Source organism: Bacillus cereus group sp. BfR-BA-01360 (assembly GCF_022663595.1).
GTDB lineage: Bacteria > Bacillota > Bacilli > Bacillales > Bacillaceae_G > Bacillus_A > Bacillus_A cytotoxicus.
The window spans coordinates 1-57,671 of the sequence record NZ_JAKUFV010000012.1 but is presented as its reverse complement, the minus strand read 5'-3'; the positions used below and the strand labels follow the sequence as shown (position 1 = coordinate 57,671).

Here is a 57,671-nt window from a genome sequence, read left to right as displayed (position 1 = left end):
ATCTGCATTACCATGGTCAGCTGTAATAATTGCTACACCATCTTTTGCAAGAATTGCTTCTACAACTTTTCCTAAACATTCGTCAGTTGCTTCTACTGCTTTAATTGTTGGTTCCATCATCCCAGAATGGCCCACCATATCACAGTTTGCAAAGTTAAGAATAATTACATCATGTTTATCATTTTCGATTTCATTTACTAAAGCGTCGGTTACTTCGTAAATGCTCATTTCAGGTTTCAAATCATATGTTGCAACCTTCGGTGAGTTAATTAAAATACGCTCTTCCCCTGGGAATTCAGCCTCACGACCACCGCTAAAGAAGAATGTAACGTGTGGATACTTTTCAGTTTCCGCGATGCGAAGTTGCTTTAATCCCGCTTGCGACACAACTTCACCTAATGTGTTATCAAGGTTTACTGGTTTGAATGCCACATAACCATTTACAGTTTCACTAAAGTGTGTCATACAAACGAATTCTGGAATGTGAGGTACTTTTTCACCACGATCGAACTCACGGAAGTCTTCGTTTGTAAATACACGTGCAATTTGAATTGCGCGGTCTGGACGGAAATTATAGAAGATGACTGCATCATCATCATTGATTGTTGCAACTGGCGTTTCATCTTCGTTCACAATTACAGACGGCAATACGAACTCATCATAAATACCATTTGCATAAGAATCCTCTACGCACTCATATGCATTTTTGTAAGTAGGACCTTCGCCATACACCATAGCACGGTAACATTTTTCAACGCGATCCCAACGTTTGTCACGGTCCATGGAGTAATAACGACCAGCAATTGTCGCGAATTGTCCTACTCCTGTTTCTTTTATTACTGCATTTGTTGCATCGATATAGCCTTTTGCGGTTTGTGGTCCAACATCGCGACCATCTAAGAATGCATGAATATATACTTTTTCCACGCCTTCTTTTGCTGCTAAGCGAAGAAGAGCAAACATATGGTCAATGTGACTGTGCACCCCACCATCAGAAAGTAAGCCGAATAAATGAAGGGCTGTACCTTTCTCTTTCACATGTTTAATTGCGTTTTGGAATGTTTCATTCTTATCGAATTCTCCTTCACGAATCGCAACGTTCACACGAGTTAAGCTCTGATATACAATGCGGCCAGCACCGATATTTAAGTGCCCAACCTCTGAGTTACCCATTTGACCTTCTGGAAGACCTACCGCTTCACCACAAGCTGTAAGCGTTGTGTGAGGAAACTTGTTCCAGTATCTATCAAAATTAGGTTTCTTAGCTTGTGCTACAGCATTCCCGTAAGTTTCTTCACGCAGTCCGAAACCGTCAAGAATGATTAAAGCTGTTGGCTTTCTCATTTTACCGCCTCCAAAAGACCTAAGAAGGAAGCTGGCTCTAAACTTGCACCGCCAACTAAAGCGCCGTCGATGTCAGGTTGTGCCATGTATTCTTTAATGTTTCCTGGTTTTACGCTACCGCCGTATTGAATACGAACAGCTTCTGCAGCTGCTGGAGAAACAGCTTCTGCAACAACTTTACGGATGTGTGCACATACTTCGTTTGCATCTTCTGCAGAAGAAGATTTTCCTGTACCGATTGCCCAAATTGGCTCATATGCGATAACAGTAGCTTTCACTTGTTCTTCTGTTAAGCCTGCAAGTGCTTTTGTCACTTGGCCTGCTACTAGATCAAATGTTTTTCCGCTTTCACGTTCTTCTAAAGTTTCACCACAGCAAACGATTGGTGTTAAACCATGTTCAAATGCTGCAAGTGTTTTTTTATTTACTGTTTCATCTGTTTCAGCAAACATTTCACGACGTTCAGAGTGACCAAGTACTACGTAGCTCACTTTTAAGTCGCTAAGTGCTACTGGGCTAATCTCACCAGTGAATGCACCATTTTTTTCGAAGTGCATGTTTTGTGCACCTACTTTTAAGTCAGTTCCTTGCGTCGCTGCTACTAAACGCTCTAAGAATAGAGCTGGAGAGCAAACAACTGCATCAACAGCTGAAGCTGCTGGAATTTGACCTTTTACTTCTTCTACGAAGCTAACTGCTTCAGATAGAGTTTTATTCATTTTCCAGTTACCTGCGATAATTGGTTTACGCATGCTTTGCACCGTCCTTTTTTCTTTGGCTGCTAATTATTTGTCATTCAGACAAACTACACCTGGAAGTTCTTTACCTTCCATAAATTCTAATGACGCACCGCCGCCAGTAGAAATGTGGCTCATTTTATCAGCCATGCCGAATTTTTCAACAGCTGCTGCAGAGTCACCACCGCCGATAACAGAGTATGTACCTTCTGCATCTGCTAATGCTTGTCCTACTGCTCTTGTACCGTTAGAGAATGGAGTCATTTCGAATACACCCATTGGTCCATTCCATACAACAAGCTTAGAGTTTTTAATTACATCTGCATAAATTTCACGTGTTTTTGGTCCGATGTCCACACCTTCCCAGTTTGATGGGATAGAGTCGATATCTACAATTTTAGTTGTTGCAGTTTCAGAGAATTCCTCAGTGATTACAACATCAACTGGCATGTAGAAGTTTACACCTTTTTCTTTTGCAAGTGCCATAAACTCTTTTGCTAGTTCAATCTTGTCATCTTCACATAGAGATAGACCAATTTCATGACCTAATGCTTTTACGAATGTGTAAGCAAGACCTCCACCGATGATTAAGTTATCTACTTTATCTAATAGATGACGAATTACACCGATTTTATCTTTTACTTTCGCACCACCGATGATTGCTGTAAATGGACGATCTGGATTAGAAAGTGCTTTTCCAAGTACTTCTAATTCTTTTTCCATTAAGAAACCTGCTACTGCTGGTAGGTAATCTGCAATCCCTGCTGTAGAAGCATGAGCGCGGTGAGCTGCACCGAATGCATCGTTTACGAAGATATCAGCAAGAGCTGCAAATTCTTTCGCAAGTTCTGCATCGTTCTTTTCTTCGCCCGCATAGAAACGAACGTTTTCAAGAACTAAAATGTCGCCTTCGTTCATTGCTGCAACCATTTCTTGTACAGCTGGTCCGAATGCTTCGTCCGCTTTTTTCACGTCTTTACCAAGAAGTTCACCTAAACGAACTGCTACTGGAGTTAAACGCATTTCTTCTACTACTTGACCTTTTGGACGGCCTAAGTGGCTTGCTAAAATAACCTTCGCACCTTGTTCTACTAAATATTGAATAGTAGGAAGAGCTGCACGAATACGAGTCTCGTCTGTAATTTTGCCATCTTTCATAGGTACGTTGAAATCAACGCGGCAAAATACACGTTTACCCTTTAAATCTACGTCACGAATTGATTTTTTGTTCATTGGATTTCCCTCCGACTAGTTAGGATTGACAAAACCCATTCAAAAGCTTATCACATTTGCTTATAAAACGAAAGAAGAGAGAGGGAACAAACCCTCTCCCTCGTTTTGTCATTGATAACTTATAAACTTAAGGATTAAAGACCTTTTTTAGCCATGTAAGCAGCTAGGTCTACAACGCGGTTAGAGTAACCAGTTTCGTTATCGTACCAAGAAAGTACTTTAACCATGTTACCTTCCATAGTCATTGTAGATAATGCATCAATTGTAGAAGAGTTTGTGCATCCGTTATAGTCGATAGATACTAATGGCTCTTCGCTGTAACCTAGAACGCCTTGAAGTTCACCTTCAGAAGCTGCTTTGAATGCTGCGTTTACTTCTTCAACTGTTACTTCTTTTTCAAGTTCAACAACTAAGTCAACAAGAGAAACGTTTGAAGTTGGAACACGTACTGCGCCGCCGTTTAATTTACCTTTAAGTTCTGGTAATACTAATGCTACCGCTTTAGCTGCACCAGTTGTAGTTGGGATCATGCTCATTGCTGCTGCACGTGCACGACGTAAATCTTTGTGTGGTAAGTCTAAGATTTGTTGGTCGTTAGTGTAAGCATGAACTGTTGTCATCATACCGCGTTTGATACCGAATTTTTCGTTAAGAACTTTCGCGAATGGAGCTAAGCAGTTTGTAGTACAAGAAGCGTTTGATACTACGTTGTGGTTAGCTGCATCGTATGCTTCGTGGTTAACACCCATAACGATTGTGATGTCTTCATCAGAAGCTGGAGCAGAGATGATAACTTTTTTAACTGATCCACCTAAGTGTTTTTCAGCGTCTGCTTTTTTAGTGAAACGTCCAGTAGATTCTACTACGATTTCTACTCCGTAGTCGCTCCATGGTAATTGAGCTGGGTCACGTTCAGCGATAACTTTAATTTCTTTACCGTTAACAACGATGCTGTCGCCGTTTACAGATACTTCTGCATTTAAAGAACCGTGAACTGAGTCATATTTTAAAAGGTGAGCTAATGTTTTAGCATCTGTTAAGTCGTTAATTGCAACTACTTCTACCTCAGGGTTGTTAAGAGCTGCACGGAATACGTTACGTCCGATACGTCCAAATCCATTAATACCAATTTTAACTGTCATTTGAATTTCCTCCTTGGGGGATTATATTAAAGGGGGGTACCCTTTGTTAACTGTTTTGCTGCACCTTCATCTGTAATCAAAATTGAAGTGTGCCCTTGTTTAATTACAGCCTGTATCGCTTTTGCTTTTGAAGAACCTCCAGCGACGGCGACAACATGGGATACATGTTGTAAATCTTTTAATTGCATGCCGACTGTTTGTACCTTATGAACGACATTACCTTGTTCATTGAAGTAATAACCGAAAGCTTCGCCAACTGCTTCATTGTCTTTAATTTTTAACCAATCTGCTTCTGAAGTACTTCTGCGACGTGCCATTGTTAACGCATCACCTATTCCATGAATGACGATATTGGAAGAGCGAATCAACTCAAGAACTTCTTTCACGGAAGGTTCCGTTACAATAGATGCATACGCTTCGCTACTCACTTGATCCGGAACATACAATAAGCGATAATTGCTCATCGTATTTTGTGCCATCTTCGCACAAATGGTATTGGCCTCTAACTCGACCCCTTCTCCAATTCCGCCACGCGCTGGGACAAACAGCATATGTAAATCTTTGCAGTCTAGTTGCATCATGTCCGCAACGGCAGCTAGCGTTGTTCCTCCAGCTACAGCAACGATATTATTTGCCTCCAGACGGTCTTTTATACAAGTTACACAAGCACGGCCCATCTCCAGTTTGACCCAAGGTGATTCATCACTATCACCAGGGACAACGAAAACTTCATCCAAGTCTAATGTTTCCTTAAGTTGTTTTTCTAAAACCTTTAACCCGGAAATTTCTTTCATAAAGTCTTCCAAAGCAAGAACCACAGCTGCTCCTTCTTCTGTTAAAGTCATCCCAGAAGAAGCGACGTGAACTAAGTTTTTTTCTTTCAAAACTTGTACTTCACTTCGCAATACTCGTTCTGTCATGCTAAGACTTGCAGATAAATTTCTTCTTCCAATCGGCTGCATGAGACGAATGTGCTGAAGAATTTGCATTCTTGTTTGCATAACCGGTAGCAAATCGGGTAATAATTTTTTCATGTTCTGAATCCATGAGCGCATATCATTTCTCCTCACTACATTGGTTCACTTACCACGTGGTCGCTTTATGTCCCGCAGTGACATTTTGTGTCCCACATGAGTTAAAAAAATAATCCCTGCTACATGTATTATTGTAACAGGAGATAGAAACTTATTCAACTCTTAACTGACTTGTTTATATAGTTTATTATGACATCTCTGTGAATAATACCATATCCTACCTGTTCTCCATCAATTTCTACAACTGGAATCATCATTTGATACTTCTCTAAAATCTCCTCGTTGTCATATATATCTATTTCCTCAAGATGAAAAGAATACACCTTTTGCACTTCATTCAAAACTTGTTTTGCCTTTACACAAAGACCGCAGTCTGTTTTCGTATATAAAATAATCTTCATCTTCTTCACCTATCCAATTGTTTTTCTCAAAGAAGATGCAGGAATGTGCATTTGTTCCCGATATTTCGCGACCGTTCTTCTTGAAATTACAACCTCATGCTCTTCTTCTAACAATTTCGAAATTTTTTGATCTGAAAGTGGCTTTTTCTTATTTTCTTTTTCTATCAGCGTCTGAATCAATTGTTTTACACGTTTTGTCGAGATTGCTTCATCTTCTGTTGTAATGACTGCATTACTAAAGAATGATTTCATCTCAAACAACCCATATGGCGTTTGTACATATTTGTTACGTGTAGCACGACTAATTGTAGATTCATGTACACCTAACTCTTCCGCTACTTCTTTCAAAGAAAGCGGCTTTAAATGTTCCGGTCCTCTCCAAAAGAAATCATGTTGCTTCTTCATGATCATTTCCATCACTTGTAAAAGCGTTTGTTTCCGCTGTTTCAAACTGCGCATAATCCATTGCACATGCTGATACTTCTCAGAAACATAAGAAGCAACTTCACTCTCACTATTATTCAGAAGTGCACTATATTCTGAATGAATTTCAATTCTCGGCATATTTCCTTCATTCATTTGTAAAATAAGCCGTTCTCCCTCTTTTTTCACTGCCATGTCAGGAACGATATATAGTGGCTTTTCAGATGAAAATGCAAGTCCGGGCTTTGGTTGTAATGATGTAATACAATCAACCGCCTCTTGTAATTCTTCATTATTACATTTCAGTAATTGGATTAGTTTTCGCCAATCTTTCCTCACAAAATAAGAAAAATATTCACTTACAATCCTCTCTGCAAGTACACTTCCCTTTTGTAAACGCTTCAATTGGATCACTAGACACTCTTGAATATTCCGCGCTCCTACCCCTGCTGGCTCTAGTGATTGGACAATCTCTACAGAACGTTCAACGACATCGATGGGCACGGTAAGTAGTTCAGCTAATTCTTCATTCGTTTCTTCTAGATACCCATTTTCATCTAGGTTCATAATGATAAAAGAAGCTGTCTTCCGATGCTCTTCATCTATTTTATAATACTGTATTTGATTTAATAAATGTTGCTGAATCGTTTTAGAATCCACACTGTAGATCTCCATTTGATTATCAACTTGCTTGCTCGTACTTTTACTTTTGCTAGAGCTCTTTTTTCTTTCCCTCTCAAAACACCCTAACTCAATAAGGGGATTCTCTAGCGATTGCTCATACAAAAACTCCGATAATTCTTGTACATTGTACTGGAGCATTGTAATCGCTTGCCTCAACTCTTGTGTCATTGCCAAACGTAAGCTTTGTTCTTGTAAAAGACTTGCCTTCAAACTGATCTCCCCCTTGTTTCTATTGTACAATAAGTTTGGTAAAAGGAGAATCCTAACGCAGACACCCATTCCAAAATATTATTAATTTATATGTATTAATGAAACTTATCTCTTACAACTGAAAAATGAATATTATTGAAAGAAACCATTTTATAACCACCTACTAATAGTAAATCTTATTATCAGATATAACAAGATAATTTTAAAAAAGTATTCTCTCCGTATATTCATGCATCCCATATTCTCAAAAATATTTGGCATAAAAAAAGTCCTAACTCACAATTGTAAGTTAGGACTTTTTGACGCGCCCAGAGGGATTCGAACCCCCGGCAGACGTGGTACCGGAAACCAAACGGTAACGATTATGTAAAATCAAGGCTTTACCTTGTATGTAATTTAGAAATGTTTTTTTAGACATGAACATACTAATTTAGATATGCTAAACTATTTCGATTATAAATCGCTTACGTACTTTTTTCAATATCGAAATATACTTAACAACGTAAGCCTTTTTCTTATAATGTAAGCTGGTAAGTATTTGAAGCCTTCCCCTGTCCCACTATAACAGCCAGTAAACCTTTTTCTTTCAGTCCCTTTATTGCCTTTGACGTTGTATTAGATTAAGTCCACTAGTATCAGAAAAAGCCAGTCGATTTCCTATGTTTAAATTATCATCCAAATTTGTAACGGTTTGTTGTATACGTGGTACTGTTACTTCTGTTACTTTTGCAAACTTCGCACCTCTTGCTATCTTTGATACTTTACTTAACCCTTTATCACCCATTAATCCTAATCCTACTTGTGTTAAAGCATAACTCCCCCATTTAGCAGGACTTTCAGCATCTCCATTTATTACATCATTAATAAATGAATCTGACAATGCATTATACATAGTGCTAAGGGTATCAATAGGGGGCAAGGCGGCGTTCCCATGTTCTCCCACGTTTCCCATTTACCAAGTGCCTTAAATCCTTCTATAGTATCTCCAACTGCTTCCCCTGCACCTTCTACAATACCGTCTCGAATTTTTTCGAAAGTAGATTTTTCAAGTAGCTTACCGCACATTGCACCTTCTTCAATTGAATTATCAGTTTGACGTGCCCTCTCTTCTGTAATTGCTTGAATTGAATTCGCCCATTCTATATTCAACCCTTGTGTACTAAATGTACCACTTGCAGGACTACAACCTTTACCACTTTGTACCTCTGCTAAACCTTGTGCGATACTAGCAGCTAGTTGGAGCGCTGTATCATAATTACTACTAGAAGCATAATTAAATTCATATAAATGTTCTAGTTTCTCTTGCAGTTTCCGTTTCATGACAGCAAAAAGATTTACCACAGCGTCCATGCCCGAAATTGGCATAGTTTGATTGAGTGCTTCTGTACTGGCTATCATTCGGTTAATTTCTCGAATTTGTTCTAATATTTCTTGTTCGATTACATCAGCCTGAGCTACCTGTGATTGAAATTGACTTGGAAAGGCATCATTCTGACGGATTAATTTTTCACATAAGTAAATGATTCCTTGTGCTAAAGGACGAAAGGTTTCTGCGAAAAATGCTTTTGCACTGCTATAAGTTTGTCCTTGTAGAACGGTATCACTTGTAAAAGCATCAATCGACTGAATAACCTGTTCCATACCTTGAATGGTAGCGTTACATACAGCATTCATGCTTTGAGTTTGGCTTTGTACTTCTCCCAAATACATATTTAAACTCATGAATTAATGAATTTTTTCTTTTAAAATACAATTGTTAAATGAATATTGAGAAATACCAGAATTTAATTCTCATTATATTCTATTCCTGCTATTATTTAATGTGAGACTATTCAGAAAAGGAAGGGGTTATATGCATGTTCCAGTGAAGGGGAATGAAAAAACAACAAAACTGCTTAATGACTGGTATCAGTCTATGTTACGACAACAAGTATTGAAAGCAACAAACTTAAAGCGAGAAATTGATGAGTATATCAATATTTTAAAGGAAGAAGAAAATAAGGAACTACAAGACCAAGATTTATTATATTACTCCTTACTAGACTTTAGATATAAGGTATTAACTAATGGTTTAAACATTACAAAAAATAGTTTTGATGAAATTGAAACCCATAGTGCACCCTCTGACGAGTTTCTTTCTTATTACTACCACTTTTTCAAGGCAATACATGCCACATTAACAACAAACTACAATGAAGCTAGTGAACATTATGAGAAGGCTGAAAAATTATTAAAACACGTATCAGATGAAATAGAACATGCTGAATTTTATTATCGCATTTCAGCATTTTATAACTTCACTTATCAACCACTTAAAGTTATTAACTACGCAAATAAAGCATTAGCTATTTTCAATCAACATATGGGATACGAAACTAACGTTGCATTATGCAAAAACCTTTTGGGCGGTGTCTGTATTCACCTTAAACAGTATGAACAAGCTGAAGAATATTTTACATCAGCTATTGATATTTTACAAAAACAGAACGAAGGAACATTGATTTTACGTGTTCGTAACAACATTGGCTGGTTATATGCAAACCAAAACCTTTCTCCATTAGCTATTCGTCATTTATCAGAAGTTGTTGAGAATCTACCGAACCACTACAAAGCTATTTTGTTGTTAGGTCGTGAATATTTCAAATTGGGAGAAACAGAAAAAGCCACCGAACTTGCTGAACAAGGTTCAAATATTTGTAACGAACTAGATGATGAAGTATACAAACACCACTTTGCTATCCTACGAGAAATGAACCGTAACATTTCGACTGAAAAAATTGAGGAAGTAATTCTTGAAGGAATTGCATATTTTGATAAAGAACAATTACATGAATATACGCAAGAATACACAGAAAAACTAGCACTTCGCTTTTTTGAAGAAGAGAATCACTTAAAAGCAAGTAAATACTTCCATCTACACCATCAAGCTAAACAAAAAACATTTGAAAAAGGGGCGTTAAAATAATGAAGAAACTTGGATTAATTGCGTTAGGATTAAGTTGTGTCGGAATTTTATCGTTTGGGGTAAGTAATGATTCGTCGCAAGTGTATGCTTACGGGGATTATCCAGCACCACAAAGACCTGATTTAGCGTTAAACATAGGTGATACACCTGCACCTGCTGATAATAAAGGTGACACACCTGCACCACAAGCTTAATTTTATAATTAATAAAGTAAAGTCATACTACTTGTATGGCTTTTTTCTTTATTTAACCTTATATAGTTTTAAACTACTTTAAATTTCTTTACATCACTTTATTCCACCTACATAACTGTACTTCAAAAATAAAGTCTAATACAGTGTAAGCTTTAAAATTAAATACAAATTTTAGTTAAACCAGCTTGCTTCCCGTAGTAATTCATTCTTTTACGTATATGGTCGTATTTCAATGGTTCGCCAAATGAATTTACAAACACATGCTTTCCTAAACCATCAAAATATTCCTTAGTTTCTGTTACTAACTGGGCTAATTCATTTTGAACCTTCTTAGACATTGGAATTACCCTACTTTTCCGATTCTTGTTTTTTCTACCTGATAATAAAATAACTCCATTATCAAAATCTACATCGCCTACCTCTAACGAATTTACTTCGTTAATACGCAAGCCACATTTAAGCATTACCAGCATAGCAACATAATCCCTATATCCTGCATAAGAAGTTTTATCAATCATTGCAAATAATCGTTTTATTTGATTGTCTGTTAAAGTGTAAATCTTCTGTTCGTCTACTCTTAACTTCCTAACTCATGTCACTAGATTATTTTCACGATTAAAAATTGCCCTAATGGCAGATAAACGAATATTAACCGTTACAGGTGATAACTTTCTTTCATTCAAAAGATGATTTACATATTTCCTCATATCTTCTTTCGTAACATCTGTAATGAATTGTCGTTCGATTATCTGAATAAACTCCGCCCAAAACATTCTATAATCGCTTATAGTACGTTCTCTGTACCCTTCTGACGATAACATAACACGTTCTAACACCTTATTCACAGTGATAGACGGCTTATATGAGAACGATATCTGTATCAACATCACGTCTCTTTCCAACAGCACGCCTTTTGATTCTTTTCACAACAAAAACCCCCTGTACATGATTATTTCTAATCACATGCAAGGGGCTTTCCTAATTTTACTATTAATTTTTAACACGTTATTCACACTATTGAGTGCCACTTACTTAATACTCTAAGCCTTTCCACTTTGGAATAGAATTTGTCACAATAACGTTAAATTATGACATTTACCCAAAATATTTCTTGAAAGAATGCAAGTACAGTAAGCCCTATAATAAAAAATACGCGCCCAGAGGGATTCGAACCCCCGGCAGACGTGGTACCGGAAACCACCGCTCTATCCAGCTGAGCTATGGGCGCATGATAAAACTTTGAAACATCAAAGATTGAAACTCTTTTGTTCTTTACTTGTAGACTAAACAATTTCTCATGAAAGTTTTAGTCCAAGGTGTAAAATCGCACCTCTAATTATACAAGAAGCATTCCCCCATTTCAATAAAAAAAGAGCAGACTACTGATCATTCACCTTTCATATTTGCTTAACCTTTCTTACATTGTCAAATCACCAATATCCCCTGTCCTATTCGTAAACTTTGGTTAATTTTCCATTCCCTCTCTTAATAGACCTAAATTTGGAAAACATATTTTTTCTCCTACTTACAAAATATAACTTGTGAATTGATATTCAAAAGGAGGCTTTATTCAATGACTGTTATTACAAAGCTAAAGCAAACAGTAGCAGGTTTAAAAAGTGCACAAGCAAGTTTAGAAGGATTCGCTCTTGATACAGATAATCAACAGGCAAAACAGCTTTTCCAAACAGCTGCACAACAAACGCAATCTATTATCGATTCTTTAAACCCACGTGTAGAAGAAGTTCAACAAGAAGAGCCTCAATATGCACAACAATAAATGAAAGTACCAACTTATCTAGAAAAAGGATGATTCTATATCATCCTTTTTCAACAAATTACATAAAGCAATAGAAATGGAAGGATGATTATGAGAAAACTCGGAGTGATCACCGCACTACTCGTACTCCTATTTAGTGTATTTACCGGCTGTGACAATAGCCCTTTAGATAAAAAAGTAAAAAAAGAAGAAACAAAAAGACAAGAGCAAAAAGAAGGACCTGAGTTAACAAAAATGAGCACGGAATCCTTTAATCAATCTATTTCACAAGGAGCAAAGAAAATGGCACTTTCTATGGAAGAGATTGAACAAGCTACAGCCGTTAACTCCAATTTAGATCTTTACATAGCCATCAAACCAGAACATCATGAAAGATTTATACTAAAGCCTTTACGAAATAAACTAAAAAAACGACTGAGCGATGAATATCCAACATTTAACGTTCGCGTCAGTACCGATCGAAAAATCTTTATGCTATTAGATGAGCTGGAAAATAAAATTCAGAAGAAACGAGTAAACAAAGATAAAATTAAAAAACAATTAAAACTCATTCAAACAGAAATGGAATCTAATACGTAATGACACGTGTTCTAAAGGAAAAGGAAGGATTTAAATGTCCAGTAAAGATAAAAATTTAACACCTGTACAACAAGAATATAAAAAATTCGAACAACAACGGGAGCCCAAACGCCCTGTTTTGAAAAATTGCATAAAAGCTTTTTTTGTTGGGGGATTCATTTGTTTGATCGGCCAACTGATTTCAACTTTTTACATTTATTTTTTTGATTTTACTGAGCGTTCCGCTGGAAACCCGACAGTTGCGACTCTTATTTTTATTTCCATGCTACTTACTGGCTTTGGAGTATACGACCGCCTTGGACAGTTCGCGGGAGCTGGGACAGCAGTACCTGTTACTGGATTTGGTAACTCTGTTATTGCCGCTTGTATTGAGCATCGAACAGAAGGATTTGTTCTCGGCGTCGGCGGTAACATGTTTAAGTTAGCTGGATCCGTTATTTTATTTGGTGTATTCTCCGCTTTTGTGATCGCTTTAATTAAAACTATTCTTGTTCAATGGGGAGGGCTGTAAATGCTACAAGGACACCGAACATGGGTATTTGGAAATAAACCAGTTATTATCTCAACGGGAGTCGTCGGTGGCCCATTTGAAGCAAATGGCAAAATTCCCGAAGACTTCGACACTCTTCATGGAGACTTATGGCTCGGCCAAGATTCTTATGAAAAAGCACATACAATTTTGTTTGAGGAAGCTTGTAGCCGTGCGATTGAAAAAGCAAAACTCCGTAAAGATGATATTCAGTTTGTACTCGCAGGCGATTTAATTAACCAAATTACGCCAACGAGCTTTGCATGTCGTACACTTGGCGCTCCTTATCTCGGATTGTTCGGAGCTTGTTCGACCTCTATGGAAGGATTGGCACTTGGAGCAAGCATTATAAATGCCAAAGGAGCAAAATATTTATTAACCGGTGCCTCAAGTCATAACACCGCAGTGGAAAAACAGTTCCGCTACCCAACGGAATATGGAGGACAAAAGCCCCCGACTGCTCAATGGACGGTAACTGGAGCTGGCGCTGCTCTTTTAAGCAATCAAGGAAATGGTCCTCAAGTAACATCGGCAACCATTGGACGTGTTGTTGATATGGGACTAACTGATCCTTTTAATATGGGAGGTGCAATGGCTCCCGCCGCTGTTGATACAATTGAAGCACATTTACGTGATCGACAAATCGATGTCTCTTACTATGATTTAATCGTAACAGGCGACCTGGGACATGTTGGACGTGAAATTGCTTACGATTTACTCCATAAACACGGACTAAACATAACGAGCGAACAATTTCAAGATTGCGGAATCATTATTTACCGAGAAGGTCAACCTGTACTAGCTGGTGCAAGTGGCCCTGGTTGTTCTGCAACCGTTGTATACGGACATTTATTAAACAGAATGAGAAGAGAAGAGTTTAAACGAATCCTTGTCGTTGCAACAGGCGCTTTGCTCTCTCCGCTTACTTTTCAACAAGGAGAAACGATTCCTTGTATCGCTCATGCTGTATCAATTGAATTTGGAGGTGCAAAGCAATGATTTTTTTCTGGGCTTTCGTCATTGGCGGTCTCGTATGTGTAATCGGTCAACTCCTGTTTGATATTGTCAAACTAACACCTGCTCATACGATGGCTACACTTGTTGTTGCTGGTGCCATTTTAGATGGGTTCAATTTATATGAGCCGTTAATTGATTTTGCTGGAGCTGGAGCAACTGTGCCAATTACGAGCTTTGGCAACGCTCTCGTTCATGGTGCAATGGAAGAAGCTGCAAAGCATGGTATTGTCGGAGTAATTACCGGAATGTTTAAAGTAACAAGCGCCGGGATATCAGCAGCAATTATTTTCGGATTTATCGGTGCACTACTATTTAAACCAAAAGGATAAGAGGTGTTTTCATGACAGTTATTGCTAACGTAAAAACGTGTCTTGCTAGTTTAAAAGGTGCTCAAGCAAGCTTAAGTACTCTTTCACAAAATACTTCGGATGAAGAAGCAAAGCGCGTATTTCATGAATGCATGTTAGAGATGGATAGCGTTATCGCTGATTTAAAAGATCGAGTTTCAGTATTAGAACGTGAAGAACCTCAATATAAAGGGTTTTAAGCAGACTGGAGGAATTTGTTATGTCTCATCTACCCGAATGGACACTTGTCATTCTCCGCTCTGTATTTATATTAATGATTTTATTCGCTATTACAAAATGGTTAGGTAAAAGACAAATTTCTCAACTTTCCTTTTTTGAATATATAGCGGGAATGACAATTGGTGATATTGCTGCTCAAATCACAACAGGGCTAGATCAAAAATTTTTCCACGGCGTCTTTGCCATACTTATTTTTGCGGTAGTTCCTTTCTTCACAGGTCTTCTTTCTTTAAAGAACAAAGCAGCCAGAGATTTTTTTGAAGGAAAATCTACTGTTTTTATAAAAGATGGTAAAGTTCTCGAGGATAACTTAAAAAAAGAAAAATATACAAGCGACGAATTACTCGAGCTTCTTCGAAACAAAGGAACTTTCAGTATATCTGAAGTCGAATTTGCAGTATTGGAGCCAAGTGGTGAATTAAATGTATTATTAAAAAAAGACCGCCAACCACTTACAGCAAAAGATATCGGCTTAAAAGTACCAAACGAAAAAGAGCCACAAACTGTCATTATGGATGGTAATGTACTCGATGAGCCTCTGTCAGCAAGCGGACATAATCGAGCTTGGCTACATGCTGAACTAGAAAAACTCGGTGTCGTAATTGAAAATGTATTTCTCGGTCAAGTTGATTCGTATGGACAGCTTACAATTGATGTCTATAATGATAAACTTCAAATGCCTTCCCCGCAAAATAAACCTTTATTATTAGCATCTTTAAAAAAATGCCAAGCTGATCTAGAATTGTTCTCATTAGAAACAAAATCAAAATCAGCAAGTGAAATGTATAGTAAAAATGCAAAACAAATCGAACACATTTTAAATAAGGTAACCTACCTTTTAAAAGAATAAAACATGAAAGAACGCCTCTATCAAACAGGCGTTCTTTTATTATTACTACACTTTTTCTTACGTTTAATTTTATGGAATTCGGTTATGATGTTGAAAGGTACATAAGCAGGGAATTGCAAGAAGCATAGCGAATAAATCATCTTACAACTACATATTTTTTGATTTTTTGATTTAAAGTGGTTTTGTTTGACCTTTATTGACCATAATTGTATTATAAGACTAAGAAAGCTTTCAAAGGAGGAAATAACAGATGAATTTAATTCCTACAGTAATTGAACAAACAAATCGTGGAGAACGCGCTTACGATATTTACTCTCGACTATTAAAAGACCGCATCATTATGCTTGGTAGCGCAATTGATGACAATGTAGCAAACTCAATCGTTTCCCAGCTTTTATTCTTGGAATCTCAAGATCCAGAAAAAGATATTCATTTATACATTAACAGCCCTGGTGGTTCTATTACAGCAGGTATGGCCATCTATGACACAATGCAGTTCATTAAGCCAAACGTATCAACTATTTGTATCGGTATGGCAGCATCTATGGGTGCATTCCTACTTGCAGCTGGTGAAAAAGGAAAACGCTTCGCACTTCCAAACAGTGAAGTTATGATCCACCAACCACTTGGTGGTGCACAAGGACAAGCAACTGAAATTGAAATCGCTGCAAAACGCATCCTATTCCTACGCGATAAATTAAACAAAATCCTTGCAGAACGCACAGGCCAACCACTAGAAGTCATCGAACGCGACACAGACCGTGACAACTTCATGACAGCCGAAAAAGCACTAGAATACGGCCTAATCGATAGAATCTTTACAAACCGTTAATACTACTAAAAGCGGAAGCGGCTCGCTCAGAATCGCCACGTAAAAAAGGGCTATCGCAACATTGCGATAGCCCTTTTTATCAAGCACATTACTAAATACCATCAATCCAACACAAGTTATCGACCGCTCGACAATATTCGGCAAGTTCATCCAATCAATAAAAGCTATCGCGTTTACGCGATAGCTTTTATTGATTATTTTGCACGTAAGCAACGAGCGCTTCTAATGCTTCTTCCGCATCTGAACCTTCTGCCGTAATTGTTATGTGACTACCAGATCCAATCGCTAAGCTCATAACCCCCATTATACTCTTAGCGTTAATTGTTTTGTCATCTTTCTCAATGAAAATATCAGCATGAAAGCGATTTGCCTCTTGCACAAACAACGCAGCCGGACGTGCTTGCAAACCATCTTTTCGTGCAACCTCAACTTTTTTTTGAACCACGGCTCCATTTCCCCTTTACCTTTATTTTTTTACTACTGTTTCCCCCGCACGTAATTTCTCCGCAATTTCGTCGATTTTACGCAAACGATGATTGATACCTGATTTACTAATTTTCCCTCCAGATACCATCTCGCCTAATTCTTTCAATGTTACATCTTGATAATTAACTCTTAGTTGTGCAATCTCTCTTAATTTGTCTGGCAAAATATCAAGGCCAACCGTCTCATCAATGTAGCGAATATTTTCAATTTGCCTTAATGCCGCACCAATTGTCTTGTTGAGATTAGCTGTTTCACAATTTACTAAGCGATTAACGGAATTACGCATATCGCGAACAATACGAATATCTTCAAATTTTAAGAGTGCATTATGCGCGCCAATAATATTTAAAAATTCCGTAATTTTCTCTGCCTCTTTTAAATACGTAATATAACCTTTTCGCCTTTCCAACGTCTTACTATTTAAATCAAATCCATTCATCAATTCACATATAGAATCATTATGTTCCTTATATAACGAAAAGATTTCTAAATGATAAGATGATGTTTCTGGGTTATTTACTGAACCACCTGCTAAAAATGCTCCTCGTAAATACGATCTTTTACAACATTTCTTCTCAATTAATTCTTGTGATATATTGCGGATAAACGAAAAGTCCTCTCGAACAATTTGAAGATCTGCTAAAATTTCGCGTGATTTTTCAACAAGCCGAACGATATAGACATTATTTTTCTTTAATCGCATTTTTTTTCGAACAAGTAGTTCTACCGTTACGTTATAGCCCTTTTTCAAAAGTGTATAAATCCTTCGCGCAATTGCTGCGTTTTCCGTTTGAATATCTATGGATAGACGACGATTTGAAAAAGAAAGCGACCCGTTCATTCGAAGTAATGCTGATAACTCAGCTTTCTCACAGCATTCTTTCATTTCAAGCTTTGTGAGCTCTTTCTTTGTTTCCGAAGCAAATGACACAGTCAACACCTCCTTATACAATATTTTGGAACAAAAATCTTGTCCTATATGAATGAGGAGCGTTACCTCAAACGAGGCAACGCACATTTATAACAATGAATATAAAATAGAAGCTAGCTTTAACGTATCATGTCTTACAACATGATTATCATATTTCGCTAATTGGGCTGGAATAACCTCAATATTATTTTCAGTAAAACGTTCTTCATCCACTACAACTGGGGCAGACATTTCTTTCTCATATAACTTACGTAATTCACAGGGAATATCACGGTTATTCACAATTGCAGTATCGATAAATGGTTGTCCTAAATGATCATGTAACGCCTGGACATGATCAAAAGCAGTATATCCCATTGTCTCACCGGCTTGTGTCATAACATTACATACATATACCTTCTTCGCTTTTGCAGCAAGAACAGCGTCCCCAATTTTGTTAACAACTAAATTCGGCAATATACTCGTATACAAACTTCCCGGACCGAAAACAAGTAAATCAGCTCGTTTAATCTCAGCTAACGTCTCATGCAATGGCTCTACATCTTCTGGAGTTAAAAAGACACGGTTAATCTTCTTTCCGTAATAAGGAATTTTTGATTCACCTGTTACAACTTCTCCATCTTCTAGTTCCGCATGAAGTACGGCGCTTTGATTCGCTGCTGGTAATACACGTCCTCTAACATTTAATACTTTACTCGTTTCTGTAATCGCATGGAAAAAGTCTCCTGTAATCGCGGTCATACCTGCCAATAATAGATTTCCTAACGCATGACCCTTCAGTCCGTCTCCTGTTGTAAAACGATGCTGAAATAAAGCTTCCACCAGTGGCTCTACATCCGATAACGCAACAAGTACGTTACGAATGTCACCAGGGGGTGGAATTTCTAGCTCATCACGTAACCTACCCGAACTGCCACCATCATCAGCGATTGTAACAACTGCTGTAATATCAACAGGATATTGCTTTAATCCTCTTAATAAAACAGAAAGTCCAGTTCCTCCTCCCATGATGACAATTTTAGGTTTTCTCTCTTTTTTCATCCTTTAATGGCCCTTTCTCTTCTCCACATCACGATGAGATACATGAACACTATAATCTGGTTTCAAATGTTTCCCAAGGTACTCTGCAAGCGTAACAGAACGATGCTGTCCACCTGTACATCCAATTGCAATTACAAGTTGACTCTTACCTTCTCTTTTGTAATGAGGCAGCATGAAAGTAATCAGATCCGTCAACTTCTCTAAAAACTTATGTGTCTCATTAAACTTTAGTACATAAGATGAAACTTCTTCATCTAGTCCTGTTAATGGCTTCATATGTGGAATGTAGTATGGATTTGGTAAAAAACGAACATCGAATACTAAATCTGCATCAATTGGAATACCGTACTTAAATCCAAACGACATGACATTTACACGAAACGCTTGCTCAGTTTCTGTTGAAAACAGCTGAACAATTTTTTCACGTAATTCTTTCGGTTTTAAATCCGATGTATCAAGCACAATATTCGCTCTTGCTTTCATGTCTGTTAATAAACCGCGCTCCGCCTCGATACCTTTTAAAGGAAGACCAGTTGGCGCAAGTGGATGCGAACGTCTCGTTTCCTTATAGCGCGTTACAAGCGTACTATCCTTCGCATCTAAAAATAAGATATGAGGAATAATCCAAGTTCGTTCTGATAAATCATCAAGTGCTCCCCATAAATGTTCAAAAAACTCGCGGCCACGTAAATCAATACCTAGCGCAACTTTATTCATCTTGCTTTTTGAATCTGCCATCAACTCAACAAACTTTGGCAATAACATCGGAGGTAAATTATCTACACAGAAATACCCTAAATCTTCAAAACTTTGTAGTGCTACTGTTTTTCCAGCACCAGACATTCCTGTAATAATTACCATTTTAATATCATTATTCTCTGTCATCGTATCCCCTCCCGGAAGATTTAGCTTGGGTCTAATCGATATGAAAGTAATTCAAAATCTGGTGTATATACAAATGTACCGTAAATGATACCGTTTCCTTTAATTAAATAATCAATGATATGATAATCCCCCGGTGCCATCGGTAATTCATCAATTTTATCAAGTGTGTGCCAGCCAATAATGCCTTCTTCGCTTTCTAATTTGTTTTCTCCTGCAAAATCAGTTGCCAAGAAGGAGAACATCATCCATTCAGAAACAACTTTATCACCCTCTTGAATGACAAAGGTGAAGACCCCTTTTAATGTTGGGTTCTTTAAATATATCCCTGTTTCTTCACGATATTCGCGAACGACTGAATCTCTTATTGTCTCACCGCGCTCCATCTTCCCGCCAGGTGCAACCCACCAATTTCGACGCGGCTTTTGGAGTAGGAGGACTTCATTCCCTTTCATTAACACACAGTTTGTGACTCTTTGCATGTTTCTTCACCTCAGCTACTTGCGATGAATAATCTCATCTCATCACATACTTACTTCATTATACTATCAAAAACAGTTTGCCACAATGAAGGAGACTCTCTCCCAAAATAAGGGATTCTCTACTTAATTTCTATAAAAAATCCCCTTAACGAACTATATCGCTAAGGGGACTGCTTTCCTTATTTCTTACCGAAATAGGATACAATCACAAACCCTAAAATAAATGTAATAATAGAACTTACAATTGAAATTCCACCGTTCGGAATTCCAGGAAATACGACTGCAATCGATCCAATTACAAGCCCGATAATCGCTGCGAATGTCGTACTTTTATAATTTGATAATAAGTAGCTAATTCCTTTACTACTTACAACAAATCCTACTACAACACCTACACCAATTACAGCAATTAGCGGCAAATTCAATGTTGTTAATGCATGAATTGCAGTTGGGTATACGCCGATAATTAATAAAATAAATGACCCGCTAATACCAGGAAGAAGCATTGCCATACTCGCCAGCCATCCTGCTAAAAACAATCCAATTGTATTTAAAACCGTAAGAGTTGTAATTGGATCCGCAGCTTTATCTGGTTTAAAAAAAGCTGTAGCAGCCACAAGAATAGCCGCAATAATCATGACAATCATATGACTACCTTTAAAGGTTTCTTTCGCATTTGCTTCTCTCATTAACATGGGTAAAATACTAACAATTAAACCAAGAAAGAAGAACTGCGTCGGTTCATAATAATTTGCCAATAAATATTTAATGACATGACTTAATGTTAAAAATGCCGCTGCAACGCCCATAACAAGAGGAATTAAAAAACTTAAATGCTTTTTCCATTCCCGGCTAAAAAATCCGCTAATCGCTGCTAGCAACCTCTCATAAATCCCTAATACAACCGCAATTGTTCCACCGCTTACACCCGGAATTAAATCACTAACTCCCATACAAAAACCACGATATATATTACGCCATTCCATATCGAATAAACTCCTCATTTCTTATCAGCATTTTTTCGTAAACTTTAGTATATCAATAAGAAATCTTATAATCCAAACATTTTTTGACAAACATTTGACATTTTGAGTAAAAATGAAAAGACGAAAGCTATCATTTGCAGATCACTTTCGTCTAAAAAAATCGTACTTTTTATTTTTCCGTTACAGTGTTTAATTCCTCTAATAACTCTTCTACATAGTGCTGTACGCTTTGTGCTGCGATACTACCGTCGCCAGTTGCTGTAACAATTTGGCGAAGCATTTTTTCACGAATATCGCCAGCTGCGAAGATACCAGGTACTTTCGTTTCCATGCGCTCATTTGTTTCAATATAACCATTTTCATTTGTAATACCTAATGCAGCAAATGGTTTTGATAATGGTAACATACCGATATAAACGAAGACACCGTCCGCTTTAAATTCTGTTTCTTCACCAGTGTTCACATCTACAATTGTAACACTACCTACTTTACCGTTTTCCTCGTTAATTTGTTTTACAGTGTGATTCCAAATGAAGTCTATTTTCTCATTTTGGAAAGCGCGGTCTTGCAGGATTTTCTGTGCCCGAAGAGCATCGCGACGATGAATGATTGTTACTTTTGAAGCGAAGCGTGTTAAATATACACCCTCTTCAACCGCTGAGTCTCCACCACCGATAACAACAAGTTCTTTCTCTTTAAAGAATGCACCATCACATACTGCGCAGTAAGATACACCGCGTCCCCCAAGTTCTTTTTCACCTGGAACACCAAGTTTTTTATACTCTGCCCCACTTGCAATGATAATGGCACGTGCTTTGTACTCTTTTTTACCTGCTATAATTGTTTTATATTCTTTTCCATCGATGACTTCTTTTACGTCACCATATGCGTATTCCGCACCAAATTTCTTTGCGTGCTCAAACATTTTATTGGATAAATCCGGCCCTAAAATGGATTCATAACCTGGATAGTTCTCTACCTCTTCTGTATTTGCCATTTGTCCGCCTGGAATACCACGTTCTAACATAAGTGTACTTAAATTCGCACGAGATGTATAAACTGCAGCTGTCATCCCAGCTGGTCCAGCACCAATAATAATGACATCATAAATTTTTTCTTCTGACACACTATTCACTCCTATTCATACCTACAACTTACCCTCATTATACTGTTAGCATTTGCTTTTTCCTAGTGATATGCCTATGCATGTGTACGTCTTACTGCTTGCACATATTTTCTTAGCGTAGCCACAGATACATTATATATATTTCCTAGTTCGGCCTGTGTCATTTTATTTTTTTTCTCACCGCGCACAATATATTCAATTGCCGCTGACCATCCAAATATATTTGTAAAAGCCGTATCGGAAGTATATAAACGTATGAAAGTGCAGAACCAAAAATGTAAGCACTCTTCAATTAATTCATCTTCTTTATTTGTATAGTTATATAAGATATCCGCAATTCGAATACATTGTTCAAATGGCTTTAGTTCAGACGGAATACTCTTATGACTGCCAAGTAAGAAGAAGTATTTTGCAATTTCCGACACAATAGGAACACCGTTCTTCGCCTGTACAATATCAAAGAAAAAGCCAATTTTTTCAGGCGTTTTCAATTCATTCATTAAATATAGAGCTAACATTTGCTCTTCTAATGTTGCACTTTCTTGAAATGTTTTGCGCAATTCTTCGAATAAAACTTTTTGCCCTTCATCAGCTAAATTCAAGGCATTCCAAGGTTCTTTTCCTTTTTTATCAGGGTGTAACTCTACAACTGACTGCCACATCTTCTCTGCTGTATGATAGTCTTTTACCATATAAGAAGCGTATGCAAACCAATAATAAAAGCTAACATCACCATCATATCCTTGACGCTTCAATAACTTTAACCATTTATAAGCATGAGCAAAATAACCGATAGTTGCAAACGTCGTCCCTAATTTTAATCGATGTTCAAATGAAATTGGATATACAGATTTCATTTGCTCCGCTAGCGCTTCTACTTGCTTATGTTCTCCAATTGAGTATAGAAAAATAAGCGTGTTACAAAGAGCATGCATATTGCCGGGATTTTTCTCTAAAATCATTTCTGTTAACTTCAGCGCCTGATCTACGTTCCCCGACTGAAAATGAGCAATTGCTAAATTATTATAACCGGACCAAAATTCCGGATAATCCTTCGTCACAATTTCTAAAGTAGCAATCGCTTCTTCTAATTGACCATTACGAATATAACGATTTGCTTCTTCCTGCATCACAATCAGTTCATCTTCATCTTCCATCTCTTCAGCATCCAATGATTCCTCTTCCATAATTTCAAGTAATTCCAACGTATCTTCTACAAATTCCTTTTCAGTTGCAATTTCTAAATATTTCTCCGCATATTTTTTTGCCTGTTGAAATAAGCCAAGATAGGCATAATTATTCGCGATAAAATAATAGCACTGTTCAATCTCAGAATGAGAACGAATCAATTTCAGAAGAATTTGATTCGACTCTTGGTATTCACCAACCTCAGATAGCACAGTTGCTAATTGGCATAAAATAAACGGCTCTTTCTTATTTTGTGCCGCTCTACGAAAATATTTAATCGCTTCTTCTAATTTATGCCCTTGATACGCTTTCATCCCTTTTTTATAAAAGAAGTCTGCTAATTGATGAAAAGAGATAACTTGTCCGTTCTCCTTATATATTCTTTGATTTTTCCCCATAAATCCTCCAGTTTTTGTTTTCTACGCTCACGCATTATTCTATCTTTAAGTATAAACGATTCTAAAAAAAACAAAACAGTATATTATAATCAATTATTTCCTTTTTATTCATCAAAAGAGAAAGAAAATGTTACATTTTCAATCTTGATCTTCTTTCGGATAAATAATACGCATCGGATTCCCACCTACAAACGCGCCGCTTGGAACATCGCGGTGAACGAGCGTACCTGCAGAAACAATAGCACCATCCCCAATTGTAACGCCTGGTAATATTGTTGAATTTGCCCCAATCATTACTTCATCTCCAATGATTACTTCCCCAAGTCGATATTCAGTAATTAAATATTCATGAGCTAAAATTGTCGTATTATAACCAATGATTGAATTTGCTCCAACTGTAATCTTTTCTGGAAACATAATATCCGGCATTACCATAAGCGCAAATGCGGTTTGCTTTCCTACTTCCATTCGCAAAAACGTGCGATATAACCAATTTTTTATCGTTAAAAACGGTGTATAACGCGCAATTTGAATCACAATAAAGTTTTTCATGACCTTCCAAAATGATACAGTTTTATATACATTCCATAATGAATTTGCTCCTGAAACAGGGTAGCGCGTTGTCCGTCGCACTTTCACACACTCCCTCTCTCCACTATTCAGACAAAATTGATAATAAATCACTCATTTTATCTAGTACATAGTCTGGTTTATAGGATTCTAAATATGCTCTCCCTTTAATCGTCCACCCTACCGCTGCCGTTTTTGTGCCAGCATTCTGTCCACCTACAATATCATGATGATTATCGCCAACCATTAATGTTTCTTCTGGTTTTGCATCTAATAATTGAAGAGCTTTTTGAATTGGCTCAGGATGTGGTTTCACATGTTCTACATCGTCAATTGTGACTACTACATCAAAAAATTCATGTAGCTTGGACCAATTCAATCCCATCTCCACTGTTTGTCTTGCTTTTGTTGTGACAATCCCAATTTTATATCCCTTTTCTTTTAATGTTTGAACTGTCTCATAAACAGTTTCATATTCTTCTACTAGTTCATCATGATGATCGTGATTAAATTGGCGATAGCGTGTAATCATTTCCTCTACTTTACTTTCATCAATAGAATGAAATGTTTCATGTAAAGATGGCCCAATAAACGGTAAGACATCTTCACGCTTATACTGATTTGGATAATATGTATTCAAAGTATGTAAAAAAGAAGAAATAATAAGTTCGTTTGTATTAATTAATGTTCCATCTAAATCAAATAGCACTGTATTTATCTTCATCTTTCTCATTTTCCTTTCTATTTCAGCTGGCTCAATACGAAAGAAGCAGCACCCTCTATAAGATGCTACTTTCCTCTACTTTTCTAAATATCTTTTATCAGCTTGCCCCGTTTTACGTCTTACAATTATAAAAATAATTGAAATAACAATCAGCCCAATAGACATCACTTGCGCAATACGAAGTGGCCCTAACATTAAACTATCTGTACGCAATTCTTCTACAAAGAAACGGCCAATTGAATACCAAATTAAATATGTAAAAAACAATTCACCGCGGCGCAAGTTTGCTTTTCGCAATAACAATAATAAAATAACCCCAGCAAAACTCCATAATGATTCATATAAGAACGTTGGATGATAATAGACACCATCAATATACATTTGATTCACAATAAAGTCCGGTAAATGCAAACCTTCTAAAAACTGTCTTGTTACTTCACCACCATGAGCTTCTTGGTTCATAAAATTGCCCCAACGACCAATCGCTTGTCCAAGAAGGATACTTGGTGCCGCAATATCCGCTAACTTCCAAAACGAAATCCTTTTTACTTTTGCATAGATAATTCCCGTCATGACAGCTCCAATTAAACCACCATGAATGGCCAATCCACCTTGCCGAGTATTAATAATTTGAATCGGATTTTGCATATAGTATTCCCATTCAAACGCAACATAGTATGCCCTTGCACAAATAATCGCAATTGGCACTGCGAATAAAACAAGATCGACAAATGTATCCTTCGGAATACCTAATCGTTCTCCTTCACGAGTAGCCAACCAAAGCCCGAGTAGAACGCCAGTCCCGATAATAATTCCATACCAATAGACTGGAAATGGTCCAAGATGAATGGCTACACGGTCTAACTGCGGTACAGACCCTAAAAGCATATGTATGACCTCCTTTTGTGCCTACTCCTGATTCCCTAATTCAATCGCACTCATTAACCGTTCTGAAAATTGCTGAGCTGCATTAACTCCCATACGTTTTAATCTGAAGTTCATCGCCGCTACCTCGATAATGACCGCTAAGTTTCGGCCTGGGCGAACTGGAAGTGTAATCTTCGTAAGTTCTGTATCGATAATCTTCATTTTTTCTTCATCAAGACCTAGGCGATCGTAGTTTTTATTTTGATCCCAAATCTCAAGATTAATAACAAGCGTAATACGCTTATAATTTCGGACAGCACCTGCACCAAATAACGTCATAACGTTAATGATACCTAAACCACGAATTTCTAATAAATGTTCTATTAAATCTGGAGAGCTTCCTACTAATGTATCTTCATCTTCTTGACGGATTTCTACACTATCGTCAGCTACTAGACGATGACCACGCTTGACAAGTTCAAGAGCCGTTTCGCTTTTCCCAACGCCACTTTGACCTATAATTAAAACTCCAACACCGTAAACGTCTACTAATACACCGTGAACAGCTGTTGTTGGTGCCAACTTTCCTTCTAAGTAGTTCGTTAAACGACTTGATAATCTCGTTGTCGTTTGGGAAGAACGTAACAATGGCACACCTGATTCACGTGATGCTTGTAATAATTCCTTAGGTACATCTTGATTACGCGTAACGATAATACAAGGTGTTTCCTCTGTACAAAGCGCCTTCATTCTTTCTTGTTTTTGATCATTTGTTAACGTATCAAAGAAAGTAAGCTCTGTTTTTCCAAGAAGCTGAACACGATCTGCTGGATAATAAGTAAAAAAGCCTGCCATTTCAATTCCAGGTCGCGATAAATCACTTGTATCAATCGGACGATGAATTCCTTCTTCACCACTTACGAGTTCCAATTGAAATTGTTCAATTAAATCCTTTGTCCTTACTTTAGGCATACATAAACCTCCACTCCGCTGCGGGCTCATTCTCATTTGATGTACAATTCCATTCTAACGGATATTGTACCACTTTTTTCTGAAAACAAGAAATACGGTTTCTAGCAAATAGAAAAAAAACATTTCATAGCACTGATGAAATGTTTTTCTATTTGTCACTTTTCTATTTCTTTTCAGATAACGGCTCCACAATCACTTTATCAATTAACATATTAAGAATAGAAATACAAATGGCTGCAATAATGGCCACGCCAAATCCTGATATGTTAAAAGCATCGCCTAATAACGAATCTGTTATTTTCAAAGTAATGGCATTGATGATAATAAGGAAAAAACCAAATGTGAGTACCGTAATTGGTAATGTAATCAAAATTAAAAATGGTTTTACAACTACATTTAAAATCGCCAAAATAATACTTGCAATAATGGCTGTTTGAATGTTTTCTATGTAAAATGCGTCTGGTGCGATTCCTTTTAAAAGTCCGGATACAACAATTAATACTACGCTATTTACAAGAAGTGATAGAATCCATCTCATTTTCTTACACATCCTTTTATTATATATATATTTAATCATACGCTAATAGACTATAAACGCCAAGTGCGAATCCCAAAAAGAAAACTTCTATAACAACTTATTCTATCCTTCTCTCTTGTATCCCCACCTCTCTTCTCACCAATGATTACGAGTAAAATATGGGCCATGCCATCTTGCTTCATGAGTTTTCACATACGTCCACGTAAAATCATCATCTACAACATATATATCTCCTTTGAACAAATCATCTGTTTCTCGTAACAGATCATGAGCATGTAGTGCATTTGCATCTTTTATTATGAGTACATCATTGCAATGTTGATAGAAAATATAACAACTATTTTTTCTTTCACCATGAAATGCTTGCTCTGCTTGTTCTCCTTCTAAATACCGCTTCTTCTTATAACTAAACATATACCATAAGTAGCCACATGTATCATGATTACTATATAGCCCTATCTCTTCTTTTTCTTCTTCACTTAAATGACTCGCAAAGTGACCTGCCCATCGCTTTCTGAAGTACGGGCCCCACTTCAAAATTTCTCTTCCCTTTATTTTTTTATGTTTCAATCTATCTATAAATTCCATCCTATAATCCTCAAAAACAAAGTAAAGAGCTAGCCAATCGGCTTAGCTCCCTACCTCCACTTCTTTTATTTTCTCTTTCATACGAGCTGTATCACGCTCTAAAACCTCTTTTAAATACTTGCCTGTATACGAACACTCTTCTTTTACGACTTGTTCTGGCGTTCCCGAAGCAACGATTTGTCCACCTTTATCTCCACCCTCTGGACCAAGGTCAACAATGTAATCTGCTGTCTTAATCACATCTAGGTTATGTTCAATCACAAGTACCGTTTCTCCGTTTTCAACAAGGCGCTGCAACACTTCAAGAAGGCGCGCAATATCATGCACATGTAAGCCCGTTGTCGGTTCATCTAAAATATATAATGTACGTCCCGTAGAACGACGATGCAATTCAGATGCTAGTTTTACACGCTGCGCTTCACCGCCTGATAACGTCGTAGCTGGCTGTCCGAGCTTCATATATCCGAGCCCAACATCTACAAGTGTCTGTAATTTCCGTTTAATTTTCGGGATATTCGCAAAGAATTCCACTCCGTCTTCAATAGTCATCTCTAATACTTCTGAAATGTTCTTATCTTTGTATTTTACCTCTAACGTTTCGCGGTTATAGCGTTTGCCATGGCACACTTCACACGGAACATATACATCTGGCAAGAAGTGCATTTCAATTTTGATAATCCCATCACCGCGGCAAGCTTCACAGCGTCCTCCTTTTACGTTAAAGCTAAAGCGCCCTTTTTGATAGCCGCGTACTTTCGCCTCATTCGTTTGTGCAAACACATCCCGAATATCATCAAACACACCTGTATATGTTGCCGGATTGGAACGAGGTGTCCGTCCGATTGGCGATTGATCAATATCAATTACTTTATCTAAATGTTCAAGACCTTTAATTTGTTTATGAGCCCCTGGTTTACTTTTTGCTTTATATAGTTTCTGTGCTAAAGACTTATACAATACTTCATTAACCATCGTACTTTTACCTGAACCAGATACACCAGTTACTGCAACAAAAGTGCCGAGTGGGAATGACATTCTTGCATTCTTTAAATTATTTTCTTTCGCACCAATAATCTCAATTTTACGTCCGTCACCTTTTCTTCTTTCAAGCGGAACAGGAATGAATTTTTCCCCACTTAAATATTGACCAGTTAATGAATTCTCGTCATTCATTACTTCTTCTGGCGAACCAGCTGATACAACTTGTCCCCCATGAATGCCCGCGCCAGGACCAATATCAATCAAATAGTCCGCCGCCATCATTGTATCTTCATCGTGCTCCACAACAATAAGCGTATTTCCTAAATCACGCATGTCTTGCAATGTATGAATAAGGCGGTCATTATCACGCTGATGTAAACCAATGGACGGTTCATCTAGAATATAAAGGACACCAGTAAGACGAGAGCCGATTTGTGTAGCGAGACGAATGCGCTGCGCTTCACCACCTGACAGCGTCCCTGCCGCACGACTTAACGTTAAATAATCAAGCCCGACATTATTTAAGAAAGTGAGCCGCTCTTTAATTTCACGTAAAATCTGGTAAGCAATTTTCGCTTGTTTTTCTGTCAGTTCAATCTTTGAAAAGAAGCCATATGCTTCTTGCACAGAGTACTTCGTTACATCAGCAATTGTTTTCCCGGCTATGAATACAGCTAAACTTTCCGGTTTTAAACGGCCGCCTTTACATTTTGGACACGCTTGCTCCGCCATATATTTTTCCATTTGTTCCCGAATATAATCAGAACTCGTTTCCCGAAAGCGACGTTCAATATTTGGAATGACTCCTTCAAATACAATTTCACTTTCTTTCACTTGCCCAAAGTCATTGACATAACGGAAATGAACCTTCTCTTCTCCACTTCCATACAGCACTTTATCAAACAACTCTTTTGGAATATCCTTTACTGGCATGTCCATATCGATACCGTAATGCTTGCATACAGATTGTAATAATTGCGGATAATATTGTGAGCTTGTCGGTTCCCACGGAGCAATGGCATGCTCATTTAAAGATAAATCCCAATTTGGAATTACAAGCTCTAAATCTACTTCTAATCTTGAACCAAGTCCATCGCAAGTTGGACATGCACCAAATGGACTATTAAATGAGAACATGCGCGGCTCTAACTCACCAATTGAGAAACCGCAATGCGGACATGCATGATGTTCACTAAACAACAGTTCTTCTTCGCCAATTACATCGATTAACACACGTCCCCCGCCTAGTTTCAGTGCACTTTCAAGCGAATCAGCAAGACGACTTGCAATTCCATCTTTTACAACGATACGATCGATAACAACTTCAATGGAATGTTTCTTATTTTTATCTAGTGTAATTTCATCAGATACATCTAGCATTTCTCCATCCACCCGAACACGTACATACCCTTGTTTCTTAATATCTTCTAACACTTTCACATGAGCGCCTTTACGCCCAGATACAATCGGCGCTAATACTTGTAATTTTGTACGCTCTGGATATTCAAGAACACGGTCGACCATTTGCTCTACTGTTTGGGAAGTAATTTCAATCCCATGCTTTGGGCAGATTGGTGTCCCAATACGAGCAAATAATAAGCGTAAGTAATCATAAATTTCCGTTACTGTTCCAACTGTTGAACGCGGGTTACGGCTCGTTGTTTTCTGATCGATTGAAATCGCTGGAGATAAGCCTTCAATCGTATCGACATCAGGCTTATCCATTTGTCCTAAAAACTGACGCGCATACGCAGATAATGATTCCACATATCTACGTTGCCCTTCCGCATAAATCGTATCGAATGCCAATGATGATTTCCCTGAACCAGATAGTCCCGTCACAACAACAAGTTGATTTCTCGGAATGGTTACATCAATATTTTTTAAGTTATGTGCTCTCGCACCTTTTACAACGATATGGTCTTTGCTCACTCTCTTCACCCTTCCGCTTTTAGTTCTAGTATTAAATCTCTTAGCTCAGCCGCACGCTCGAAATCTAAAGCTTTTGCTGCTTCCTTCATTTCTGCTTCCATCTTCGCAATCGTTTTTTCTCGTTCTTTCTTTGTCATTTTCTTCATTGCCGTTGCTTCATATACTTCTGTTTCTTCCGCCGCTACTGTCGCACGAATCACATCGCGCACTTCTTTTTGAATTGTTTTTGGTGTGATGCCATGCTCTTTATTGTAAGCCTCTTGTTTTTCACGACGACGTTTCGTTTCATCAATGGCGATTTGCATCGATTTTGTTATATGATCTGCATACATAATAACGTGACCGTTCTCATTACGCGCAGCACGGCCAATCGTTTGAATGAGTGATCGCTCTGAGCGCAAAAATCCTTCTTTATCCGCATCTAAAATCGCAACAAGTGATACTTCTGGAATATCAAGACCTTCTCGCAATAAGTTAATTCCAACAAGTACGTCGAACTTGCCAAGACGAAGATCACGAATGATTTCAATTCGCTCAAGCGTTTTAATTTCAGAATGAAGATAATTTACCTTAATCCCAACATCCTTTAAGTAATCTGTTAAATCCTCTGACATTTTCTTCGTTAATGTCGTAATTAAAACGCGCTCATTTTTCGCAATTCGCTCTTGTATTTCTCCTAATAAGTCATCAATCTGTCCTTCAATTGGTCTTACTTCAATTTTCGGATCTAAGAGCCCAGTTGGACGAATAATTTGCTCTACAACTTCTGGTGCATGCTCTAATTCATATGGACCTGGCGTTGCCGAAACATATATAATTTGATTTGCTTTCTCTTCAAACTCTTCAAACTTAAGCGGTCTATTATCTAAAGCTGAAGGTAAGCGGAACCCATGGTCAACAAGCACTTGCTTACGCGCCTGGTCGCCATTATACATCGCTCTTACTTGTGGAACCGTTACATGAGATTCATCCATTACGATTAGAAAGTCCTTAGGAAAATAATCTAATAATGTATATGGCGTTGAACCAGCAGGACGGAGTGTTAAATGACGAGAGTAGTTTTCAATCCCTGAGCAAAATCCCATCTCACGCATCATTTCTAAATCATAACGCGTCCGCTGCTCGATGCGCTGCGCTTCTAATAGTTTCCCTTGCTCATTTAATTCTTTTAAACGTTCTTCTAATTCTTTTTCAATATTTTCAATCGCGACTTTCATCTTCTCTTCACGTGTAACGAAGTGAGATGCTGGAAAGATCGCTACATGTTCACGTTCTGCCAATACTTCACCTGTTAATGCATCCACTTCTCGAATGCGATCAATTTCATCTCCAAAAAACTCGATTCTGATGCAATGTTCATCAAGAGATGCTGGGAAAATCTCTACGACATCGCCACGAACGCGAAACGTTCCGCGCTGAAAATCAATATCATTGCGTCCATACTGTACATCAACGAGCTCGCGCAGCAACTGGTTGCGATCTTTCTCCATGCCAACGCGCAGTGAAACGACAAGCTCACGATACTCTTCTGGAGAACCTAAACCATAAATGCAAGATACACTTGCGACAATAATGACATCATCACGCTCAAATAAAGCCGACGTTGCCGAGTGGCGCAGCTTATCAATTTCATCATTAATTTGTGCATCTTTTTCAATAAACGTATCGGTTTGTGGTACATATGCTTCCGGTTGATAATAATCATAATAACTAACGAAATACTCAACTGCATTGTTTGGAAAGAAATCTTTTAGCTCGCTATACAGTTGTCCTGCTAACGTTTTATTATGAGCCATAACAAGTGTCGGCTTTTTCACTTCTTTAATTACATTCGAAATTGTAAATGTTTTACCCGTTCCTGTCGCTCCAAGCAACACTTGATGTCTCTTACCGTTTTGAATTCCCTTGACAAGCTGCTCGATTGCTTTCGGCTGATCACCCTGCGGGGAGTATTCTGAGACAATTTCAAATTCACGTTCCACCAAATCCGACCTCCTCTAAAAAATCTGTATTCCCATTTTACCACGAATGCCCATAAAAAAACCAAGAAAACGAACAAATATTCGGTAAAGTTTTCGACAATATATAATGAAAAATGAAAAAAGCTGCTTTCATTATTAAGAAAGCAACTTTCTTTTCCCCTTCTCTTTCTTCGGAAAAATCACATATGAAAAAGTAATAACCGTATCAATAAAAAAAACAACTCCCCACACTTGGCTGAAACGACTTGCCGATTTATTTAAAACAATCCCGTCGTCCAACCAATTCTTCCATTCTTCCAATGGGACAAGCCCATACACAAAGAAAAAGATAATATGAACCGTAATAAATAAAATAAAATGCAACACCCACTGCCCTAGTTCTTGTTTTGTATAAGCCCATCCAGTCAATTCTGATGGCTCTTCAATATAAGGCACCGGCTCATTTCGCCATTTTGCAATACGTTTTTGTACCCATATATCTAATTTTCGCAAATCCTTTTTTCCATATAAAAGCGCATAGATTAGTATGATCATGGTGATGAGTTGAAAGTTTGAAAACTTACCTGTTTGATAGTAGTCAAGAACGCCTAGCGCGAGTATAAATAATTCGTTTAAAAGTAATACAATCCCTGCGATAAAACTTGCTTTTCGAAGCCGAAACCCATACCGCAAAATAAAAAATCCAACCGCTGATATCCAAAATACAATTTCCGCACCAATTAAAAAGTACCACCTATATTCTGTCAGTATACTCATTTTCCTCGCTCCCTTTTATCGTATATACGAAAAGCTTCATCCATATATGCGAAAAACTCCTCCTCCATTGGATACATGTTCATGTTTTGTGAGCCCTCTTTTGATTTCCGCACTTCCCATAATTTATCTAAAAAGGCTTCATCTCCATCCGCCATCGCCAAACATTTCACCATTAATTGATTCGTAGCTTCCTGCACATCATCATGGGACGGCTTCTTCCCTTCTTCCATATATCCACGTAACTGTTTCAATAATTTTATCCATTCCTGAACACTTTCATTGTCTTCACTCATATTTGGTAATTTCTCCAGAAGCTTTTTTTCTTCCTCTGAAAATACCTGTTGTTGAAATCTTTCACGTATACGCGGGGACTGCTTTGAAAGTTGAATAAGTTCAAACATGACGTTCCAATTTACTTCCCCTTCTAACTCCGTAGAATATATGACAGCTTGTAGCATTTTCTCCATTCGTTCAAATTTCTGTTGCTCCCCTTGAACAAATTTCAGCTGCCTTTCTAGCGACTCCTTTAAGCTATATAGATCTGTTACTAACATATTCATAATCTCTTTTAACGAGAAACCCATTTCCTTTAAAAATAAAATTTGCTGCAACCGAATAACATCCACTTCACTATATAACCGATGACCTCCATCTGTTTTGCCACTTGGCTTTAATAAACCGATTTGATCGTAATAACGAAGTGTTCTCACCGTAACTCCGGTCTCCTTGGTCAGTTCCTGAATCGAAATCATCCTCATCCCCCTTTCATTTTCATTGTAAAAGATGACGTAACGTAACTTTCAAGGACTTTTGTAAAAAAATAACATAGGTCAAGCGAGATGGTAAATGGGGTGGACGATGGCTGGTACATAAAATTCAACATTTCAGTAGTACTTTTAGCGGTAAATGAAATTATATTGGCGTTTGAACCGCTTTTATCGGCGCAAAATGAATTATATCGGCGTTTCGACAAAGAATATCGACGAGTCGACAAATCACGACAAGAAAACAGCACCTCCCACCTATCAAAAAGCTGGTTACATGTCTCATGCAACCAGCTTTTTTATGATACGCCCACACAGCAAATAATAAGATAATTCAACAGCAACAATGATAATGCAAACATAGCTACCACTCATATTCATCAACCCGTCTTTTCATTATGTATGTCCTCTTTTACTCGTCTAACTTTCTAAACTTCCATTTCGGCCAGTAATTCACTAAAAAATATATAAACTGCCCAATCACCAAAAGAACAAACGGCATACCAGCACTTCCAGAAACGATTAAATTGTATAGTCCCCATACCGCTAAACTTAGCGCATAAAATAGTCCTAAATATTTAAATGCTTTATCCGATTGATGTCTCTCATATTCATCTTGCATTCTCATTTTGTTTCACTCCCTTACTTTAACGTAAATATCTCTTCCACCTTCATCCCAAAATATCTCGCAATCTTCAGCGATAGCTCTAGACTTGGGTTATAATGATGATTTTCAACCGCTACAATCGTTTGCCTAGTCACTTGCAGTGCCCTTGCCATTTCTACTTGCGTAATATGATTTTCTTTTCTTAATTCTTTAATTCGATTTTTTACACCCATCGGCTCCACCTTTAAAAGTAAAGATATCTTTACATAGATTATAAATATTTTCTAAAAATAAATAAAGGGAATTTTTTCAAAACATAAAAAAGGGGCATATAACTTATGCCGCCCCTTTCTCTATATCACATAAACCAAAATATACCCAAGAATAGAAAGGCAAACGGAGCCAATCATCCCTGCTATAAATGCTTTGCTTCCTAATTTACGGAACGCTTGAAATTCTACATTTAATCCAAGCCCTGCCATCGCCATTGCAATTAGCATATAGGCAATAACGACAATGTAACTCGCCACAAGCTCTGAAACCACTCCAAGTGAATGCACCGCGCTCATCGCTAAAAATCCAAAAATGAACCATGGAATTGGAAGATCACGCCACGACCTTTTTGGCTTTCCGCTCTCGCTCTTTCCGAAACATAGGCCAATTAAAATGGCTACCGGTACAAGCATAGCAACGCGCGTTAGTTTTACAATCACTGCAATATCAACAGATGTACTTCCTCCTGGCGCGGCCGCAGCGATGACGTGTGCAATTTCATGTAGCGTCGCTCCAGAAAAGACACCATAACCGTATGGGGAGAAAGGAATCACTGGATATAATAAAGTATACACGAGTGTAAATATTGTGCCTAAAATTGCAATGATTGCCGCGCCAACTGCTATTTCATCGTCCTTCGCTTTCACTTGCGGTGCAATAGCCACGACTGCTGCCGCGCCACAAATCGCCGTACCGCACGCCGTTAAGATTCCTATTTTCTTATCTACTTGGAATATCCTCGTTAACCCATATACCACAAAGATCGTAAAGGTAATAATAATTACAGCTATCACTAACACCTTTGGCCCCGCCTTCGCAATATCAATTAAATTTAAACGCATCCCGAGCAAAATAATGCCGAAGCGAAGCAACTTCTTACTCGCAAACTTCGTACCTGCAATCGCTTCGGAAGGCAGACCCATTTTCGCTCTCCAAATCATCCCAATTAAAATAGCAATCACTAATTGCCCCATAATATTGAAAAGCGGAAAATTGGCTAAATATTTCGCAGCAATCGCAATAAATAGCGTAATCCCAATTCCTTTCGAAAAACCAAAACGCTTTCTCTTTTGTATAACAACTGTTTCTTCCACTTCGTACCACTCCAATAATCATATTGGAACATGCATGTTCTATCTATTTCCATTATAGAAAAACTTTAATAATAAGTTTAATACCAATATATAATCCCAATCATAAAAAAAACTTATGATAAAATAAAAAGAGTTTCATAATAAAAAATATAAAGGGAGGCATATCATGAATGTCGACATTTTAAAAATATTCGTTACGGTCGTAGAACAACAGCATTTTTCTCATGCTGCGGACCTGCTCAACCTTTCTCAACCAGGGGTTAGCATGCATATTCGTAATTTAGAAAATGAATTTGGCACGATACTGATTCACCGTTCTCCAAAACATGTCCAAGTCACAGAAGCTGGCAATATTTTATATACCTATGCAAAGCAGATACTCTCTCTTTATGACGAAGCAAAGCAGGAAATTAACGACCTACATAACGTTGTAACAGGAACACTCCGCATTGGTGCTAGTTTTACAATTGGCGAATACTTACTCCCTAAAATATTAGCACCCTATGCTAAGGAAAATCCTTACGTCGAAGTGCATACGTTCATTTCCAATACAGAAGAAGTGCTTCAAAGCCTTCGCTCGAATCAAATTGATATTGGTTTAGTAGAAGGACAAGTTGTATATGCCGACATAGACGTAGAACCCTTTATGCAAGATGAAATGAAGCTCATCGTTCCACCAAATCATCCATTGCTTTATATAAATGAAATAAATGAGCAGACATTACAAGATCAAGTTTGGATTTTACGAGAAAGTGGATCTGGAACACGGGCTTATAGTGAGCGCTTTATTCATCAGCATCATTTAAAGATGAAACGATTCTTTACATTTAGTAGTATTCAAAGTGTGAAAGAAGCGGTTAGTGCAGGCCTAGGCATTGCAATCCTTTCTAACTGGACAATTCGAAAAGAATTAGAAGCAAAAGAATTTTTCCATATTGCCCTCCCCAATGAGAAGCTTATTCGTCCCTTCTCGATTGTTCGCGGTAAATATTTTACTCCTTCCAAAGCTATTCAAGTCTTTCTAGACCATGTACAGTCTTTTACAAACAAACTAGTATAAGTGAACGATCATTACGATATCTACGAAGAAAAAGGAATGCTGCCTTCAAAACGCCTCTCCAATGGATATCGTAATTTTGATGAGAACGCTATCGAGAAGGTAGAGCTTATCCAAAGATTGGTTTACATTTAGATGAGACGGCACGAATGCTGTGCTGCCTAGAAATTGAGCCAAATCTTTATGAAAATCCATGCAGTAGTATTCTGACACTTTATGAAGAGAAACTGACTGAAGTAACAAGGCAAATCCCCTTATTCTCTACCATTCAAACAAATCTAAAAAGGTACGTTTCACTCCTAAAACAAGCAAAAGAAAAGGAGTGATTCTATGTTCGTTGTACACGGAAGTCCCCGACCAAATAGAAATACAGAAACTCTTACACATGTGATGATTGATGGTATTCAGGTAACACAAATTTATTTGCGTAATTACAATATCCAACCCGTTACAGATCAACGTCATGATACGAAAGGGTTTCAACCATTCAATGATGACTATCGAAGCCTCGTTGAACAAATGCTCGCACATCATACAATTACCTTTGCTACACCGCTATACTGGTATGGCATGAGCAGACATATGAAAAACTTTATTGAACGTTGGTCTCAAAGTTTTCAAGATGCCTCTCTTCCTTTCAAAGAAAAAATGAAATCGAAACAAATGTATGTTGTCATTGTTGGAGGGGATCATCCAACATGAAAAGCATTTCCACTTATTGCTCAATTCCAATACATTTTCGATTTCGTCAGTTCATCATTTACGGGCTATATAATCGGAGAGGCTCATGCACCAGGAGACATTTCTAATGATAAAGGCACAATTGTATAATCAACTATTGAAACAAAACGAACAAATGCGGAAGCTCTGCATCAGCTTCCCTATATTTCAGCAAGATATTTCATATTTCCCAAGAAATAGAGGTGGTTCAACATATTAGCTGGTTTCTTATCACTATTTCGTTTGCCTATAAAAAAAGACCTTCTATTTCGAAGGTCTTTCGCTTTATACAGCTTCTGTATCCCACTGATGATCTTGTTCTACAAATATAATCCCTAATTCATGATGTCCATCTGCATACAATGCCGTTTGCGCAAGACGAAGCTCACCTTTTGTATCAAGTACTTCCAATTTACAAAACGCTCCTGTTGTCTTCGTTTGCAAAGCAGCGTAAAATTCCTCGGCTGTTTTTGGAATCACACCATTTACTTTTGTAATCATCTCTCCTGGCTTTAACTGTAGTTCTGCACCAACAGTATTTGGAATCGTATCTAATACTACTAGTCCAGCTTCACGCGTTGCAAAATAGGCGGGGCGTGTCTCATCGGTAATTCGCTCCTGCATCGCAATTGTAAAGCGTCCAAGCATTGCAGCTCCCATCGCTACAATGGCTAATACATGCCACCAATAACTTGCAATGCCTAAAACCAGCACAATTGCAGCCAATCCAAATACACGTCTTCCTGTAAATAGCAGTGCTTCTCTCGGCTCGTAACTTCTAATTTTCCTCATAAAACCGATTAAAAATGGAACAAGAAATAAAGAGTATGTTTGGGAACCTACTGAAACAATAGGCCACCATGAAAATAGTTGTGTTACAGCGTCACCTGGAACAAGAATAAAGATTGGAACGAGCCATATACGCTTCGATTCATGTAATCCAACCTTTAAACCGCGCTTACTTCTTTTTAACATCGGTGTAGAATATCGGACTGCATTCTTCGAAATTAACCTTCCCTCGATAACGAGCATAATTCCAAGTAAAATCGCAAGTGATACAATAGTATCTTCTTCTCCTGAACCTATTTTCAGCAGAGAGATTGGTATATTCGTAGATAATAAAACAACTGCAATAGCTGCTCCAAATGTGTAAGCTGCCGATAAATATCGATACCAAGCCGTTAATCCAAATATGAGTGTCCAAATCAAAATCATCCATATACTTGCCTCTGATACAACAAGTCCAAGCCCAATTGTTATAATCGATGCAAACAACCCATATCCAATTCCAGCAAATAAAGATGTTCGCAGTTCAAACCAAAGATCATATACTTTAAAAGAAAAATCTTTTCGTTCTCTTAATATACGTAAATAGCCAACAAAAATACTACTTATTACAAATATATAGACAGCAGGATGCGAAAAAAAGCGTCCAACTGCTCGTATAATTTCAAAAGCCCACGCCTCCACGAATTCATTCACCACCATTTATATCATTCTTTCTTTTTATATTAACACAACTAAACAAGCGTTTGTTTAACACGCATAAAAAAACACAGGCATCACATTTTGCCTGTGTTTTTTCTTATTTCGCCATTAATTTTAATGCTGCTTGTAGCTGCAAGTCATTTTCACCAGAGCGAATCTTTTCAATAATTTTATTTTGAATGGCTTCAGCTGTTTTTTTATCAAGCTTTCCCGTTGCTTCTAACTGATTTGCATTTTGGAACGCTTTAACAGCTGATTCTGTTTCTTTGCTGAAATATCCATCTTCACGACCTGGCACATATCCGAGACTTTTCAACATTTGTTGCGCATGTTTTACTTGTACATCATTTGAATTATAAGAAAGTGTCTTTTCAATTTGAATCGGTGTTGCATGATAATAATCTGGTTGCTTCACCTCTACGGTTGGGGCAATCCCTTTTTTATGAATCCAATTGCCATTCGGTGTTAACCATTTAAACATCGTTAATTTAATATTACTACCATCTTTAAATGGAACAGCTTGTTGCACAGTTCCTTTACCAAATGTCTTTTCACCAACTAAATTATATCCTTCCCCTTCTTTTAACGCACCAGCTAAAATTTCCGAAGCAGAAGCACTTCCACTATCAATTAATACCGAAATTGGATACGGTTTTCTCTCTTTTAATGAAGTATAGAATTTCTTTTTCTCACCATTACGTTGTTCTACTTGCAACATTGGCTTTTTATCGGTCATGATTAATCCTAAAATATCTTCAACACTCTTTAAATAGCCACCTGGATTACCACGTACATCGATTATCAATCCTTTAATTTCTTTCTTTTCAAGCTCTTTTAATTGATCTTTAAATTCCTCCGCTGTTTTTTCAGAGAACGAAGTAATTTGCATATACCCAATGTTTTTGTCCATTTCCTTCTTCACGGAACTAAATACAGTAAAAATCGGAATCTTATCACGCTTAATTTCAAATTTGATTGGATCAGTGACTCCTGCACGCTTAATTTCAATTGCAACCGTCGTTCCTTTTTTACCGCGAATCTTTAACACAGCCTCTTCACGCGATAAACCTTTTACACTCTTTCCATCTACTGACAAAATTTCATCATTCGGTTTCATACCTGCTTTCTCTGCCGGTGACCCTTTAATTGGAGAAACAATGATTAATTTGTCATCTGTTTTGTTCACTTCTGCTCCAATTCCTTCTAGTTCGGGATCAAGAGCTTCGTTAAACTGTTTTGCTGTCTTTTGGTCCATATACGTGGAATAAGGATCTTTCAGAGTAGATAACATTCCTTGTATCGCGCCCTCCACAAGCTTGTCATCTTTCACGTCTTCCACATAACTCGACTGAATCAATGCATACGCTTCACTCATTTTTGCTAAGTTCTCTTGTGTAGTGCCAGCACGATCGTTTGTTATTGTTCGTGCAACATATGATGGGTTAATACCAAACAGATACATACCCGCAAACATTCCACCAGCACCGATTAAAAATGTAACAATCATTCCAATAATCGCAACTCTACGTTTCAATGCGGAATTCCCCTTTCCAAAACACACAGGTGGTGTAGCAAAAGGCATCACACATTGTGTGATGCCTTTTATCTATTTCTACTATATGATAAGCTTGTACGAATTATGTTTGCAACTTTTTATACTTTTAAGAAGCGACGAATTGACATGACACTTCCCCACATACCGATTAAGGCACCAATTAACACTAACAAGCCTGCTAATTGGAATACGAATGGGTTATATGGTAATAGTTCAAAAATTGTTCCGCCTAGTTTCTCATTAAACATACCTTGTAAAGAGTTGTAAGAAGATAAAATGACGATAATTGGGATAATGGAACCCAAAATACCTAAGAATAAACCTTCTAACAAGAACGGCCAACGAATAAACCAGTTTGTAGCACCTACAAGTTTCATAATTTCAATTTCCGTGCTTCTTGCATAAATTGTAATTTTAATTGTGTTAGAGATTAAGAACATAGCTGTGAATAAAAGACCAGCAATTAACACGATTCCGATGTTACGGCCTGTTTTTACAGTATCAAATAATTTTTCAACTTGTCCTTTTCCGTACTGAACATTACTTACAAACTGCATTTTTTCAATCTTCTTCGCGATTGTTGCTGTATCTGTTGGTTCTTTTGCTTTTACAACGAATACATTTTTAAGTGGATTATCTTGTTCAAATAACTCAAACGTTTTTCCACTATCACCTAAGCTTTTAATTAAACGTTTTAACTCTTCTTCTTTAGAAGAATATTTAATAGAGTCGACTTTTGCAATCTTACTTATATCATCTTCTAATTTCTTTTGATCAGCTTCTTTTGCTGCTGGATCAATGTGTACACGAATTTCTACATCTTGCTCTACTTTCGTTGCAAAATGGTTCATATTCATAATCGCTGTTAAAAAGACACCTACAAGTAATAATGTAACTGTTACTGCACTTACAGAAGCAAACGTCATCCATCCGTTACGGGATAGATTTTTTACACCTTCTCGTAAATGTCGACTAAGGGTTTTAGCCTTCATATCCGTATCCTCCCTCAATCTCATCTCGAACAATTTTTCCGTCTTCAATCGCAATTACGCGATGGCGAATTGTATTTACGATATCTGCATTATGCGTTGCCATGACAATTGTTGTACCACGCTCATTAATGCGTTTAAAAATATTCATAATATCAAGCGCTGTATCAATATCCAAGTTACCTGTTGGTTCGTCGGCAATTACAACCTTTGGTCTATTTACAATCGCTCTTGCAATTGCCACACGTTGCTGCTCTCCACCAGAAAGCTCACTTGGAAGTGCACTTGCGCGATCTTCAAGGCCTACAAGAGTTAATACTTCTTTTACTCGCTCACGGATTGCCTCAGGTTCTTCTTCAATTACTTCTAAGGCAAACGCAACATTCTCATATACCGTTAATTTAGGTAATAATTTAAAGTCTTGGAAGATAATACCTAATTGGCGGCGAAAGTATGGAACATCTCTTTCTGCTAAACTTTCAATTACAAGACCATTTACATTAATAGATCCTGTTGATGGTTTTTCTTCACGATACATCATTTTAATAAATGTTGATTTCCCCGCTCCACTCGGTCCAACTACATATACGAATTCACCCTGCTTAATGGTAACCGTAATCCCAGAAATGGCTTTCATACCATTCGGATACTCCTTATAAACATTCGTCATTTTTATCATTATTTATCACCCAATACTTAATGATTTTTTTCGAAACACTCTTTTTATCTATTTAAAACTTAGAGTAATAGCTCTTACTCCACAATTCTTATGACATCAAAACCTATACAAAATAACAGTGATAAAGCTTTATTCCTTATCACTATCATTACCTTATGTATGTCTTTCATCAAAATTCTACAAATTACATTGTAACATCAATCGGTTTCCAATTCAGATACAATTTTGTTACAGTTATGTTACAGGAGCGAAGAATTGCACTACCTTCAAATGCATAACAAAAAAACCGAGCAAACTCTCGTTTCATACATAAAAAAATAATCTGATGAAAGTTTAAGTCTGCTCGGTTTCTCAATTGTCTCCTCAGTAACTCATTTCTTATTTATGCTCTACCAACCATTCCGCTACTTTTTTTGCATCTTCACCTTGAATCAATCCCGGTGACATTGATCCGCGGCCCTTTTTAATAATATCTTCAATATCAGCGGCATCATATTTATCGCCTACTTTTCTTAAATCAGGTCCAGTTGCTCCAGATAAATCCTTCGCATGACAACCTGCACAACTCTTTTGGAAAATTTGTTCTGCAGTATCAGTGCTTGCAGATTGATTAGAAGATTTCTCTTCCTCCTTCTTTCCGCATGCCCCTAGGGCAAAAACCAATGATGTTCCTAAGACAACAGCCAACAGTTTTTTTTTCAACTCTATCGCTCCCATTATTCATATTTATTTATCTTTCATATGCACTCACTTGTCATTATAATCATAATCCAAATGAAGAAAAACGAATCTACATAGAATAATTTTAACAATTCCTATAGATATAGCGCTTCTGCCAATTGTTTCAATTCTGTGAACATCTCTACAACTTTATAAAGAAGTTTTTTCAAACAAAAAGCAATCCAAAATCTTGGATGCATTTTCTTCATTTGCATCCTAATTCTTATATTTTCTGCTTTTTACAAAACAATATGTAACCTTGTATGCTAAAAGCAACTCCAGCAAAAAAGAAGTTGCTACTCAACTTCTCCTCCTTTTTCCTACCTATACAGACACAGCCTCTTGTTATCCTCTATTTTCTCTCCGATGTGGGGTATCCAAAAAGGCAGTGAAACTTGAGTTTTTGGAGCCCTTTTTTAATTCTCTATCAAAAAACATACATAAGCATCACGCAGTACCTCATGCTAATATTAAAAAATAATCCACCGTTTACATGCCGCATCTTCTAATCAACAATTGAAAGGCTCACATAAGAAAAAACAGTGCAAGAGCACATTTTTCTGTGCGAAATCGGAGTTTTGTATGCTAGCCACTGCTGCACTTCATTTTCCTCCACTATAAAAAATAGTAGTTCAGACCATAGTGGTGATGATCTGCGCTACTATTTTTAGTATGCTTTTTAGGAAATACGAGAACGTAAATATGCATCAATAAATGGGTCGATTTCTCCATCCATAACCGCTTGTACGTTACCAACCTCTGTATTTGTACGATGATCTTTAACAAGAGAATATGGGTGAAATACGTAAGAACGAATTTGGCTACCCCAGCCAATTTCCTTTTGTTCCCCACGGATTTCATCTAATTCCGCTTGTTGCTCTTCTAATTTCTTTTGGTACAATTTTGCTTTTAACATTTTCATCGCATGCTCACGGTTTTTAATTTGTGAACGTTCCGATTGACAAGTTACAATCGTATTTGTCGGTATATGTGTAATACGAACTGCTGAATCTGTCGTATTAACGTGCTGTCCACCAGCACCACTTGCACGGTACGTATCCACTTTTAAATCTTCTGTACGTACTTCAATTTCAACTTCATCATTAAATTCAGGTACAACTTCACAAGATACAAATGATGTATGGCGACGACCTGAAGAATCAAATGGTGAAATACGAACAAGACGATGTACACCTTTTTCAGCTTTTAAATAACCGTATGCATTATGACCTTTAATTAACAGCGTCACACTCTTAATACCAGCTTCATCACCTGGTAAGTAATCTACTGTTTCCACTTTAAATCCGCGCTTTTCAGCCCATCTTGTATACATGCGCAATAACATCGATCCCCAGTCTTGTGACTCTGTTCCACCTGCACCTGGGTGCAATTCTAAAATGGCATTATTTTTATCATAAGGATCACTTAATAACAATTGCAATTCGTATTCATTCATTTCTTGTATTAAAGATTTCACTTCAGATTCCAATTCCTCATGTAAATCTTTATCGTACTCTTCTTTTAACAGTTCATGTGTTACTTCTAAATTTTCAAATGTTTCATCTAGCTGACGGAACTTCCCAACCATATCTTTTAATGCATTTGCTTCATTAATAACAGTTTGAGCACCTTGTTGGTCATCCCAAAAGCCAGCTTCCATCATCGTTTCTTCTAATTCTGCAATGCGCTTTTCTTTTGCAGGAAGGTCAAAGAGACCCCCTAAAAGCCGCTAATCTCTTAGCCATTTTCTCTAATTCCTGTCTAATTTCAACTAATTCCATTTCCTTCACCTCTATGCAATTACTGTTACGCTTGATAAAAAAACAAGGGAAACTCTCCCCGCCTTTTCCAGAGAGAGTTTCGCTCTTTTTATTATATGGATATTTCTAAAAACTTTCCATTTTCTTCGCAGAAATGCTTGCTTCAGGATACAAGTTGCTTTTCTTTAATTCAGCTCTGGTGGTCAGAACAGTTGATCATTTCACTGCTTTCTTACGAGTTCCAATGGCCTCTTTTGTTCTGAACGAGCCGCCTCCGCTTTTTTTGATCCAGCTCCGGCCGCTAGAATGTTCGGTGGCTTCACTCCTTCCTCCGAGGCAAAGTGCGCCTCTTTGTCAGGAGTTCCATCCCCCTCCCATTCTGAACGAGCCGCCTCCGCTTTTCTTATTTCCCAACACCGCAGCAGTTTTTATATTTTTTACCGCTACCACATGGACATAAGTCGTTACGTCTAACTTGTTCACCTTTAACAACTGGTTTTTTCTTTGCTTCTTCACCGCTATCTACTGGATGAATTGCTTCTCCTTGTGCCACTTCTTGGCGCTCTAAATTTTGTTCGATTTCCGCTTTCATAATGTAACGAGAGATTTCTTCTTCAATGGAAGCGATCATCGCTTCAAACATCGCAAAGCCTTCCATTTGATATTCACGAAGTGGGTCAATTTGACCGTAAGCACGTAAATGAATCCCTTCACGAAGTTGATCCATCGCATCAATATGATCCATCCACTTCGTATCTACAACACGGAACACAACAACTTTTTCAAATTCACGCATTTGTTCTTCTGGCAGAAGTTTTTCTTTTGCATCATAGCGCTCTAATACTTTTGCCATAATTGGTTCGCTCATCTCTTCTGGGGCAAGACGACGTAATTCTTCTTCTTTAATGTCGCCTTCTTCAAGAAGAGTTGTATTTAAGTAGTCAATAAGACCTTTTATGTTCCAATCTTCTTCCACTTCTTCTTGTGTATGAAGCGCAATTGCACGGTCTACCGTAGACTTCATCATCCCTTCGATGATGTTTCTTAAGTTTTCAGATTCCATTACTTCTTGACGTTGTTTATAAATTACTTCACGTTGTTGACGAAGTACATCATCATATTGTAGAAGCTGCTTACGTGCATCATAGTTGTTTCCTTCTACACGTTTTTGAGCTGATTCTACCGCACGAGAAACCATCTTACTTTCGATTGGTTGTGAATCATCCATTCCGAGGCGATCCATCATCGCTTTCATATTATCAGAACCGAAGCGGCGCATAAGTTCATCTTCCATAGATAAGTAGAACTGCGTCACACCAGGGTCTCCTTGACGTCCAGCACGACCGCGTAACTGGTTGTCAATGCGGCGGCTCTCATGGCGTTCTGTCCCGATAACGGCTAAACCGCCAACTTCTTTTACACCTTCACCTAGCTTAATATCTGTACCCCGTCCAGCCATATTCGTGGCGATTGTTACAGCGCCTTTCACACCAGCTTCTGCAATAATATCGGCTTCACGCGCATGGTTTTTCGCATTTAAGATGTTATGACGTACACCTTTTCTTGTTAACATTTTTGAGATAAGCTCTGACGTTTCAATTGCTACAGTACCAACAAGGACTGGTTGACCATTTTTATGACGTTTCACAATATCTTGAACAACCGCATTGAATTTGCCTTCCATCGTTTTAAAAATTAAATCGGCACGGTCATCACGAATAACAGGTCTATTCGTTGGAATAACAATAACATTCATATTATAAATGTTGCGGAACTCTTCTTCTTCTGTCTTCGCTGTACCAGTCATACCTGATAACTTTTTATACATACGGAAGTAGTTTTGGAATGTAATTGTGGCAAGCGTCATACTTTCATTTTGAATTTCTACGCCTTCTTTTGCTTCAATTGCTTGGTGTAACCCTTCACTGTAGCGGCGTCCTTTCATAAGACGACCAGTGAATTGGTCTACGATAACAATTTCGCCCTCTTGTACCACATAATCCGTATCACGGTGCATAACAACGTGTGCACGAAGAGCTTGATTAATATGATGAAGAAGTGCTACATGTTTTAAATCAAATAAATTTTCGATATGGAATGCTTTTTCCGCTTTTGTAATTCCATCTTCTGTTAACATCACATTTTTTGTTTTTACATCAAATGTATAATCTTTTTCATTTTCTAATGTACGAACAAATGCATTCGCAAACATATATAATTCTGTTGATTTTTGTGCTTGTCCAGAAATAATAAGCGGCGTACGCGCTTCATCTATTAAGATAGAATCGACTTCATCAATAATCGCAAAATGAAGCGGACGTTGCACGCGCTGCTCTTTATATAGCACCATGTTATCACGTAAATAGTCAAAACCAAGTTCATTGTTTGTACTATATGTGATATCAGCAGCATACGCAGCTTGTTTCTCTTCCCGCGACATACTATTTAAATTAATTCCCACTGTTAAACCAAGAAATTCATGAAGTTTTCCCATTTCACTTGCGTCACGCTGTGCTAAATATTCATTGACTGTCACAACATGAACGCCTTTACCTGTTAAAGCATTTAAATATACGGGTAAGGTAGACGTCAACGTTTTACCTTCACCAGTTTTCATTTCTGCTATATTCCCTTCATGTAAAGCAATACCACCCATTAACTGAACTGGGTATGGGCGCATACCCAGAACGCGGTGTGCCGCTTCTCGCACAACAGCGAAAGCTTCTGGTAATAAATCATCTACTGTCTCACCTTTTGCCAGACGTTCTTTAAACTCAGCTGTTTTTCCCTTTAATTGTTCATCAGTTAATGGCTTTATAGTCGGTTCAAGTGACTCGATTTGATCTACCATTTTCTGCATACGTTTAATTTGGCGTTGATTTGCATCAAATACCTTTTTTAAAATACCGATCATAGGAAATACGCTCCTCTTTTATTAAAATAACACCTCTGATTGTCTGCTCTCTATATTTCATCAATCAGTCGTGATAAAAAGCAATTTATGTTCTGCCAATTTCTCTCCTAATTTAAAAAACCAAAATGTATAAACCTAATGATAATTGTAACACTTGTTTTATAGCTATGACAACAATCGTCCAAATGTATCCTTTATATAAAATAACTCGATTTTTTATACTATGACAAAAAACGATAATAATACAGGAACAACTGAACAAAAATTCTATAAATCAGTGCTTCCTACAAAATAATAGGCACATTCTATTTCATACAATTCAAAAAAAAAGCGTAGCCTTTGACAGCTACGCTTTTGAATCGTTATTTTGCTTCAATTAATCCATATTTTCCATCTTTGCGGCCATATACGATATTTGTTTCGTTTGTATCTGCATTTGTGAAGACGAAGAAGTTATGACCTAACATATCCATTTGTAAAATCGCCTCTTCAACGTCCATTGGTTTTAAGTCAAATCGTTTTGTACGTACAAGTTCTAATTCATCTTCCTGTACTTCTTCTTGACCTAACTGATCTGGAAGAATAAAGGCAGTTTTAGCAGAACCTTTTTCACGTAACTTACGATTTACTTTTGTTTTATGCTTACGAATTTGACGCTCAATTTTATCAACTACTAAGTCAATTGCAGCGTACATATCGCTATGAGTTTCTTCGGCGCGAAGTAATAAGTCTGTAAATGGAATTGTTACTTCGACTCTTTGCTTGTCAGAGTATACTTTTAAGTTGACCTTCACTTCTGGGAATGTATCAAAATAGCGCTCTATTTTGCTCAGCTTCTTTTCTACATATTCCTTTAATGCTGGAGTTACTTCGATATTTTCACCACGAATGTTGAATTTCATAGATGAATTCCTCCTTTCAAGCCTATGTATATTATTTCGACACCGGCTTAAAAAACCCTTTTCACTTTTTTAAAAAAGTTGTTGAAATTGCAATTTTTATCATTTTTTGTTGAAAAGATGCATCGTTTCTATTTTCATTTTACCCTATTAACACTATACATAACGAATATAAGTATGGACAATTCGTTACAGAAAAGAAACAACTTTTTGACAATACTTTCTACATAAGGAAAAATCCAATCGATAGCGGTTCTACCTAACAGAATCCATATAACATAAAAACCCTTGTCTCAGCAAGGGTTTCCAATTATATAAACGTTGCCACAATCGCAGCTCTATGTTCTTAAAATCCTTTACAACTTCACAACATTCACCGCTTGCGGTCCACGTGCTCCATCTACAATATCAAATTCCACATTTTGTCCTTCTTCTAATGTTTTATACCCCTCTTGCTGAATTGCAGAAAAATGGACAAAAATATCATCGCCATCTTCGCGTTCAATAAATCCAAATCCTTTTTCTGCATTGAACCATTTTACTCTTCCTTGCATGCTTGTTCCATTCCCTTCACTCTAAAAATCAGGACATTTGTCCTATAGTTTGACTATAACGAATGACAACCTGTCAAGTCAAAGAAGACTTGTCGCCTTTTTATTGTATCTTTCGACATCTACTATCCTCGGCAAAGCGTCAAACTGGATACACTTTGTGCACCTGCATGATATAGTAATTCACCGACTTGCCTCACCGTAATACCTGTCGTATATACGTCATCTATAATTACAAGATGTTGCCCTGTCAAACACTCTTCTTCTTGAAAGTAAAAAGGATTGGCAGCAGCTATTCTCTCTATTCTCCCCTTTTTGCTCTGTTTCTCTGTCTCTTTTCTAGTTAAAGATGTTGGTAAAATAGGAATTGGCAAGCAGGCTGCTAATCGTTCAGCCTGATTAAAGCCCCGCTCATACTCTCGTTCTTTACTAAGGGGCACAGGAATAAGGAATTGTGCATTTGAAAAGTATTTTTGAAATGTCGATACAAAGCCAATTTGAAAAACCTTCACAAGCTCTGCATCGCCTCGAAACTTAAACCGTGCTAATATCTCTTTCATTCCATCATTATACACATATGTAGAACGATTCTTTATGAAAGGAAAGCAATTTTCCTCTTTCCATTTCATACAATCTCTACAAATTTCCCCGTACCTATATGCCGGATCAAGAGAAGATAACGGACGACCACAGCCATGACAAAATTCTCCTGTTATATAGGAAAGTTTTCGTTCACATAGATTGCATATGTATCTATCGTGAGGCCGAATAAAAAAAGAATACCAACTCGCTTCTTCGGCAATATAATCGTCACAAAGTAAACAGTGCATCAATCTATCAACCCTTCTCGTTTAGCCCTTTTATTCATAAATTGAATATGCTTTTTCGCAGCAGTCATTGCTTTCGTTTTTCCATAATGAAAATAAATGACTTCCCCCTTTGGATTGTGAGAACTTCTACCAACGCGGCCCGCTATCTGAACCAGTGCACTTTCAGAAAAAATATCCTCTTCTGCTCCTAGCACAGCTACTTGTAAATTCGCGACCGTTACCCCTCTCTCCAATATAGTTGTAGTTATGAGTAATGGTATATCCCCTTTACGAAATGCCTCTACTTTCTCTTTTCTCATTGGATCTTCTGCATGAACACCAGTAATTTTATGATGTAATCTTTGTAACACAGCCGTTACTTCCTCTACATAACAAATATGAGGAACAAATAAAAAGATAGGATAATGTTTTTGTAGATATATAAGAAGCCAGTCCAATAGAACTTGAGGAATTTGTTTACGTCGAAGTAGTTTTCTCCAATTTCCACACCATTTTAATTTAGGAACCGGTAATGGATGGCGATGATAACGTCCTGATATAATAACACCTTTTTGTTTACCATTTTGCACACTCTGTTTCCATTTCTCTTCTGGAGTTGCTGTTAAATAAATATAGGAAGCATCCTCCTTCGCCGCTTTTCTTACGGCCTCATGTAACATATGATCCATCACATACGGAAAAGCATCAATTTCATCTATAATCATGACATCAAACGCCCTATAATAGCGAAGCAACTGATGAGTTGTAGTTACGATAAGCATCGCTTCTTTTTCATATTCTTTACTGCCTCCGTATAATGTCGCAAATGGTATATCTGGAAACACTTCTTGTAGTCGTGGAGCTAATTCTAATACAACATCTTTTCGAGGCGTCGCTATACAAACTCGCTTACCGTTTTTAAGCGCTTCATCTATGCCAGAAAACAACATCTCCGTTTTTCCAGCACCACATACCGCCCAAATAAAAAAGGACTCTTTCTGTTTAATCGCTTCTACTACCCCCTTTGCAGCTCTATTTTGCCCCGGTGACAATACTCCTTTCCACTGCAAGGCATGAGGAAAACATTCTTGTTTCCCTTCGCAAACACTTCGAACAAGCATCGTACATTCGCTTACTCGTCCCATCATAATACACTTCCGGCAATACGCACATACTTGATTACACCTTTTGCATAAAAATGATGCAAATAGACGTTTCTCTTGATTCCCGCAACGTTGGCATATATAATTGGAATTTTTTCGAACAATCCCTTTTTCTAATACAATCTCCCCTCTACTTATGAAATCGTGCAACTGTTCTTTTGACCATGAAAGTTCATGCAATAACATTTGTCTTCCTTTTTGTATCATTAGACATCCCCCCTTCTCTACTTTACTTCCTTGTCGTAACACTGTAAAAAATCAAAAAAGCCGATAACCTACTTATAAAATAGTAAGCTATCGACTTTATACACATGTTTTATATGTTACAAATCTTAGAATCTACCATAACCTAAGAAATGTTTTTGATTGTAACTGCTGCTTAAGCTAGAGTATGCAATACCTTTATCACCAGCATGAATCATTTGTCCATTACCAACATAAATACCAATGTGAGATGGACCTGCTTTGTAAGTACCTTGGAAGAATACTAAATCTCCTGGTTGTGGACTGCTTACTTTAGAAACAGAGTTCCAGTAACCAGCAACATCTTGACGACCTACTCCATAAACATAAGAGATGAAACCACTGCAGTCAAAACCACCGTTTGATGGAGATGCACTTCCCCAAACGTATGGCATACCTAAATATTGCTGTGCTTTACCAATCACACCATGAACTGGAGCTGGGTTTTGCGCAGGAGTTGGAGCTGATTTTTTCGATTCTTTTTTAGGCTGTTCTTGCGGAGCTGCTTGTTGTGTTTGAGCCTCTGCTACTTGTTTTTGAGCAGCCGCTTCTTGTGCAGCTTTTTCTTTTTCTTGTTCTTCTTTTTCAGCTAATTGTTGTAAATATAACGCTTGCTTTTCAAGCTCTTTTAATTGACCTTCTGTACTTGTCATATTTTTTACAACAGTGTCCATTTTAGCACTTAATTCATTTACCGCTTCTTGTTTTTTTGCTTTTTCAGCATCAAGCTCTTTCTTTGCTGCTTCAATTTTTGATTGTGCTTCTTTCAGCTCTTTTTGCTTTTGCTTAACTGTTTCAACGTCTCTTTTCACAGCTTCTTGATCGCTTTGTTGCGTTTTCATAATATCTTCATCAGATTCAAGAATTTTAGAAACTGAAGTTAAACGATCTACTAAATCAGCAATGTTCTTAGAGTTCACAACAACCTCTGCTACAACGTTCGTATTTGGTTGTTCTTGAAGTGCTACTAAACGTTTTCTCAGCAATTCTTCACGTTTAGAAATCTTTGTTTGTAACTCAGCAATATGCTTACTTTTCTCCTCAATTAATTGCTCTGTTTCAGCAACTTTTTTTGTTGTTTCATCAAGCTTCGCTGTATTCTCTTGAACAGACTTATCTAAGTTTTGAATCGTTTTATTTAAGTCATTCATTTGCTTCTGAAGCTCATCACGTTCTTGTTGTTGTTTATGTAAAGTATCATTTTGTGCATTAATTTGTGTTTTTACGTCATCAATCTTTTCTGCGAATACATTTGGTGCTACCACTGAAAACATCATTCCTGCAGCCAATGCGCAAGATGCCATCTTTAGCTTTTTCATTTTGTTTTTACACCGCTTTCTTTTCCGAATATAATCTATTAAAACTTATACCATAATTCGGCAGTTTTTTTGTCAATGTTACGTTTTTGTAAAATAAATGTAATATTCTTTCGGAAATCCAAGCACAAACCAGCTCTAATTCTATATATATTTGTAGAATCTTAAGAAAAAACATCGTTTTTTTATATAATTGTCATCTATTTGTTACAGAAAAAAACGTAGGATCGCCCTACGTTTTTTCCAGTATACAAAGCATTACTTAACTTACTTTTATTTCACCCATTTTTCAGCCCAATTTTGAACCTCGTTCATAACACTCTCCAGTGCTTTTCCTTTATCAGTTAGTCCGTATTCAATTCGGACAGGTACTTCTGGATACACATTACGAACAACAATGCCTTCGCTTTCTAATTCCTTTAGACGCTCTGACAACATACGATCGCTCATATCCGGGATAATATCAGCGATTTCTCTAAAACGCTTCGGCTCTTCTAATAAAGATTTAATAATTAACCCCGTCCACTTCTTACTAAGCAGTGTGAAGGCCGACTCGAACTTTGGACATAAGCAAGAATTATGCTCCATATGTTTCACCTCTCTTTTATTGTAATATAGTTTCTTATAAAAAGTAAGCAATAAAACTTTCTTCATTTTAAATTATGTACATTTTATCATTCCTAAATATTTACTTGTCAAATAAAGCGGGAATTTAATCCGCATTTTTCCCTCACCACTGCTAACTAGTCTTCTCAAATTGAGGACCTACGAACAATAAAACTTCCATTTCCAAAATAGAAACAAATGGTAGAACGAACGGCCATACCAATCCGTAAAAAAACTCTCTTCAAAAAAGAGAGCTTTTACATTTTTTATTTTGTATACCAACCTAAGCCAATCGAGCCTTCTCCTAAATGCGTACCAATAACAGCTCCAAAATAGCTAGTTCGAATTGTAACATGTGGATATTTCTCTTGCAATTCTTGCTTCCATGCCTCTGCTTCCTCTTCACGATTTGCATGAATAATAACAGCTTCCATTGGCAGCCCTTTACTCGCCTGCTCATCAAAGATTTCAACAATGCGCTTTAATGCTTTTTTGCGCGTACGAATTTTTTCAAAAGGAATAATAACTTTATCTCTAAAATATAATATCGGCTTCACTTGAAGTAAGCTTCCAATAAACGCTTGTGCACTATTCAGACGACCGCCTCGTTGTAAATGATGTAGATCATCCACAACAAAATATGCATCAATCGTCTTTTTCATCTCATCAAATCGCTTTAAAATCTCTTCAGGTGTCTTGCCTTCACGCGCCATTTTTGCCCCTTCACGAACATAAAACCCTTGCACTTCACAACTGATTTCAGAATCATATGCGTACACATCAATACCCTCGACCATCTGTCCAGCTGTTGTCGCTGTTTGATATGTCCCACTAATCCCACTTGAAAGATGGATACTAATAACAGCATCATATTCTTTTGCTAATTCTTCAAACAGCTCGACAAACTTTCCGATTGCCGGCTGAGAAGTCTTTGGCAATTCTTCTTGTTCACGTACTTTCACATAAAAATCATCAGCTGTTATCTCTTCTTCCTCTTGATAAGATGTTGTTCCGAAAACAACATTTAATGGAATCATGTGTATATTGAGTTCTTCACGAATATGCTTTGGTATATATGCTGTACTATCAGTAACAATAGCTGTTCTCATTTTCGTACCTACCTTATAAAAATTTTTTATTCCGCTATTTTAGGGCAGTAAGACTCCCACCTCAAGGTTCAAAGAGTAACAAAGAAGATAGGTGGGAGTAGGAATGCCCGTAACAGCCCGATTGGTGAGGGCTCATAATCAGTGATGGATGAAGAACCCCCCACTGATTAAAGTTTCACTTTATTTCTAATTTTACACGAAAACTAGAAAAGGTGCATTAATGTATGAAAATGCTGGTTAAAAATTATAATAAAAGCATCAACAAATTACAATAAAAACATTAAATCTCCGCCTAAATTTACGATATATTTTTAAAAAATGTTTGAATCTAAAAACGCTCCCTTTTACAATGTAAATACTAGTGATTCCGAAAGATAGGGGCGTATATCATTGTTATTACAATATTTAACAATCAAAGGCTACGGTGAGCACGAAATTGTCATTCAAAAATCAAGATTTATCTGTTATATTAGCCGAGCCAAAACTGAAGAAGAGGCGCAAGCATTTATCCAAAAAATAAAAAAACAACATTGGAATGCGACGCATAACTGTTCTGCTTATTTAATCGGCGAACAAGATCAAATTCAAAAAGCAAATGATGATGGCGAACCGAGCGGTACAGCTGGCGTTCCAATGCTAGAAGTACTTAAAAAACGCGGTTTGAAAGATACCGTCGTTGTCGTTACACGTTACTTTGGTGGTATTAAACTAGGGGCAGGCGGTCTCATTCGCGCATACGGAAAATGTACAAGTGAAGGGATTAACCATGTAGGTATAGTCGAACGAAAACTAATGCGTGTGATGAAAACAGAGATTGACTATACATTACTCGGAAAAGTTGAGAATGAATTGCGCCACTCTGAGTATGCCATCAAAGATATACAGTACTTAGAGAACGTAACGTTTGCTACGTATGTAGAAGAAGATCAGAAACAAAACTTTACCGATTGGATGATTGAACTAACAAATGGGCAATGTACAATTAAAGAAGACGATATGCTATACCTCGAACAAGATGTCCCACAATAAATCTTGTTCTGAGTGACAAATATAAAAGACTATTCTAACTTCCATTACGGAAATAGAATAGCTAAGATTATAACCTTACATTAAAAGGAGATTATATATGGAAGATCGTTATCATCATCTCCAAAAAAGAAGAGTAAAAAAGAAACGTAGACGTAAATTGGTTCTCTTTCTTATTTTTGCATGCCTATTTGGCAGTGTAGGGCTATACTTTCTTAATTCTTACTCTTCGCTTATGGAAATGTATAATGGCTTTACACGCGATAAATCCAAGTTACGTGCAGAAGATGTAGAAATTACAAAAACTCCGTTTACCGTTCTTATTATGGGGATTGAAGATTATGCAACGGATGGGCAAAACGGTCGAACGGATTCCCTTATGTTTGCAACCGTGGATCCGAAATCTAAAAAGGTCTCCCTCATGAGTATTCCACGTGACTCACGGGTAACGATTGCAGGAAAGAATAGAAAAGACAAAATCAATGCCGCACATGCTTATGGCGGAGAAAGTATGGCAATAGACACTGTTGAAAACTTTTTAGAAGTTCCTGTTGATCACTATGTAAAAATTGACTTTAAAGGATTTAAAGGAATTGTCGATGCAGTGGGAGGCGTTACTGTCGATGTCCCATTTGATTTTTGGGAACGTTCCGATACGAACTATGATAAAAAAATCCACTTTAAACAAGGAAAGCACGATTTAAATGGGGAAGAAGCTCTTGCTTATGTTCGCATGCGAAAGCAGGATCCAAATGGAGATTACGGTCGTGCCGCAAGACAGCGTCAAGTACTTGCTGCTGTTATACACAAATTGAACTCTGCATCAACCGTATTTAAAATTAAAGATTTAGCAGATGTCGTTGGAAAATATATAAAAACTGATATACCGATCTTTGATGGGCTTGCTGTTTACAAGAAATTTTCTGATTTCGATCCTTCTCATATCGAAACGTTAAAACTAGAAGGAGAAGACAAAAAAATAGATGGAATCTATTACTTCATTCCAGATGAAATAAGCATGCAAGTTATTCGTAATTCGATTAAGAAAAATATCGGAAAAGCTGATGAACAAACCGAATCAACAACCGATACAAACGAAGGAACAGCAGAGCAAAATAAAGATGCAAACAAAAATACATCTTCACAATCAGGTGCAAATAATGAGGAGAAACCTGCTGCAAACAAAAAAGTACCAGAGTCACCACCCTCTACAAATGCGCATGCAGAGTGGATTATGCGAAATCATCAATAAAAAAGAGCCGATGCTATAAAATGTACCCTATAGGATAGACACTTAAAAAAAGGTCTATTCTATAGGGTATTTCTTGTATAATGAGAGAAAAATGAGAATCGGAGAC

General features: G+C 37.4%; 57 protein-coding genes, 1 tRNA gene and 4 pseudogenes (1 of these 62 running past the window's edge). 15 read left to right on the top strand and 47 right to left on the bottom strand.

The features are described from left to right. The 9 genes and pseudogenes from gpmI to MR056_RS12715 all read right to left on the bottom strand — a co-directional run. Positions 1-1,344 carry the 5' portion of a 2,3-bisphosphoglycerate-independent phosphoglycerate mutase gene (gene gpmI, locus MR056_RS12755; protein WP_012096133.1) on the bottom strand. It extends 186 nt beyond the left edge of the window, so 1,344 of the gene's 1,530 nt are visible here — the first part of the coding sequence; its start codon is at positions 1,342-1,344; its stop codon lies beyond the left edge, outside the window. Further along, positions 1,341-2,096, bottom strand: coding sequence for a triose-phosphate isomerase (gene tpiA, locus MR056_RS12750; RefSeq protein WP_012096134.1), 756 nt, complete (start codon positions 2,094-2,096; stop codon positions 1,341-1,343). Before tpiA ends, gpmI begins: the two co-directional genes overlap by 4 nt. A 33-nt stretch (positions 2,097-2,129) precedes the next feature. Continuing rightward, positions 2,130-3,314: a phosphoglycerate kinase gene (locus MR056_RS12745; RefSeq protein ID WP_012096135.1), complete on the bottom strand. Its 1,185-nt coding sequence runs from the start codon at positions 3,312-3,314 to the stop codon at positions 2,130-2,132. 134 nt (positions 3,315-3,448) lie between these two features. Further along, positions 3,449-4,456, bottom strand: a complete 1,008-nt coding sequence (gap, locus tag MR056_RS12740) for a type I glyceraldehyde-3-phosphate dehydrogenase (protein ID WP_012096136.1) — start codon at positions 4,454-4,456, stop codon at positions 3,449-3,451. A 26-nt stretch (positions 4,457-4,482) separates the two neighbouring features. Then, positions 4,483-5,511 (bottom strand): gapA transcriptional regulator CggR, encoded by a 1,029-nt coding sequence (gene cggR / locus MR056_RS12735; protein ID WP_012096137.1) that lies wholly within the window; start codon positions 5,509-5,511, stop codon positions 4,483-4,485. 134 nt (positions 5,512-5,645) lie between these two features. Continuing rightward, complete coding sequence (locus MR056_RS12730; RefSeq protein WP_048723472.1) at positions 5,646-5,891, bottom strand: glutaredoxin family protein; 246 nt, start codon at positions 5,889-5,891, stop codon at positions 5,646-5,648. A gap of 9 nt (positions 5,892-5,900) precedes the next feature. Continuing rightward, positions 5,901-7,208, bottom strand: a complete 1,308-nt coding sequence (rpoN, locus tag MR056_RS12725; protein ID WP_012096139.1) for an RNA polymerase factor sigma-54 — start codon at positions 7,206-7,208, stop codon at positions 5,901-5,903. Between the two features lie 515 nt (positions 7,209-7,723). Further along, a pseudogene (locus tag MR056_RS12720) lies at positions 7,724-7,825 on the bottom strand (GntR family transcriptional regulator); the annotation flags it as partial. A gap of 124 nt (positions 7,826-7,949) precedes the next feature. Continuing rightward, positions 7,950-8,930 (bottom strand): annotated as a pseudogene (locus MR056_RS12715) (T7SS effector LXG polymorphic toxin); the annotation flags it as partial. A gap of 130 nt (positions 8,931-9,060) precedes the next feature. Here MR056_RS12715 and MR056_RS12710 point away from each other — a divergent pair. Beyond that, positions 9,061-10,173 carry a tetratricopeptide repeat protein gene (locus tag MR056_RS12710; protein WP_087099339.1) on the top strand — a complete coding sequence of 371 codons (1,113 nt, stop codon included), beginning with the start codon at positions 9,061-9,063 and terminating at the stop codon, positions 10,171-10,173. Next, positions 10,173-10,367: a Phr family secreted Rap phosphatase inhibitor gene (locus tag MR056_RS12705; protein WP_087099341.1), complete on the top strand. Its 195-nt coding sequence runs from the start codon at positions 10,173-10,175 to the stop codon at positions 10,365-10,367. The genes MR056_RS12710 and MR056_RS12705 overlap by 1 nt, the downstream gene beginning before the upstream one ends. A gap of 158 nt (positions 10,368-10,525) precedes the next feature. On the opposite strand, the gene MR056_RS12700 is transcribed toward MR056_RS12705, so the two are convergent. From MR056_RS12700 to MR056_RS12690, 3 genes are all read right to left on the bottom strand, one after another. Next, positions 10,526-10,885 carry a tyrosine-type recombinase/integrase gene (locus MR056_RS12700; protein ID WP_239430993.1) on the bottom strand — a complete coding sequence of 120 codons (360 nt, stop codon included), beginning with the start codon at positions 10,883-10,885 and terminating at the stop codon, positions 10,526-10,528. Positions 10,886-10,957: 72 nt separating this feature from the next. After that, positions 10,958-11,254 (bottom strand): phage integrase N-terminal SAM-like domain-containing protein, encoded by a 297-nt coding sequence (locus tag MR056_RS12695; protein WP_242136565.1) that lies wholly within the window; start codon positions 11,252-11,254, stop codon positions 10,958-10,960. Between the two features lie 265 nt (positions 11,255-11,519). Then, positions 11,520-11,595 (bottom strand) — tRNA-Arg (locus tag MR056_RS12690). A gap of 345 nt (positions 11,596-11,940) precedes the next feature. Here MR056_RS12690 and MR056_RS12685 point away from each other — a divergent pair. The 8 genes from MR056_RS12685 to clpP all read left to right on the top strand — a co-directional run bounded on the left by MR056_RS12685 (position 11,941) and on the right by clpP (position 16,541). Next, entirely contained in the window at positions 11,941-12,147 is a 207-nt protein-coding gene (locus MR056_RS12685) for a DUF1657 domain-containing protein (RefSeq protein WP_012096140.1), read from the top strand. A 90-nt stretch (positions 12,148-12,237) separates the two neighbouring features. Next, positions 12,238-12,726 (top strand): YhcN/YlaJ family sporulation lipoprotein, encoded by a 489-nt coding sequence (locus MR056_RS12680; protein WP_048723473.1) that lies wholly within the window; start codon positions 12,238-12,240, stop codon positions 12,724-12,726. A 34-nt stretch (positions 12,727-12,760) separates the two neighbouring features. Continuing rightward, a complete protein-coding gene (gene spoVAC / locus MR056_RS12675; protein ID WP_012096142.1) occupies positions 12,761-13,237 on the top strand; it encodes a stage V sporulation protein AC in 477 nt (158 codons plus the stop codon). After that, positions 13,238-14,254, top strand: a complete 1,017-nt coding sequence (spoVAD, locus tag MR056_RS12670) for a stage V sporulation protein AD (protein ID WP_242136564.1) — start codon at positions 13,238-13,240, stop codon at positions 14,252-14,254. Further along, the gene (gene spoVAE, locus MR056_RS12665) at positions 14,251-14,601 is read left to right on the top strand and encodes a stage V sporulation protein AE (protein ID WP_012096144.1); all 351 of its coding nucleotides are present in this window, start codon (positions 14,251-14,253) and stop codon (positions 14,599-14,601) included. Before spoVAD ends, spoVAE begins: the two co-directional genes overlap by 4 nt. Positions 14,602-14,612: 11 nt before the next feature. After that, positions 14,613-14,819: a DUF1657 domain-containing protein gene (locus tag MR056_RS12660; RefSeq protein WP_012096145.1), complete on the top strand. Its 207-nt coding sequence runs from the start codon at positions 14,613-14,615 to the stop codon at positions 14,817-14,819. Positions 14,820-14,839: 20 nt separating this feature from the next. Next, positions 14,840-15,709 (top strand): DUF421 domain-containing protein, encoded by an 870-nt coding sequence (locus tag MR056_RS12655; protein WP_087095558.1) that lies wholly within the window; start codon positions 14,840-14,842, stop codon positions 15,707-15,709. A 250-nt stretch (positions 15,710-15,959) separates the two neighbouring features. After that, the gene (gene clpP / locus MR056_RS12650; protein ID WP_012096148.1) at positions 15,960-16,541 is read left to right on the top strand and encodes an ATP-dependent Clp endopeptidase proteolytic subunit ClpP; all 582 of its coding nucleotides are present in this window, start codon (positions 15,960-15,962) and stop codon (positions 16,539-16,541) included. Positions 16,542-16,728: 187 nt separating this feature from the next. Here clpP and MR056_RS12645 read toward each other — a convergent pair whose 3' ends face one another. From MR056_RS12645 to MR056_RS12545, 21 genes are all read right to left on the bottom strand, one after another. Then, positions 16,729-16,986, bottom strand: a complete 258-nt coding sequence (locus tag MR056_RS12645) for an HPr family phosphocarrier protein (RefSeq protein ID WP_012096149.1) — start codon at positions 16,984-16,986, stop codon at positions 16,729-16,731. 21 nt (positions 16,987-17,007) lie between these two features. Continuing rightward, positions 17,008-17,958: a DNA-binding protein WhiA gene (whiA, locus tag MR056_RS12640; protein ID WP_012096150.1), complete on the bottom strand. Its 951-nt coding sequence runs from the start codon at positions 17,956-17,958 to the stop codon at positions 17,008-17,010. Positions 17,959-18,045: 87 nt separating this feature from the next. Beyond that, positions 18,046-18,999, bottom strand: a complete 954-nt coding sequence (locus MR056_RS12635) for a gluconeogenesis factor YvcK family protein (protein ID WP_012096151.1) — start codon at positions 18,997-18,999, stop codon at positions 18,046-18,048. Positions 19,000-19,002: 3 nt separating this feature from the next. Beyond that, positions 19,003-19,884: an RNase adapter RapZ gene (gene rapZ, locus MR056_RS12630; protein WP_012096152.1), complete on the bottom strand. Its 882-nt coding sequence runs from the start codon at positions 19,882-19,884 to the stop codon at positions 19,003-19,005. Between the two features lie 20 nt (positions 19,885-19,904). Next, entirely contained in the window at positions 19,905-20,363 is a 459-nt protein-coding gene (locus MR056_RS12625) for an NUDIX hydrolase (RefSeq protein WP_012096153.1), read from the bottom strand. 179 nt (positions 20,364-20,542) lie between these two features. Beyond that, entirely contained in the window at positions 20,543-21,349 is an 807-nt protein-coding gene (locus MR056_RS12620) for a DUF368 domain-containing protein (protein WP_012096154.1), read from the bottom strand. Between the two features lie 169 nt (positions 21,350-21,518). Further along, a complete protein-coding gene (trxB, locus tag MR056_RS12615) occupies positions 21,519-22,475 on the bottom strand; it encodes a thioredoxin-disulfide reductase (protein WP_012096155.1) in 957 nt (318 codons plus the stop codon). A gap of 74 nt (positions 22,476-22,549) precedes the next feature. After that, positions 22,550-24,061 (bottom strand): tetratricopeptide repeat protein, encoded by a 1,512-nt coding sequence (locus tag MR056_RS12610; RefSeq protein WP_012096156.1) that lies wholly within the window; start codon positions 24,059-24,061, stop codon positions 22,550-22,552. Positions 24,062-24,199: 138 nt separating this feature from the next. After that, positions 24,200-24,694 carry an acyltransferase gene (locus MR056_RS12605; protein ID WP_041810607.1) on the bottom strand — a complete coding sequence of 165 codons (495 nt, stop codon included), beginning with the start codon at positions 24,692-24,694 and terminating at the stop codon, positions 24,200-24,202. A gap of 22 nt (positions 24,695-24,716) precedes the next feature. Continuing rightward, the gene (gene ppaX / locus MR056_RS12600) at positions 24,717-25,355 is read right to left on the bottom strand and encodes a pyrophosphatase PpaX (protein ID WP_012096158.1); all 639 of its coding nucleotides are present in this window, start codon (positions 25,353-25,355) and stop codon (positions 24,717-24,719) included. A 75-nt stretch (positions 25,356-25,430) separates the two neighbouring features. After that, a complete protein-coding gene (gene lgt / locus MR056_RS12595) occupies positions 25,431-26,243 on the bottom strand; it encodes a prolipoprotein diacylglyceryl transferase (RefSeq protein WP_012096159.1) in 813 nt (270 codons plus the stop codon). Positions 26,244-26,264: 21 nt separating this feature from the next. Continuing rightward, the gene (gene hprK, locus MR056_RS12590; RefSeq protein WP_012096160.1) at positions 26,265-27,194 is read right to left on the bottom strand and encodes an HPr(Ser) kinase/phosphatase; all 930 of its coding nucleotides are present in this window, start codon (positions 27,192-27,194) and stop codon (positions 26,265-26,267) included. A gap of 163 nt (positions 27,195-27,357) precedes the next feature. Further along, positions 27,358-27,732, bottom strand: coding sequence for a phage holin family protein (locus MR056_RS12585; RefSeq protein WP_012096161.1), 375 nt, complete (start codon positions 27,730-27,732; stop codon positions 27,358-27,360). Positions 27,733-27,867: 135 nt separating this feature from the next. Continuing rightward, positions 27,868-28,320 (bottom strand): DUF4275 family protein, encoded by a 453-nt coding sequence (locus tag MR056_RS12580; RefSeq protein ID WP_087099343.1) that lies wholly within the window; start codon positions 28,318-28,320, stop codon positions 27,868-27,870. A gap of 42 nt (positions 28,321-28,362) precedes the next feature. Next, positions 28,363-31,233, bottom strand: a complete 2,871-nt coding sequence (uvrA, locus tag MR056_RS12575) for an excinuclease ABC subunit UvrA (protein ID WP_012096163.1) — start codon at positions 31,231-31,233, stop codon at positions 28,363-28,365. A gap of 5 nt (positions 31,234-31,238) precedes the next feature. Continuing rightward, a complete protein-coding gene (gene uvrB, locus MR056_RS12570) occupies positions 31,239-33,215 on the bottom strand; it encodes an excinuclease ABC subunit UvrB (protein ID WP_012096164.1) in 1,977 nt (658 codons plus the stop codon). 135 nt (positions 33,216-33,350) lie between these two features. Then, complete coding sequence (locus MR056_RS12565; RefSeq protein WP_012096165.1) at positions 33,351-33,971, bottom strand: hypothetical protein; 621 nt, start codon at positions 33,969-33,971, stop codon at positions 33,351-33,353. Next, positions 33,968-34,729 (bottom strand): MerR family transcriptional regulator, encoded by a 762-nt coding sequence (locus MR056_RS12560; RefSeq protein ID WP_087099345.1) that lies wholly within the window; start codon positions 34,727-34,729, stop codon positions 33,968-33,970. Before MR056_RS12560 ends, MR056_RS12565 begins: the two co-directional genes overlap by 4 nt. Before the next feature lie 418 nt (positions 34,730-35,147). After that, complete coding sequence (locus tag MR056_RS12555) at positions 35,148-35,357, bottom strand: hypothetical protein (RefSeq protein WP_041810609.1); 210 nt, start codon at positions 35,355-35,357, stop codon at positions 35,148-35,150. A gap of 20 nt (positions 35,358-35,377) precedes the next feature. Continuing rightward, positions 35,378-35,575 (bottom strand): helix-turn-helix transcriptional regulator, encoded by a 198-nt coding sequence (locus tag MR056_RS12550; protein ID WP_012096168.1) that lies wholly within the window; start codon positions 35,573-35,575, stop codon positions 35,378-35,380. Positions 35,576-35,695: 120 nt separating this feature from the next. After that, the gene (locus MR056_RS12545; RefSeq protein WP_012096169.1) at positions 35,696-36,709 is read right to left on the bottom strand and encodes a YeiH family protein; all 1,014 of its coding nucleotides are present in this window, start codon (positions 36,707-36,709) and stop codon (positions 35,696-35,698) included. Between the two features lie 166 nt (positions 36,710-36,875). On the opposite strand from MR056_RS12545, the gene MR056_RS12540 reads away from it, so the two are divergent. From MR056_RS12540 to MR056_RS12530, 3 genes and pseudogenes are all read left to right on the top strand, one after another. Further along, on the top strand, positions 36,876-37,769 hold the full coding sequence (locus MR056_RS12540; RefSeq protein ID WP_012096170.1) for a LysR family transcriptional regulator: 894 nt from the start codon (positions 36,876-36,878) through the stop codon (positions 37,767-37,769). Further along, positions 37,697-38,092, top strand: a pseudogene (locus MR056_RS12535) (MerR family transcriptional regulator). Before MR056_RS12540 ends, MR056_RS12535 begins: the two are co-directional and overlap by 73 nt. A gap of 4 nt (positions 38,093-38,096) precedes the next feature. After that, positions 38,097-38,622, top strand: a pseudogene (locus MR056_RS12530) (flavodoxin family protein); the annotation flags it as partial. 149 nt (positions 38,623-38,771) lie between these two features. On the opposite strand, the gene MR056_RS12525 reads toward MR056_RS12530, so the two are convergent. The 14 genes from MR056_RS12525 to MR056_RS12460 form a co-directional block, all read right to left on the bottom strand. After that, on the bottom strand, positions 38,772-39,974 hold the full coding sequence (locus tag MR056_RS12525; protein ID WP_041810123.1) for a PDZ domain-containing protein: 1,203 nt from the start codon (positions 39,972-39,974) through the stop codon (positions 38,772-38,774). A 97-nt stretch (positions 39,975-40,071) separates the two neighbouring features. After that, the gene (locus tag MR056_RS12520; protein ID WP_087099347.1) at positions 40,072-41,508 is read right to left on the bottom strand and encodes a S41 family peptidase; all 1,437 of its coding nucleotides are present in this window, start codon (positions 41,506-41,508) and stop codon (positions 40,072-40,074) included. Positions 41,509-41,627: 119 nt separating this feature from the next. Then, positions 41,628-42,521 carry a permease-like cell division protein FtsX gene (ftsX, locus tag MR056_RS12515; RefSeq protein WP_012096173.1) on the bottom strand — a complete coding sequence of 298 codons (894 nt, stop codon included), beginning with the start codon at positions 42,519-42,521 and terminating at the stop codon, positions 41,628-41,630. Beyond that, positions 42,511-43,197 carry a cell division ATP-binding protein FtsE gene (gene ftsE, locus MR056_RS12510; protein WP_087099349.1) on the bottom strand — a complete coding sequence of 229 codons (687 nt, stop codon included), beginning with the start codon at positions 43,195-43,197 and terminating at the stop codon, positions 42,511-42,513. The genes ftsX and ftsE overlap by 11 nt, the downstream gene beginning before the upstream one ends. Before the next feature lie 378 nt (positions 43,198-43,575). Then, on the bottom strand, positions 43,576-43,899 hold the full coding sequence (gene cccB, locus MR056_RS12505) for a cytochrome c551 (protein WP_048723490.1): 324 nt from the start codon (positions 43,897-43,899) through the stop codon (positions 43,576-43,578). A 697-nt stretch (positions 43,900-44,596) separates the two neighbouring features. Next, positions 44,597-45,698, bottom strand: a protein-coding gene (gene prfB / locus MR056_RS12500) for a peptide chain release factor 2 (RefSeq protein WP_109090158.1) whose coding sequence is annotated in 2 segments (ribosomal slippage) — positions 44,597-45,625 and positions 45,627-45,698 — 1,101 coding nt in all. Because the reading frame shifts where the segments join, the coding sequence is not laid out codon by codon here. A gap of 382 nt (positions 45,699-46,080) precedes the next feature. Further along, entirely contained in the window at positions 46,081-48,591 is a 2,511-nt protein-coding gene (gene secA, locus MR056_RS12495) for a preprotein translocase subunit SecA (protein ID WP_087099353.1), read from the bottom strand. 362 nt (positions 48,592-48,953) lie between these two features. Then, on the bottom strand, positions 48,954-49,493 hold the full coding sequence (gene hpf / locus MR056_RS12490; RefSeq protein WP_012096178.1) for a ribosome hibernation-promoting factor, HPF/YfiA family: 540 nt from the start codon (positions 49,491-49,493) through the stop codon (positions 48,954-48,956). Positions 49,494-49,846: 353 nt separating this feature from the next. Next, a complete protein-coding gene (locus MR056_RS12485; RefSeq protein ID WP_012096179.1) occupies positions 49,847-50,044 on the bottom strand; it encodes a cold shock domain-containing protein in 198 nt (65 codons plus the stop codon). Between the two features lie 122 nt (positions 50,045-50,166). Further along, positions 50,167-50,871 carry a ComF family protein gene (locus tag MR056_RS12480; protein WP_048723493.1) on the bottom strand — a complete coding sequence of 235 codons (705 nt, stop codon included), beginning with the start codon at positions 50,869-50,871 and terminating at the stop codon, positions 50,167-50,169. Next, positions 50,871-52,220, bottom strand: coding sequence for an ATP-dependent helicase ComFA (locus MR056_RS12475; protein ID WP_048723495.1), 1,350 nt, complete (start codon positions 52,218-52,220; stop codon positions 50,871-50,873). Before MR056_RS12475 ends, MR056_RS12480 begins: the two co-directional genes overlap by 1 nt. 125 nt (positions 52,221-52,345) lie before the next feature. Continuing rightward, complete coding sequence (locus MR056_RS12470; RefSeq protein WP_087099355.1) at positions 52,346-53,575, bottom strand: C40 family peptidase; 1,230 nt, start codon at positions 53,573-53,575, stop codon at positions 52,346-52,348. A 270-nt stretch (positions 53,576-53,845) separates the two neighbouring features. Further along, positions 53,846-54,160 (bottom strand): winged helix-turn-helix transcriptional regulator, encoded by a 315-nt coding sequence (locus MR056_RS12465; RefSeq protein ID WP_242136563.1) that lies wholly within the window; start codon positions 54,158-54,160, stop codon positions 53,846-53,848. Positions 54,161-54,444: 284 nt separating this feature from the next. Continuing rightward, a complete protein-coding gene (locus tag MR056_RS12460; protein WP_012096184.1) occupies positions 54,445-55,287 on the bottom strand; it encodes a DegV family protein in 843 nt (280 codons plus the stop codon). A gap of 390 nt (positions 55,288-55,677) precedes the next feature. On the opposite strand from MR056_RS12460, the gene MR056_RS12455 reads away from it, so the two are divergent. Together MR056_RS12455 and MR056_RS12450 are read left to right on the top strand one after the other, a co-directional pair. Beyond that, entirely contained in the window at positions 55,678-56,316 is a 639-nt protein-coding gene (locus tag MR056_RS12455; protein WP_012096185.1) for a YigZ family protein, read from the top strand. A 97-nt stretch (positions 56,317-56,413) separates the two neighbouring features. Further along, a complete protein-coding gene (locus MR056_RS12450; RefSeq protein WP_012096186.1) occupies positions 56,414-57,565 on the top strand; it encodes an LCP family protein in 1,152 nt (383 codons plus the stop codon). Positions 57,566-57,671: the final 106 nt, after the last annotated feature.

What these genes read in the sequence shown, in the direction of transcription:
- MR056_RS12655 (WP_087095558.1), top strand. Translation starts at nt 14,840, where the DNA reads ATGTCTCATCTACCCGAATGGACACTTGTCATTCTCCGCTCTGTATTT.
- MR056_RS12730 (WP_048723472.1), bottom strand. Translation starts at nt 5,891, where the DNA reads ATGAAGATTATTTTATATACGAAAACAGACTGCGGTCTTTGTGTAAAG.
- secA (WP_087099353.1), bottom strand. Translation starts at nt 48,591, where the DNA reads ATGATCGGTATTTTAAAAAAGGTATTTGATGCAAATCAACGCCAAATT.
- rapZ (WP_012096152.1), bottom strand. Translation starts at nt 19,884, where the DNA reads ATGACAGAGAATAATGATATTAAAATGGTAATTATTACAGGAATGTCT.
- MR056_RS12585 (WP_012096161.1), bottom strand. Translation starts at nt 27,732, where the DNA reads ATGAGATGGATTCTATCACTTCTTGTAAATAGCGTAGTATTAATTGTT.
- MR056_RS12540 (WP_012096170.1), top strand. Translation starts at nt 36,876, where the DNA reads ATGAATGTCGACATTTTAAAAATATTCGTTACGGTCGTAGAACAACAG.
- ppaX (WP_012096158.1), bottom strand. Translation starts at nt 25,355, where the DNA reads ATGAAGATAAATACAGTGCTATTTGATTTAGATGGAACATTAATTAAT.
- MR056_RS12480 (WP_048723493.1), bottom strand. Translation starts at nt 50,871, where the DNA reads ATGCACTGTTTACTTTGTGACGATTATATTGCCGAAGAAGCGAGTTGG.
- clpP (WP_012096148.1), top strand. Translation starts at nt 15,960, where the DNA reads ATGAATTTAATTCCTACAGTAATTGAACAAACAAATCGTGGAGAACGC.
- MR056_RS12460 (WP_012096184.1), bottom strand. Translation starts at nt 55,287, where the DNA reads ATGAGAACAGCTATTGTTACTGATAGTACAGCATATATACCAAAGCAT.
- MR056_RS12560 (WP_087099345.1), bottom strand. Translation starts at nt 34,729, where the DNA reads ATGAGGATGATTTCGATTCAGGAACTGACCAAGGAGACCGGAGTTACG.
- cggR (WP_012096137.1), bottom strand. Translation starts at nt 5,511, where the DNA reads ATGCGCTCATGGATTCAGAACATGAAAAAATTATTACCCGATTTGCTA.
- MR056_RS12555 (WP_041810609.1), bottom strand. Translation starts at nt 35,357, where the DNA reads ATGCAAGATGAATATGAGAGACATCAATCGGATAAAGCATTTAAATAT.
- MR056_RS12470 (WP_087099355.1), bottom strand. Translation starts at nt 53,575, where the DNA reads ATGAAAAAGCTAAAGATGGCATCTTGCGCATTGGCTGCAGGAATGATG.
- MR056_RS12695 (WP_242136565.1), bottom strand. Translation starts at nt 11,254, where the DNA reads ATGTTGATACAGATATCGTTCTCATATAAGCCGTCTATCACTGTGAAT.
- MR056_RS12635 (WP_012096151.1), bottom strand. Translation starts at nt 18,999, where the DNA reads ATGAAAAAAGAGAGAAAACCTAAAATTGTCATCATGGGAGGAGGAACT.
- MR056_RS12580 (WP_087099343.1), bottom strand. Translation starts at nt 28,320, where the DNA reads ATGGAATTTATAGATAGATTGAAACATAAAAAAATAAAGGGAAGAGAA.
- MR056_RS12465 (WP_242136563.1), bottom strand. Translation starts at nt 54,160, where the DNA reads ATGGAGCATAATTCTTGCTTATGTCCAAAGTTCGAGTCGGCCTTCACA.
- gap (WP_012096136.1), bottom strand. Translation starts at nt 4,456, where the DNA reads ATGACAGTTAAAATTGGTATTAATGGATTTGGACGTATCGGACGTAAC.
- MR056_RS12565 (WP_012096165.1), bottom strand. Translation starts at nt 33,971, where the DNA reads ATGAGTATACTGACAGAATATAGGTGGTACTTTTTAATTGGTGCGGAA.
- spoVAE (WP_012096144.1), top strand. Translation starts at nt 14,251, where the DNA reads ATGATTTTTTTCTGGGCTTTCGTCATTGGCGGTCTCGTATGTGTAATC.
- spoVAC (WP_012096142.1), top strand. Translation starts at nt 12,761, where the DNA reads ATGTCCAGTAAAGATAAAAATTTAACACCTGTACAACAAGAATATAAA.
- hpf (WP_012096178.1), bottom strand. Translation starts at nt 49,493, where the DNA reads ATGAAATTCAACATTCGTGGTGAAAATATCGAAGTAACTCCAGCATTA.
- MR056_RS12745 (WP_012096135.1), bottom strand. Translation starts at nt 3,314, where the DNA reads ATGAACAAAAAATCAATTCGTGACGTAGATTTAAAGGGTAAACGTGTA.
- MR056_RS12475 (WP_048723495.1), bottom strand. Translation starts at nt 52,220, where the DNA reads ATGATACAAAAAGGAAGACAAATGTTATTGCATGAACTTTCATGGTCA.
- MR056_RS12550 (WP_012096168.1), bottom strand. Translation starts at nt 35,575, where the DNA reads ATGGGTGTAAAAAATCGAATTAAAGAATTAAGAAAAGAAAATCATATT.
- MR056_RS12710 (WP_087099339.1), top strand. Translation starts at nt 9,061, where the DNA reads ATGCATGTTCCAGTGAAGGGGAATGAAAAAACAACAAAACTGCTTAAT.
- MR056_RS12525 (WP_041810123.1), bottom strand. Translation starts at nt 39,974, where the DNA reads ATGGTGGTGAATGAATTCGTGGAGGCGTGGGCTTTTGAAATTATACGA.
- MR056_RS12685 (WP_012096140.1), top strand. Translation starts at nt 11,941, where the DNA reads ATGACTGTTATTACAAAGCTAAAGCAAACAGTAGCAGGTTTAAAAAGT.
- MR056_RS12450 (WP_012096186.1), top strand. Translation starts at nt 56,414, where the DNA reads ATGGAAGATCGTTATCATCATCTCCAAAAAAGAAGAGTAAAAAAGAAA.
- tpiA (WP_012096134.1), bottom strand. Translation starts at nt 2,096, where the DNA reads ATGCGTAAACCAATTATCGCAGGTAACTGGAAAATGAATAAAACTCTA.
- MR056_RS12660 (WP_012096145.1), top strand. Translation starts at nt 14,613, where the DNA reads ATGACAGTTATTGCTAACGTAAAAACGTGTCTTGCTAGTTTAAAAGGT.
- lgt (WP_012096159.1), bottom strand. Translation starts at nt 26,243, where the DNA reads ATGCTTTTAGGGTCTGTACCGCAGTTAGACCGTGTAGCCATTCATCTT.
- MR056_RS12680 (WP_048723473.1), top strand. Translation starts at nt 12,238, where the DNA reads ATGAGAAAACTCGGAGTGATCACCGCACTACTCGTACTCCTATTTAGT.
- MR056_RS12620 (WP_012096154.1), bottom strand. Translation starts at nt 21,349, where the DNA reads ATGGAATGGCGTAATATATATCGTGGTTTTTGTATGGGAGTTAGTGAT.
- ftsX (WP_012096173.1), bottom strand. Translation starts at nt 42,521, where the DNA reads ATGAAGGCTAAAACCCTTAGTCGACATTTACGAGAAGGTGTAAAAAAT.
- MR056_RS12705 (WP_087099341.1), top strand. Translation starts at nt 10,173, where the DNA reads ATGAAGAAACTTGGATTAATTGCGTTAGGATTAAGTTGTGTCGGAATT.
- MR056_RS12625 (WP_012096153.1), bottom strand. Translation starts at nt 20,363, where the DNA reads ATGCAAAGAGTCACAAACTGTGTGTTAATGAAAGGGAATGAAGTCCTC.
- MR056_RS12700 (WP_239430993.1), bottom strand. Translation starts at nt 10,885, where the DNA reads ATGATTGATAAAACTTCTTATGCAGGATATAGGGATTATGTTGCTATG.
- MR056_RS12610 (WP_012096156.1), bottom strand. Translation starts at nt 24,061, where the DNA reads ATGGGGAAAAATCAAAGAATATATAAGGAGAACGGACAAGTTATCTCT.
- hprK (WP_012096160.1), bottom strand. Translation starts at nt 27,194, where the DNA reads ATGCCTAAAGTAAGGACAAAGGATTTAATTGAACAATTTCAATTGGAA.
- MR056_RS12485 (WP_012096179.1), bottom strand. Translation starts at nt 50,044, where the DNA reads ATGCAAGGAAGAGTAAAATGGTTCAATGCAGAAAAAGGATTTGGATTT.
- spoVAD (WP_242136564.1), top strand. Translation starts at nt 13,238, where the DNA reads ATGCTACAAGGACACCGAACATGGGTATTTGGAAATAAACCAGTTATT.
- ftsE (WP_087099349.1), bottom strand. Translation starts at nt 43,197, where the DNA reads ATGATAAAAATGACGAATGTTTATAAGGAGTATCCGAATGGTATGAAA.